Source organism: Staphylococcus marylandisciuri (assembly GCF_025519785.1).
Taxonomy (GTDB): domain Bacteria; phylum Bacillota; class Bacilli; order Staphylococcales; family Staphylococcaceae; genus Staphylococcus; species Staphylococcus marylandisciuri.
The window spans coordinates 115,343-168,202 of record NZ_JAOPKZ010000005.1; the positions used below are offsets into that span (position 1 = coordinate 115,343).

Here is a 52,860-nt window from a genome sequence, read left to right on the forward strand (position 1 = left end):
CTGACTGATACAGCTACTGCGGGCTTTAGCTACGGATTCAATGAGGACGACATCGCTTATATTAACCACCATAACTTTAAAGTTGGCGAGACACGTGCCCAAGACGTACATCTAATCGATTTAGTGAACGGTATGAAAGATATAGACTATCAATTCGAGGGCGATTATCCTAAATTAAGAAATAATATAGAAGCGGTAGAACCTTCAAATGAACCATTGACGCAAGCAGAATACTTCTCAATGCTTAGTGGATTCTTTAAAAAAGACGATGTGATACTGGCGGATCAAGGTACTTCATTCTTCGGTTCTTATACTTTACCGCTAAGTCAAAATAATCGATATATCGCTCAACCGCTTTGGGGGTCTATAGGTTATACTTTACCAGCTACTTTAGGAGCGCAACTTGCTGATAGCAGACGTCGTAATATCTTACTTATCGGCGAAGGAGCCTTCCAAATGACGGCTCAAGAATTTGCAGTGATGATTCGTGAACGGATTAAATCAGTGCTCTTTGTCGTCAACAATGATGGTTATACAGTTGAGCGTAAGATACACGGCGAAGAAGCACCTTACAATGATATCACTATGTGGAACTATACTATGTTACCTCAATTATTTAATGGCGAAGAAGAAGTTATGGTTCACGATGTGCGTACGAGCGCAGAATTACAAGAAGCCTTAAATACTATTAATCGTAATACAGATAAGATGCATTTAGTCGAAGTTAAGATGACTAAAGAAGACGCGCCTAAGAAACTTATTAAACTGGGTCAAGTCTTTGCTGATCAGAACTCATAAATAGTTAGTAGTTGCCTCGTATTCTAAGTGAATAACAACATTCATGAGATATAAAATATACTTGTCGAGCTCACGAGGAGAGGCCAGAACAAAAGCGTTTGGGATTTGAGCGGGGCCCCAACACAGAGAAACTGGGACTACAGTTTCAACAAGCACAGCGAGTTGGGGTGGGGCCCCAACAAAGAGGGAGCGGGACAGAAATCTAATTTGAATAAAAAAGATTTCGTAGTCCCGCCCCGGCAAAGATGACTAGAATTGAAAAAAAGCTTGATACAAGCGCATTTTTAAATCAGTCATCTACTGCCGAGATGTTGAAGGGAGCGGGACAGAAATCTAATTTGAATAAGAAAGATTTCGTAGTCCCGCCCCGGCAAAGATGACTAGAATTGAAAAAAGCTTGATACAAGCGCATTTTCAAATCAGTCATCTACTGCCGAGATGTTGAAGAGGCTGGGATTTATGTCCCAGCCTCTTTCTCTCTAGTCAAAGACCATTATGTCCCAGCCTCAGAGCATAGGAACTTTATGTCTCAACCACTTCTAAGTCAGCTTTTATATTTTTTACTAGCTAATTATATTATTCATTAGAATGAGTTGGGCACACTTCTTTATTTGTTGAATTGAATATGATATAGTATGCTTGTTCCTACTGCTGCCTCTTGAATATTAGATCTACAAGGGAGCTCAAATATGGTTGATATATTATCTGCCATAGGGTCAATAGGGACCTTTATTATGGCATTATTCTATTTTGTTTCAGTTTCTCTTCAACTTTATCAAATGAAGATTGGTTTTATTCCTGCGTTAGGATTTAATCAAATTCTATTGAAGTTAAATGAGAAAAATGAATTAACGATGAGTAACACTTCTATCGAAGATGAACGTCATCAAGATTACTTGAAAATGTATAACCTCGGTGGTGGAGCAGCTAAGAATATACAAATTGAAATATTACTTGGAGAGGATGAAATAATACAGAAAAAGTTTGTTAATATTCTTCCTAGCCAAGAGGGTTATTTATTACCAATCAACAGAGATGTGTTTGAGGAGTTAGAACGAACAATTCAAAAGAACGGTTATGAGACGAATATGAATATACGTTTGTCATACTACCACAATGTAAGCCGTAAGAAGCATGTAGTAAAGCTTAACGGTCGCTTAGATCCATTCAATACTTATCGTGATCACACGATTTATGAGCTACAGTTTGTAGGGGTATAAATCCAAGCAAGTATTGAATGCTTTAAGAAATTAACTTTAATCTGTTATTCTTATAGCTAAACTCTAACTTCTCTATGTTGCTTAGTTAATGATTAGATGACATTAAGAGGAGAAATAAATGGAAATTAACATCGATTGGAACAAAGAGTTTCAAGAATTCCAGGACATTTTGAATAGTGGCTTACATCCCGAATGGTTATATAGTGCAAAAGCTAATCTTGTTCTCGTTCCAGCTTACACAGGCGAAGGTAAACAGTATTTCTTTACGAAGGATATCCTAGAAGCGAGTAAAGTGATTCCTTTTTTCTAAAAGAAGTATAAGAATAAAATAAGTTCTATATTATAAAGCTATTTTCCATATACTTTAATCAATTTTACGTTAATAAGGCGAGGTTTGAATTCATTGTAATCTTACTTTGAATTTTGGCCTTGCCATTTTTTATTTGTCTAAATTTGTTTGAAATTTATATTTATAAAACGAATATTAAGGATATATACATATATTTTTTTAAAATGTATTAAGTTATTTATCTCTAAAAGCACTGATATTAAGAGGTTTATTTTTAACTTATGAAAATATTCACAATATAGATGATAAATATAAATATTTACTGTTGTAAGTGCTTTCTTAAAATAATAGAATATATATGCAATGAGAGATTAATATAATACGCTTTTATATTATATTATTTTTGGAAAAGAGGTTATGGGAAATGGATATCGTTTTAGGGATAGGTACGTTACTCGTTGTTCTTTTAGCGATGACCTTGTTCTTGAACTTTGCACCTTATGGTAAACAAGGTTTACAAGCGCTTTCAGGAGCAGCGTGCGCAACACTTTTACCTCAAGCATTTTTAAGTTATGCTTTAGGACAGATTTTTCATATTTCATTACTCCAAGATATAGGTGATCTTGCTGGTAGTTTAAGCGGTGTGGCTGTGGGGATTCTCACATGTTTAAATTTAGGCATATCACCTGTCTTTGCTGTTATCGTCGGTCTAGTACTTAAAGACTTTCAGTTACTACCTGCATTTATAGCAGCCTATTTTATTTCCTTTGCTTTGAAATATATCGAACGCAAAGTACCAGAAGGATTAGACTTAATCGTTGTTATACTCATAGCTCCGACATTGACTTTCCTCATTGCTAAACTGATAAGTCCAGGAGTTATTGCAGTATTGCATCAAATAGGTAGTGCAGTGACTGCTGTAGGAAATAATAATCCTTACGCATTAGCGGTAGTCTTAGGTCTCATCATACCAGTTACAGGTATGACACCACTCAGTTCAATGGTGTTAGCAAGCTTGCTCAATCTTACAGGTACACCTATGGCTATAGGGGCTATCACCTGCATGGGTGCCTCATTTGTTAACTTTGTATTATTTAGAGAGTTAAAAATTGGAGGACCATCTAAAGCATTTGCAGTGGCAATTGAACCGCTTACCCAGATTGAGATTATTGCTAAATACCCATTACAGTTGTACGGTTCAAATGCGATCATTGGGGTCGTGAATGCTTTGATCGTGACATTTAGTGGTTTAGTACTCAATGCGCCGGGGATGGCTACGCCTATAGCAGGTCCAATCGTATTATTTGGATTTAATAAACCGCTTAATATTGTTATTACCTTGGTAATCGTAGCTATAGTTAGTGTTATATTAAGTCTTATCATTGGTAAAATTATAAGTAGATCACACTTATCGCATATAAATCTAAAGCCTTCTGAACTGAAAAAACAAGTGAATTAAGGAGATGTAATATCGTTATGGCACGTACACAAGATTTTAAGAGTGCATTTGATATCATCGGACCTAAAATGATAGGCCCTTCTAGCTCCCATACAGCAGGAGCAGTGAAAATTGGTAACGCACTTAGAACGATTTTACAACAAGATCCTGACAACTTAGAAATTCATTATTACGAATCTTTTGCTGCTACCCACCAAGGACATGGTACTGATTTAGCTATTGTTGGAGGTGCTTTAGGTTTCTCAACATTTGATGAGCGGATACCTGAGTCAACTAAGATAGCTAAAGATAAAGGGGTAGACGTCAACATCATTGAAGAATCAGGGCATAGCTTAGGGGAGCACCCTAACTGCGCTTTATTAAAAGCAGACGCAGGTGAGCGTCACGTCGAAGTGAATGGCATTTCCATAGGTGGTGGAACGATCAAGATTAAAAGCATTCATGTGGATGGACTTTGTATCCTCATGAATCACGGGTTACCTATACTGGTTATAGATGGTGACTCAGACGTAGCGACAATCAATCATCTTATTAATGATTTAATCGACAAAGATGTTGATATAAATGAAGAAATCAAGACGATTCATAAAGAAGGCTGTCTATTAGCACTCCACTTAAACAAAGAAATCAAGTCCGATTTGCTTGAGCAAATAAGAGATCAATATAGTGAATTGAATTTCTCATATGTAGATTAGAAAGGGTGTTTATACATGTTTGATACTATGCAAGAAATTATTGAATATGCAGAGGAACATCAAACAACATTCGCAGAGATGATGATTGAGCAAGAAATGGACAGACAAGAAGCTTCTAGAGATGATGTGAGGGACCAAATGAAGACAAATCTAGAAGTTATGCGAGATGGTGTGAAAAGAGGGACGACCGGTAAAGGTGTTAAAAGTGTAACGGGCTATACTGGAGAAGACGCTATTCGTATTCAAAAATATAGAGAGGAAAACCACGCACTTGCAGGCAATGAAATGATGGATGCTGTAAAAGGGGCAGTAGCTACAAATGAAGTTAACGCAGCTATGGGTATTATCTGTGCGACCCCTACTGCAGGCTCTTCAGGTACGATACCTGGTGTCATCTTCAAGTTAGAAAAAACACATGATTTAACAGAAGACCAACTGATTGACTTCTTGTTTGCATCTGCATTAGTTGGTAAAGTCATCGCGAATAATGGCAGCGTTGCTGGTGCTACAGGTGGTTGCCAAGCAGAAGTTGGTTCAGCATCAGCTATGGCAGCTGCAGCCGCTACACAAGTGACAGGTGGTTCACCTAAACAAGCAGGTCATGCTATGGCTTTAGCAATTAGCAATTTACTCGGATTAGTTTGTGACCCGGTTGGTGGACTCGTTGAAATTCCATGTGTCATGCGTAATGCTATCGGGTCAGGTAACGCTCTTATCTCTGCTGATTTAGCGTTGGCAGGTGTTGAGAGCCGTATACCGGTTGATGAAGTCATTGAAGCGATGGATAAAATAGGACGAAACTTACCGTCGTCACTACGTGAAACTGGTATGGGCGGCTTAGCTGGGACACCTACAGGTCAAGAAATCAAGCGTAAAATCTTTGGTGAAGCGGAAGAAAAGAGTAAATCACATCAGTCTTAAATAGCTGATACAGTATGATTTAATATTCAGAATAATTAATTGCGATTTAACACCCTATCCACTAAAATAGCTTTAAAGGGAGTGGATGGGGTGTTAATTAAATTTGCGGTACTATTTATCTTGTTAGTGATAAGTAGTATGATCACGTTATACTTAACTCATGAAGGTACATGGCCCAATCTGTTATTTAAATCTTTATCGTTAAGTATAATCATCGTATTTCTTTTTCACTATATCAGGTTTTTGATAAATTTTAATAGAAATTAATTGAAACATCGTAAGTTATTGTCCTGCTTATCCTTTGTATTACAAGCTAGAATCTGGGGCATACATTCTAAAAAGGGAGCGGGACAGAAATCTAACTTGAATAAAAAGATTTCGTAGTCCCGCCCCGGCAAGGATGACTAGAATTGAAAAAAGCTTGATATAAGCGCATTTTCAAATCAGTCATCTACTGCCAAGATGCTGAAAAAGGCTGGGATTTATGTCCCAGCCTCGTTCTTTGTTTATATATTAGATTTCGCTTCCTAAGAGCCAGCTCAGCTATGCGGCCATACTATGAGTTGTCATCGCTATTATTAGAATTGCTAGAGCTTTGTTGAGACGATGAGTTACCTTGTCTTTGTTGGTTCTGATTCTGTTGGGATGCGTTATTTGCAGAGGAAGGTGATTGTGAACTATTTTGCGATGACTGGTTATTATTTTGCGCTTGTCTTGAGCTAGATTGAGCGTCATTAATATTACTACCGTTGTCATTAGATGATTGAGGTTTATCTTGTTTACCTTGATTATCATTCTGCTGTGCTTGCTTTTTCGCTTGTTGTTCGCGTTTCTCGCGTTCTTGAGCTTCACTTTTAGCCCATTGTTCTCTCTGTTTCTCGGCTAGCTCTTTCTGATGTTCACGTTGTTTTTGTTGCGCTTTTTTCTCTTGTTGTTCTTTTTGTGCTTGCTTTTTCTCTTGGAGTTTACGCTGAGCTTGTTGTTGCTGAGCTTCGCGCTCTCTTTGCGCTTGTTGTAGTTTAGCTTCACGCGCTCTTTCCTCTTGTTGCTCGCGTTGTTGAGCAAGCTGTTGTTGCTGTTGCTTTTGTGCTGATTTTTGCTGGTCAGATGTTTTTTTATCACTTTGATCTGTATCATGTGAGTTGTTTTTCTTTTCATCTGACTTATTATCTTTGTCCTTATCTTTATCTTTGTGATGTTGAGTCTCTTGATGTTGGCTTGCGAGTTTCTCACTACCTCTTTTAGAGTGGTCGACAAACGCAAATATTGCAAAGGCTAAACCACAGAGAAGTAATAGGATAATAATCGTACTGATGATTTTAGCACCTGTACTCATCTTTCTCTTAGTTTGCTTTGCTAAATTATTTCGTGCTTCATCGTGTTTTTCGCGATTTGGCATTTATTTTTCCCCCGGTTTGGTATAATTACTATTAGAAGATTTCCTTATTGCATTTTTCTTAAACGTTTAAAGAATATACCTAAGTATATTGTAAAATAATGTTAATACTATCATTAGTTAATTTTACTATTAATGGTTATATTAATAGTAATCTATTTATATGATAAGTTTCAACATCTTTGTATTAATCAATTATTTTACCTTACAAATTTAAGTAGGTGAATAGATGGAATTGTTTAAAGAAACTAAGCCTAAGAATAGTCAGTCATTAAGAAATATGATGAAAGAGAATGATGAGTATGAGTCGGTAAATAAGAAACTTTCTCCTTTTATTATAGGTATAGTCATATTATTAATAGCTGGAATCATCTTTATGTTACTTTAGCTATGATAGGTTAGTAGATTGTCTATGTTTGTGAGTTTAAAGTAGTGGAAAATTATTAATAAATGAAATGATAAAGAGGTGTTAGTATGAGTAACTATCTCATTACAGGTGGTACAGGAATGGTAGGTTCAGAAATTGTTGAGAAGCTTAAATCTCAAGGTCATCACGTGTACATTCTTACTAGACAAGACAAAACGAATAGCGATTCACAAATAGAGTTTATCAATTGGTCTAAAGAGGGCTGGAAATCTAAAGTTCCTCACATAGATGTCGTTATTAACCTCGCAGGTGCTAGTTTAATGCAACGATGGACTGTGCAGAATAAACGCACGATTATGCTGAGTCGAATGAATAGCACGCAAGCGTTATATGATTTATTCGCAGAGCGCGAGGACCGTCCACACACGCTCTTTAATGCAAGTGCTGTAGGTGCGTATCCGCCTGACTATCACCGCACATATACTGAGAACTATCGTACGCTACCATTCGACTTTCTTTCAGATGTAGTTTATCAATGGGAACGTCACGCTGGTAAACTTGAGAATTTGGGTGTAAGAGTGGTGCTAGGACGTTTCGGTATCATCTTGTCAGATAAAGGTGGTTCGCTGCCACTTATGACGAAACCATACAAATATTATGTTGGTGGTAAACTCGGTTCAGGACGTCAATGGTATTCATGGATACACATTGAGGATTTAGTACGCGGTGTTATCCATCTAATCAATGATGATCATGCTAAAGGCGTCTTTAATATGACTGCACCGATTCCCGAACGGCAGAACTTGTTCGGCTATACTATAGCACGGGTAATGGATCGCCCGCATTATACTTGGGTTCCCGCGCCAGTAATGAAATTAGCATTAGGTCAAATGTCTACTGTCGTATTAGATACGCAAAAAGTAGTTCCAAACAAACTCGATGCACATGGTTTCGAATTTAAATTTAAAAATTTAAAATTAGCGTTAGAAGATTTGTTAGATTGAATATAACTGTTGAAAGACACTAGTAATTACCATGCAATAATTTCAGTTGAGTAACCGGGGCAATAACAAAGAGAAACTGGTGCGACAGTTTCGTCAAGCACAGCGAGTTGGGGTGGGGCCCTAACAAAGAGAAACTGGAAAATCAGTTTCAAATATGAAGTATTTTATAAATACACGAACAGCGGTAAGATCATTTTCAAGTAGAAAATATCTTACCGCTGTTTTTTAAAGGACGTATGTACCAGTCTTTAACGCGTCAATTTAGCTATACTTTGTTAATTTGCGTTAGCAAGGCAAACTGGAAAAGCTATAGTTATAGGGGGGTAGTATATATATAAAGACAAACTAACCTCCAACGGTTATACTTATAGAAAGGGACATTGCAAAAAAAGACCAAAAGTTCTAACTATAATAAGTATTCTCGCAAATATCGTTATGATTACACTAATTATTTCGTCTATGATATAGAGAAATAAATAAAAATTAGACCCCTCTCATAAATAGAGATGATTAAACATGCACAGTATGATTATAAGATTCCTTGAATCAGATTACACAAATTATAATTAAGATAGTTTATTAATACACATCAAAGGATTGGTTACATTGAAAAGAATAATAATTGTTATAATAATTAGTTTAATTTTAATATCGGGAGGGGTCTTTTTAAAAATGATGTATGATGAGAAAAAATATTATGATGAACAAAAAGACAGAATAATAACTTTCATGAAGTACAACGTTAAAGGTTATAAAGAAATAAAATTTGAGGAGCAAAAAAGAAATCCTTTAGATGGGTTTGTTATTATGGGTTATATTAATAATGACAAAACCAATACTTTTTCAGCTCACATGTGGTCTAAAGATGATTATCAATTTGAATATCTCTCAACATTTAGTGATAAATTAGATAAAATGATGATAAAAGATTCAAAAACAGTGTCAGAAATAAAAAAAGAACAATCTAAAACAGAAGGTAAAAAGAAAGATGATTAATTAGTGTTATTTTAATAGAACGCCTTGTGCATTGCATTGGAATCAAAGTAGTCATACTAATTTGTGTTGAACGATGGTTTGTGGCATAGGTTGAAAATTTAACGCCTCTATAGCCTTATTTCTTTATGCTTCTTACACTTTGTCTAATATTTAAGATTTATCATGAGCTTGAAATTATCGTGAGTTATTTTGAGGATGAATATATTAAAAAGGAAAGAAAGATATATTCATCAATTAGACCCTTATATGCCGCAAACACTCTATTTATATGGTGTAACTGGTTTAATTGCGATGAAATTGTAAGAATAATATAGCAGAGGCGCATTGACTATGTGACTTTTTTAAAAAATTTATGTCTACTGGGCTTCACAATAGGACCTTTTTGTTTAAGTATTAGAATGTTATTTTTATCTACTAATGAGTTTTTACACTTTTTAATCTTAAAGCTACTCGTCATATGTTTTACAGCTTTTATTACAATTATCGTAAGACTCTATGAGCTCCAATAATTTAGACTGCTCTGATGCTAGGTTAAAAGCAATAGCCTCACTTGTTTTACCTTCAAATGCCCCTTTTAACTTACTACGTTGATCCTGTAAAATTGATTCAATTTCATGTAATCTAGAGACGCAATTTTCTATATCTTCTTTTTCATCGCTAATCATGCTTTGAATTTCAATTTTTAATTCATACTTTAAAGCAAATAAACGCGCTTGTTCCATTGCGATTTTGGCATTTTTTTCAGTTTCTTTATTGGCAGCATCTGTCGAATCATGTATATCTTTGAATAAGTCCATGTTATCCCTCCTCAAACCAACGATATATTTCGCTGATTTCTTTGTCACGTTCTTCAAACTTTTTAGTTGCATCAATAATTTTTTCGCTAAATTGAGATAATCTTTGCTTGGTATATATTAGTTCACCAATTGTATCTTCAAATAACGCTTCATCAAAAAAGTCATAACGACCGCTTTTTGATAATTCTTCAACGTAGTGTTCTATATCTGATGGGTGAATAAATTCATGAGAACCACTTAACAATTTATTAACGTATTTCGATTCGATTTGTCTTGCTTGTCTTTTAGTATTTTCCATGTATTTTTCTAATGCATTTACCGTTTTATCGATATTGTATAACTTATCTCTCATCTCTTCAGCCATTTCATTTGCTTTTTTACTATCAACTTTAATTTTTACATCTGCACCGCTGAAATCATATGTATTAAGTTTATGACCGGAAATAGGATTGAAAAAGAACTTCATAAGCTTAGAATCATCAGCTAATATTTCTGTTCCTAAAAGTGGAGATCCTAATGTAGCAGTACCAATTTGATCGTTTGGATGCGCATAATCGGTTATGGTTTGAATATACTTACTTAAATCTAAATTTTCTTTTACATTATCAGGTAAGACATTGTAACCGTTAGGTGCAGAGAAAGTTTTTGTTTTATCAAAGTTAAATAATACCGTCATCGCCTGTGCAATAGTACCACCAAGACTATGGCCAGCACCATAAACATGTTTATAGTTACCTTTTTTCAAAACTGACTGCGTCCAAAGATAAGCTTCGCTAAATTGATCAGCTTCTTTTGCATTATTTTGATCAATCATTTCGAGCCATGCATTATTTTTATCAAGCATTTCGAGGCATGCATTATTTTTATCAAGCATTTCGAGGCATGCATTATTTTTATCAAGCATTTCCAGCCATGCATTATCTGCAATTGTCCACTGATTAATTTCTTTTAGACTAGTGTCTTGATAAACAGCTGCATTTAAAATTTTATCTGGATTAGTTTCGATTCTAATAGTATTGGTAGCTAAATCTATATCAGTATTTATATCAGCAAGTTCATATGGGTTTGTCCCAGCATAAACAAAATACACTGTTTCATTATCTACATTTCCGTTACTGTCTTTTGGTGATACTGCCATTGCTTGGAAGCCATTAACTTTATCGATGCGAGAAGATTGAATTTTAAAAATTTTTTGGCTTCCATTATCTGTGGTAATTTCTGCTTCTTTATCTGGTAAAAGTAAATCATAAACATTACCAGCTAGTTCGTGAAATGTGCTATCTTTAGTATTAAGATTGTCCATTATCTCACCTCAAAGGATTGGTTGCATTGAATAGAATAATGATTGTTATATTAATTAGTATAATAGTAATAGCGGGAGGGGTCTATTTAAAAATGATGTATGATGAAAAAAAATATTATGATGAACAGAAAGAAAGAATAATAACTTACATGAAATACAACGTTAAAGGTTATAAAGAAATAAAATTTGAGGAGCAAAAAAGAAATCCTTTGGATGGGTTTGTTATTACGGGTTATATCAATAATGACAAGACTAATACTTTTTCAGCTCACATGTGGTCTAAAGATGATTATCAATTTGAACATCTCTCAACATATAGTGATAAAATATCTAAAATGAAGATAAAAAATTCAAAAACTGTGTCAGAAATTAAAAAAGAACAATCTAATACAGAAGATAAAAAGAAAGGTAATTAATTAGTGCTATTTTAATGGAGCTCCTTGTGAGGAGATTCATTGTACGTAGCATTAGAATCAAAGTCAAGTTAATACACCAGGGTTGAAAGGTGCTCTGAGGCGAGGTTAAAAATAATAGAGCATCACTTTTTTTATCTTCAAATGCGCCTTTCTCCATTGTGTTTTTGGCCTCTTTTTTAGCTTCTCTTGCATTACTTATATCAACCATTTCCAGTCATTCATTATTTCCAACTGCACTTAGAATAAGTTTTACTTTTTTATCTGAAAAATATAAATCATAATCACTAACAGCTAGCTCATGAGATGTGCTATCTTTAGTAAGAAGATGGTCCATTAATACACATCAAAGGATTGGTTACATTGAAAAGAATAATAATTGTTATAATAATTAGTTTAATTTTAATAGCAGGAGGGGTCTTCTTAAAAATGATGTATGATGAGAAAAAATATTATGATGAACAGAAAGACAGAATAATAACTTACATGAAGTACAATGTTAAAGGTTATAAAGAAATAAAATTTGAGGAGCAAAAAAGAAATCCTTTGGATGGGTTTATTATTTCAGGTTATATCAATAATGACAAGACTAATACTTTTTCAGCAATAATGTGGTCTAAAGATGATTATCAATTTGAACATCTCTCAACATATAGTGATAAAATATCTAAAATGATGATAAAAAATTCAAAAACAGTGTCAGAAATAAAAATAGAACAATCTAATACAGAAGATAAAAAGAAAGATGATTAATTAGTGCTATTTTAATGGATCTCCTTGTGAGGAGAATCATTGTGAGTTGCATTGGAATCAAAGTAGTCATACTCAACCGTTAATAAACCGGTGTTGAAAGGTGCTCTGAGGCTAGGTTAAAAGTAATAGAGCATCACATTTTTATCTTCAAATGCGCCTTTTTCCATTGTGTTTTTGGCCTCTTTTTAGCTTTTCTTGCATTACTTATATCAACCATTTCCAGCCATTCATTATTTCCAACTGCACTTAGAATAAGTTTTACTTTTTATCTGGAAAAAATATAAATTATAACCACTAACAGCTAGCTCACGAGATGTGCTATTTTTAGTAAGAAGATTGTCCATTATTACACATCAAAGGATTGGTTACATTGAAAAGAATAATGATTGTTATATTGATTAGTTTAATTTTAATAGCGGCAGGGGTCTTCTTAAAAATGATGTATGATGAAAAGAAATATTATGATGAACAGAAAGAAAGAATAATAACTTACATGAAATACAATGTTAAAGGTTATAAAGAAATAAAATTTGAGGAGCAAAAAAGAAGTCCTTTGGATGGATTTATCATTATAGGCTATATAAATAATGACAAGACTAATACTTTTTCAGCAATAATGTGGTCTGAAGATAATTATCAATTTGAATATCTCTCATCATATAGTGATAAATTAGATAAAATGATGATAAAAAATTCAAAAACAGTATCAGAAATAAAAAAAGAACAATCTAATACTGAAGATAAAATGAAAGATGATTAATTAGTGCTATTTTTAGTGAAACTCCTTGTGTATTGCACATATTCAAACGTTAATAAACCGTTTTTAATGATGGTTTAGGATGTATGTTTAAAATATAACGCCTCTATAGCTCTATTTATTACTGCTTCTTTTACTTCGTCTGATGGGTGCGAGTATACACTTGACAGTAATTTGCGTATTTTTATGACCAAGCCTAAAAAAACGGCTATGTTGGGGTGTCGTACACCGCAAATGGTGTAGGTAATTTGTGAGGTGAATTTAATTATTTATTTAGGGCAGGCACTTGTGTGTTTGTCCCGTTTTTTATCTAAAACGTGGAAAGATACTCGATCACCTAAATTTATGTGTAGTATAAAGGTTGAGATACACCATATCTTGGCAGTAGATGACTGAATTGAAAATGCGCTTGTATCAAGCTTTTTTCAATTCTAGTCATCCTTGCCGGGGCGGGACTACGACATCTTTTTATTCAAATTAGATTTCTGTCCCGCTCCCAAAATTACAGAGTACTAAAACTATAGAAAGCCTACATTTCAAAACGTAAGGGTATACCTTATACCTAAAATTACAGAGTACTAAAACGCCCAAAAGACTTGTTATATTTAACAGCTTGTATACCTTATACCTAAAATTACAGAGTACTAAAACGTTCTAAAATACCATTATAGATAGCGTTAAGTATACCTTATACCTAAAATTACAGAGTACTAAAACCAGGTGATACGGGTACTTCTTTGACATTTAGTATACCTTATACCTAAAATTACAGAGTACTAAAACCATCTAAGTTAGATGAAAAGGGAGGCGGGGCCATAAATCCCAGCTTCTTCAACATCTCGGCAGTAGATGACTGATTTGAAAATGCGCTTGTATCAAACTTTTTTCAATTCTAGTCATCCTTGCCGGGGCGGGACTACGAAATCTTTTTATTCAAATTAGATTTCTGTCCCGCTCCCAAAATTACAGAGTACTAAAACCATATTCCGTTGTTTCCGTAACTGTTTTTTGTATACCTCATACCTAAAATTACAGAGTACTAAAACCTTCCCACTCGCGTTATCCAGTCTATAATAGTATACCTCATACCTAAATTTACATAGTACTAAAACAGGGTTATGTGTCAAATATGTGTCAAGAAAGTATACCTTATACCTAAAATTTAGTTTTATATAGTATGTTATTGATAGTCAAAATACAAAAAACACCGTCGCTACGGGGTTTTTTAATTCCGAAATGTGTTTAAATTACTGATATAAACCCCCTCGAAGGGGATATTCAAACCCTATAAATACGGCTATTATAACGTTTGAAGTCCCTGATGGGTCCCTAAAATTACATCTTTTCTAAAATATTAGTGGCTTTAGTTTCTTCTTCACTATATTTTTCTTCTAATAAATGAGAATAAACAGATGTAGTAATCGCTATATTTTTATGACCTAAACGTTTTGAAATATAGTAAATGGTTACACCTTTTGCTAATAGATATGAGCAATGAGTATGTCTGAGAGCGTGTGATGTGATGATAGGTATCCCATTAACTTCACATGACTTTTTTAATGTTTTATTAATAGCATTTGTTGTAATAATAGTGCCAGTTTCTTTAAAGATATAACCGTCGTAACTTATAATTAAATTGTTTATCATATCAATGATATGTTTCATATCTGATTTAGCTATACTTACATATCTAGGAGACGTATCTGTTTTATGTTCGTTGATGTATATTTGGTTTTTTAATTGGTTTATATACTCTAATTTCATATACCTAACACCACTTATCCTGCAACCAGTACATATCATTATAAATAAAGCTAATGCTGCTCTAGTGTTTTTATTTTTTAAATATGCTTTTAACTTTTCATATTCCTTTAGTGATATATATTTTTCTTTTTCTGGTTTTGTCGGATTTCCCGCTTTATAGTTCACATTATAAGTAGGGTTTTTATTTATCAGTCCGTCATAAAGCGCATCCTCTAATGCTGATCGAATAGAACTGTTTGTTTTTCTGATTGTTTCTTTAGAATGATCTTTAGAAAAGTCATTAATAAACTTTTGATAGACTTGTCTGTTTATTTTTGATAATTCCATATTACCAATTTTATGGCTTTGGATATGTTTCAATGTAAAGCGATAGTGACGATAAGTGTTATCCTTAACAACAGGTTGCTTGTATGTTTTAATCCAATTTTCGAAGTATTCTCTTAAAGTCATGCTATGGTCTATGTTGAAACCATTTCGCAACTCATTCAACTTATCTAGTCCTGAAGAATTTGCCTCACGTTTCGTTCTAAATCCTTTTTTACGATATCGTTTTCCTTCATGTTTAAACTCGTATTGCCACTTTTTTCCATCATAACAACGCGTTTTCATAATATCCCTCCTAAAAAAGGTAAAAAAATAATAAGGGTACGTGGGAGGTACCCTTTATAAATTGCTAAACTTTTTTTCTAATTGCTTCTTATTTTCAAATGAAAATATGTCTACATCATATTTAGATAGCATAGTTAATACAGATTCGCTTGTATCACTACTATTAGTCGTAATTATGTTAAGACGAGCGTTTGAATCATATGTTTTACTTCTATATTCTTCAACATCGTCCCAATCAAAGATTGCATTTTTAGCGTTATTTATATTTAAATCTTTAATAGTTTTTACGTACTCTGTAGTTTTACCGGGAAATACTGCGTCAAAATTATGCGTTAATTTAGATTTGCCTTCAACTTTAAATTCTGGAAACACATTCGGATAAATCTCTCTATTTTCTAAAAAGTATTGTATAACTTCATCTTTGAATAGGGATTTAATATTTTCTTTTTTTAGTATAAATAAATTACTGATATCTGATATAGCTAAAATATAATCATGTATTGCTTGTGGCAATTTTTTTCTGTCAGTGTAGTGCGTTATTGTTTTATTTTCTAATTTTAAGTCGTTATTTTCGATAATATTTTTTAGGAACTGATACTTTTTAAGTTTTTTATGACTAGTTAAATCTAATCCGAATTGTTCGAGGTTCCATAATGTTTCTCCATGATCTGTTAATAAGTATTTTTGCCCATTAAAAGAAATGTTTACAGATATAGAGTCTCCGAAGTAATCTACTACAGGAGAATAAAACTCTACTGACTCATTTTCTAACGGAATAAATTTCGATTCACTCTTTAAGTAATTAAAATATTCCTCGCTCATAGATTTAATGTCATTATCTTTCATAGTATCACCACCCTAATTGAAATTTGGTTTCGATATAAATTTTATCATTATGATTAGTATTAGTATATCGTAAAACGGCGAATAATTGTTTTACGAAATCTGAACTATCTTCAAAAACTTTATAAGGTAATGGATAGGCTACCATATACGTTGATGAGTCATTTTTCTTTTTATACTCTTCTACAGAGAAAATATTGATTCTTAACAAACATGTATTATATTGAGTTTCTCTAAAATTCAAAATAACTTTTCCTGGTTTTATAAAATAATTTAAAATGAATTTTATAGGTACTTTTGGTGAAGTAATATTTATTTCGCCTTCGCAGTTTTCTTCTAATTTTATATTATATTGTTCCAATATTTCTTTGCTTAAAAATATTAAATCATTGGCCTCTTTATCTGTTAACTTTAAATCCATCTCTCAACCTCCAACCTAGAATTACAGAGTACTAAAACCTAAAGTCATACCTTGTTTTTCTCTTGATTGTATACCTCATACCTAAAATTACAGAGTACTAAAACTTACCTCGGACTATTTGGTTGTTTGAATTTGTATACCTTATACCTAGAATTACAGAGTACTAAAATTTGAATTAATTTATATTAAAGTAATGATAATTTGTATATTTAAAACTTAATATAAATAATATTATTTTCCTTCTATTCTGAAAATTTACATTAATTAATATCCTTACATACAATCAAAGGTTCAAACTTTATTAAGCAATCACCACACCTTACAAATAAACCGTATTTTTGTTTATAGTGATTTATAGTGTTTAGTACAAATTCTTGACTAACTTCAAAATATAAAGCTAAGTCATGTATATTTTCAACCCCATAATCAAAGGCATTTATTATACCTTGCAACGTAATTACCGATGCATAAGCAAGTCGTCTAGCTTTTAGTTCGAGTTTTTTATTTAAAACATCTGATTGATCTAAAATATTACCAGCTGTAATTTTATAATGTGCTATTTCTTCTGCTAATGTTTCGTGTTTTTTATATTCTGTCAAACTATCGTCAATCAATATGACTTGGTCAGAATAAAAACCCTTATAACCATATGGAAGTTTAACAGTATCTTTAATTTTAATATGTTGATTCTCTATTAATAGCTGTTCATACTTAGACAAATATATCTCCCCTTTTATTTATCTTCGTTTTTAAATCTTTCGACTAGAGACATGATATAGTCAATATCCTCTTGTTTTAACTCTCCTTCTAAATGAGCTGCTAAAGTTTGAGGTTTTTCATCTACATCATTTTTTGGAAAGAAATCATCAATGCTACATTTCAATATGTGCGATAATTCAAAAAGTGTATCTTGATTAGCTTTTCTTAGACCTTTTTCATACCGACTTACAGCTTGTCGACTAACATTCAATTTATCAGCTAAACCTTGTTGAGTTAAACCACGTTTCTCTCTAAATTTTTTTATCTGATTTCCAATATAAATTGCTAGTTCTTCATGATTCATTTCCGTTTTCCTCCATCGTTTTGTTAAATTAATTGTACATTAAATGTCACCAAAATGGTAGCTTTTTTATCAAAATAACAAAAAAATTTGCAAAAGACTATTTACATGTCACCGATATGGTGCTATAGTTATATTTGCAAGGAGGTGCTAAACAGATGCAGCATAAACTTTACGGATTAAGAAAAGAGAGATATACCCAAGATGAAATGGCTAAAATTTTAAGCATTAGCCGAAACTCATACATCAACAAAGAACGAAGCAAAACAGCTTTCACATCGGATGAAATGTTTATTATTTCAAAGTTATTTGGTAAAACAATGGAAGAAATTTTTTTGCCCAGATGTCACCAAAATGGTAACAAAGAGCACCAAAAAACTTAAGGAGGGACTACTATGGAAGAGAAAAAAATAGATTTGAGGTCGCTAACTAAAGATGAATTTGAAGGTATTCGTATTCCAGTATTATTTTTAAAAATTCAACTTTTTTTCGTTGAAAACGATATAAGCGAAGAGGACTGCAGAGTACTAGCTCGCATGCTCAACGCTTATTACGAAGATTAAATTCTTAAATCATTTCTGATTTTAAGACCGTTAGATTTTTGTCCAGGTTTTTTCTTCTTTTGTGCATCGACAATAGTTTGATTGTATTCAACTGCTCGCTCAAAAGCTTTTATATACAAATCAAAATAGTGTTCAAAAATAAGGAGTATGGGAGGTGTAGGAAATGAAAAATACAAAAAAGGTCATCTATTACTACTATGACGAAGTAGGTTATAGAAGACTTTGGAGTGTAACCAACTTAAACGAATCTGTTGTAAGTGGATACAAACCTAGAATTGAATTTTTCAAAAAGGAAAACCCTGATTTAGATAATTTGTTTGTTCAAATAGACGGTGTTGAATTTAAATTACTCTAATCCAAGTAATTTTTTGGATATTGATGAAGCTAGCTGTTGCAGAACCGGAATGGAAATAGAACCAAACCTTTTAACGCGATCTTGTGTTTCTTCCCATACCGTATTGTTTCTAATGGTATCCAGTAATGAATGACCTTCAAACGTCATTCCATAAACAATATATCCATCCATAGTGAAATCAGCATTAATGTATTTAGCGTCAGCTAAAAGTCTCAGACAGTATTCAATATCTTCATTAGAAAATTCCGGAATATTATTTTCAAATACAGTATTTTCTAAAATTCCGTGCAAAGTATGTTCTTTTTCTATGACTAAAAGGACTTCACGAACACATTCATGCTTTAATTCCATAATTATCGCCTCCTTAGGTTGATAACAATATATTAACAGAAAGGAGCATTTGAAATATGCAAGATTTACAAACTAAGCCGAAAATATCGGAAATGTTCAATATAAAAGAAAAAGAAAATGGAGAAATCGCAATTAGTGGCCGAGAGCTACATCAAGCGTTAGAAGTTAAGACCGCGTATAAAGATTGGTTTCCAAGAATGCTCAAATATGGATTTGAAGAAAACACAGATTATACAGCTATTGCTCAAAAAAGAGCAACAGCTCAAGGTAATATGACTCACTATATCGACCATGCATTGACATTAGACACAGCAAAAGAAATCGCAATGATTCAGCGAAGCGAGCCTGGAAAACGGGCGAGACAGTATTTTATCCAAGTCGAAAAAGCATGGAATAGTCCAGAAATGATAATGCAACGTGCATTGAAGATAGCAAATAGCACAATCGAGCAATTAGAAACACAAATCGAGAAAGACAAACCAAAAGTAATTTTTGCTGACGCAGTAGCAACTACTAAAACATCAATATTAGTCGGGGAGCTAGCAAAGATTATTAAACAAAACGGTGTAGAAATCGGACAACGTAGGTTATTTGAATGGCTAAGACAAAATGGATTTCTAATCAAACGAAAAGGCGTTGATTATAACATGCCTACTCAATACTCGATGGAGCTAAAATTATTCGAAATTAAAGAAACATCGATTACACATTCAGACGGCCATGTATCTATTAGTAAAACACCTAAAGTGACTGGTAAAGGTCAACAATATTTTATTAATAAATTTTTAGGTAAGCAGGCGTAGCAGATAAAGGAGGAAACAACATGACTCAGACACTTCAAGTTACAGTTCCTATTCCAGATGGCTTAGTACTAATTGAAAGAGAAAAAGTACGAGAACTGGAAGACTTAGCAAATGATCCAGTTTGGGATTTAAAAGATTTGAAAAAGAAATTAAAAATGTCATCTGACGACACTATCAAAAACAAATTTTTATATAATCCGAAATTTGAAAAGCAATTAAAAGAGTTAGGCATAGCACATTATCCTGATGAAAGTTTCAATCGATGGCGGTTTAACGCAAGGAAGATGAGTCGTTTTATCAGTGAAAACTTTGAAGCAATTATCGGAAGGAAGAGATAACATGAAATCATTTTTAATTGCTAACGCCATGTTTGTGGTAACGTCATTGATTTTCGCATTACTTTTAAATGACGCTATAAAAGGTGTAGCTTGCGGGGCACTTTTGGCGATGATGACTTACTTATTTTTCAGCGACCATTTTTTTCAAATAAAAAAAGACTAATTGCTAGCAGCAACTAGCAATCAGTCTAGGCATGTTATAAGTATACCTCATACCTAAAATTACAGAGTACTAAAGAGGATAGTAATTTACCAAATAAACTATCCTCAATATACAACGAAATAGGAGAATAAGCAAATGTATTTCAAAAAAGATAAGAAGATTTCAAATTTTGCGGGGGTAGTTAATCATGAAATTAAAGCTAAATAAATTAAAAATCAAAGACTTTGCAGGGATCACAGAAAAAACATTTAATTTTAATGGCCATGATTCCAAAATATATGGTGCTAATGGTACAGGTAAGACAACCACAGCAACAGCATTACAGTGGTTATTATTTGATAAAGGGTTAGATGGATCTACTAAGTCATTTAATCCAGTTCCGGTTAATTCTGATAACAAGGAACAGTACGAATTAATTCCAACAGTAGAAGCGGAATTTTCTATTGATGATAATACGTTACATTTAAGAAAAGAAAGTCGTCCTAAATACACGACGAACCAAAAGACAAATCGCAAGGAATATAATCGCTCACGCACTAAAAAGCAATTCATCAATGAGGAACCTGTCAAAGTAACAGATTTCAAAAATCGTATTAAAGATTTGATTGATGCGGATGTATTCAAGTTGATTACAAATCCTGCAGCTTTCAATGATTTAGATTGGAGAAAGCGACGAGAATTGCTATTTGACATTGCAGATTCAATTGATGATGAGGACATCATTAAATCAAATGATGAGTTAAGCAGTTTAAAAGACTTATTAAGCGAACATGATATTGAGACAAAAAAGAAAATTATCGGAGATAAAATCAAACAAATTAATAAAGAGATTCAAGATATACCTACAAGAATAAACCAAGAAATAGAGGGCTTAGAAAAAGTTGAGCCAGTTGATCAAAACAAGTTGGATGAGCTTGAAAAAGAAATAGAAACTCTCAAATCCAAAAAAATAGAATTGGAGAACGGCGGTAAAGAGATTGAGCTTAAGAATCAATTAGCCGATAAAAAGGCTGAATTAAAACGTTTAAGAGATAATCACAACGCCGAAACTGACAACAAGATACATTCTCTAACAAATGAGTTTAATGCTGAACAAAGTACAGTGTTAAACTACACATCAAAAATTCGTGGCAAACAGCAAGAAGTTGAACATGAAGAAAAAAGACGTAAAGTTTTGCTAGCTGATTATAAGTCAGTTGATGCTAATTATAAAGAACTGAAAGAAAAACAGTTTGAGTACACACAAAATTATAGGTGTGTATGTTGCGGTCAGAAGTTGCCAGATGACGAAATTGATTCAATGAAGCAACGAGCGCTAGAAAAGTTTAACAAAGATAAATCCGTTGAACTCGAAGCTCTAGCCGAACGTAAAGATTCTATGTTAAAAGATGGCAAAAAAATCAAACCAATCATTGAAGATATAAACGCAGAAATCAGCAAGTATCAAAAACTTGTTGAAGATGCAAACACAAAGTCTGAAAAAATTCAGCGCCAAATTGACGAACTGAAAGCGAATAAGACTGACGTTACAGCGACTGACGAATATAAATTGATTGAATCAGAAATCAGTCAAATTGAACAAGATCGTCAGAACATCATGTTAGCTATTCAAATAGATATAGATATTATTGACAATCAAATTGCAGAATTACAAAAACAAAAGTCTGCGTATGATGAGCAATTGATGTTAATTAAGTCTAACGAGCGAACACACCAACGCATCACCCAACTTCGCTTAAAAGAAGATGCGTTACTCGATGAAAAAGAAAAATTATCTCATCAACTCCATCAATTGAATTTGTTCACTCAACTTAAAATCAAGGCACTTGAAGAAAACATCAACGATAAATTTGAGATGGCTAGCTTTAAATTATTCAATCAGCTAGTAAATGGCGAACACGAAGAAACATGCGTGACTACGTATGACGGTGTTGAATACGGCGCAGGGTTAAATAATGCAGCACGCATTAATGTGGGCTTAGACATCATCAATACACTATCTAAGCACTACAATGTGACAGCGCCAATCTTCATAGACAATGCGGAATCTGTGACGGATATTATTGATACTGATGCGCAACAAATTCAGTTGATCGTATCTGAAAACTACAAGCATTTGACAATGGTCGATGAGTCTTAACGCATTGCGAACAAGTTAGAGATAGAGCCTTACAAATTATTGAAATAATGGAGGAATTAGAATGTCAAACGAATTGTTATTAAAAAATAATAAAATGGGGGATAACGTACTTTCCAGAGTAAAAACTTTAGAGTCTAAAGGAGACCTACGTTTTCCACCAAATTATTCGCCAGAAAATGCAATGAAATCTGCTATGTTGCAGTTGCAAGAGTTGAAAGGTTCAAAAAAAGATGGTTATAAACCAGCTTTATCGTTTGTAACACCCAATAGTGTTGCAAATGCGCTAATGGATATGGTTGTGCAGGGACTCAATCCTGCTAAAAATCAAGGTTACTTTATCGTTTATAAAGACAAAGTACAATTTCAACGTTCGTATATGGGAACTATGGCAGTTACAAAACGTGTGACTGGCGCTAAAGAGATTAATGCAGAAGTTATATTTGAAGGCGACGAAGTCAAGTATAAAACTAGAAACGGCAAAATTGTAGATTTAGAACACACGCAATCATTTGGTAATCGCGACCAAAAACTGATTGGAGCATATGCTACTGTCGTGTTTGATGAAGATAATAAAAACTATACTGAAATCATGACTATCAAAGAAATCGAAGAGGCGTGGAAGCAATCTCAATCAGTATTTGATGGTAAATTTTCAGAAAAAGGGACACACAGACGTTTTCCACAAGAAATGGCTAAAAAGACAGTTATTAATCGTGCATGTAAAAAATTACTAAACAGTTCGGATGATTCAAGTTTACTTGCTACACAGATTAAAGACTCTGAACAACGTCAACGGAAAGAGATATTTGATGCAGAAGTCGAAGAGAATGCTAATCAAGAGCTATTAGACTTCAGCGATACTAATGTAGAAGAAGCTGAATTTGAAGAAGTAGCAGAAGCGAAACCAATCGATCACTTTGTTGAAGTAGAACAGCCTGAAAAACAATCTGCAGCACAAACTATAGAAAGCGAAGAAGAACCATTTTAGCAGTTGATGTTATAGCGACAGGGTCAAGTGGTAATTGCTACCGTTTAAACGACGGTAGCACGTCCCTGTTGATTGAGGCAGGTGTTAATTACCAGAAGGTACAAAAACACTTGAAGTTTAGGACGAGAGACATTGCAGGTTGTCTTATCACACACGAGCATGGCGATCATGCTAAGTATACAAAACAGTTTGTTGAAAACGGAATTGAATGCTATGCAACTTTAGGTACTTTAAATCAATTGGCTATTACTAGCCACAGATTGCACGTAATCAAGGCTAAGAGAGCTTTTAGAGTAGGCACGTGGGAAATACTACCTTTTGATATAGAACACGATGTAGCGGAGCCTGTGGGCTTTCTGATGCAAAGTGATAAAGGCTATAAAGTTTTGTACGTGACGGATACTAAGTACGTTAAGTACAAATTTAAAGGTGTTACACATATGTTGCTTGAAATCAATTATATTTACGAGCAAATGCAACAGAATGTCAAAGACGGTGTGATACATCAAGCTTTGGCAAATAGGATCATGGACTCGCATTTTAGCTTAGAATACGCAATTCAATTTCTGAAAGCAAATGATCTTTCGAAATTGGAAGAAATTCATTTGATTCATCTAAGTAACAACAGTTCAAACGCACAAAAAATCAAAGACGAGGTACAGAAAGTAAGTGGTGTACCTGTCTATATAGGAGGCTTATAAATGTTAAATAGAGTGGTTTTAACTGGACGTTTAACTAAAGACCCAGAAATACGCACGACACAGTCTGGGCTCAGTGTATGTAGCTTTATGTTGGCAGTCAATCGTACGTTTACGAATGCACAAGGAGAACGTCAAGCAGATTTTATTAACTGTATTGCATTCAACAAAACGGCAGAAAACGTCAATAACTATCTGCACAAAGGTAGTCTGACAGGTGTTGACGGTCGCTTACAGTCACGCAGTTACGAAAACAAAGAAGGTCAACGTGTATTTGTAACGGAAGTTGTTTGTGACAACGTTCAATTTTTAGAGTCTAAGAATAGCGAGAGTAATCAAGCAGGCTATTCAAATAATCAACAGAAACAACAATACAGTCAGCCAGCACAAACTAATCAATACCAACAAAAACAGCCACCGGTTGGCGAGAATTCATTCAATAATGCGAATGGTCCGATTGATATTAGTGATGACGACTTACCGTTTTAGGGACGTGATTAAATGACTGGTTGGATTAGTCTTCATAGGTCTATTGAAGATCATTGGCTTTTTAAAGAGAAAAGAAAATTTTCAAGATTTGAAGCATGGATCGATATATTGTTGATGGTTAATCACAAAGACAAAAAAGTGCTACTTGGAAATGAACTTATTTTGGTCAAAAGAGGTCAAAAAATAACAAGCATTAGGAAGTTATGCGAGCGATGGAATTGGTCGAACAACAAAGTAAAAAGCTTTTTGAAAATGTTGGAAGACGACAAAATGATAATCTCAAAAAGCGACGCAAAATAGACCATACGGATAACAAGGTGCTTGCGCTATGCCATAGACATCATACAGAACAGCACAACATAGGGGTTGATAGCTTTAACGACAAATACCATTTGCATGAGAGCTGGGTTAATGTGGACGAGAGGCTCAATAAAATGTTGAAAGGAGTGAAGTTAAAATGAACAAAATATTGATACGTTTCGCTATCAACTATATAAAATATCAACAAAAATTATTAAGAGAAAAAGAAGCCCGCATTAAATATTTAGAAGGCTTCATAAAAGGAAAAGGTTATTGATTAAATTCTTGAGCTATATTCATAACTTTTTGGAATTTATCTGGATCTTCAAACATCATAGCCATAAAAGGAGTTATAGCCTCATTTGGTATATCATTAGACGGACTATTTTTTAATAAGTCTTTCAAGTCAGATATTTCACTTTTAATATCTATCAAATGTCTTAGCAACTCACCATTTGAAGTTTGATTACTATTTGTGGAAATATTTGATTCGTTATAACCGTCATTCTCGTATGTACTAAGCATTTCAGATAAGTGGTTTTTAGCTTTTTCAACATCGTCAATATCTTTTGAATATTTAATTGTACGGTGTTGACTTAAGTCGAAAGGTATTGATTCATCCTTATGAACCATTGTGATACATGTTTTGTTAATAGCGTGGCGATAACCTAATTCATAAAAAACGTTTGGATTATGACTAGACATATCACATATTACTAATTCACTTTCATTTAGATGTTTCAATATGTCGTCTGTAATGATACTTGGCGAGTTAATTTTATCGGCTCTTATTACTTCAAAGTTAAACTCATTTAAAACGGGTTCAAGAATATGTTTCAATAATGAATCTGATTGAGCGCGTTCTTTAGAGTCATCAGCGCCTATAGGACAAACTACAAAACATTTTTTCAAATTATTCACTCCTAGTCATATTTTTATCAATTATACCAGAAAGGAGATAAAAAAGATGGCCACATTTAGAGTTTACAAAGAGTCAGGTAACTTTGTGACAGTACACAAAGATTTTATACATGATTCTAATATAAGTTGGAAAGCTAAAGGCATTTTACTTTATTTGTTAAGCCGACCTGATGACTGGCAAATTTACGAAACAGAACTAGAGCAACATTCAACTGATGGACTTAGCGGTTTAAAGAGTGGAATCAAGCAATTGGAAGAAATTGGATATATACAACGTAATAGAAAACGTGATAAAAGTGGTAGGTTGAATGGCTATGAGTACTTGGTATATGAGCAACCGCACCACATTCGATTTTCCAACGTTGGAAAAACCGTTAACGGTAAAACCAACAATGGAAAAACCGTTAATGGTAAATCGCATACTACTAATAATAATAGAACTAATAATGATTTAACTAATAATAACAGTACTAATAATGACGGTAATACATTGTCGGGCAACCCGACTGTATATCCTTATCGAGATGTTATCGACTATCTTAATAAACAAACAGGTAAGCAATACAAATCAACTACTAAGAAGAATCAAACAGTCATACGAGCTAGAACAGATGAGGGCTTTACACTAGATGATTTTAAAAAAGCAATTGATAACAAAGTATCGGAATGGGAAGGTACAGACATGGAGAAGTATCTGAGACCCGAAACGTTATTTGGCACAAAATTTGAGGGTTACCTTAATCAGACGCCTAAATTAAGTGGTGTGGATCAATTGGAACGTATGAAGTATGACATGAGCTATTGGGAGGAATGAAAATGAATCCTTTTGAAAAAATAGCTGAGAGAATACAATTTAAAAACGAAATCGTAGAGAAGGAAACAGGGTTACATTGTGATAAATGCGGTAGGGATTATGACTGGTATAAATTTGATAATGGTTACGAGTATAAAGATGGTTGTGACTGTAAACTGATAGAAATGGGGAAAGAAGCAACTTTTAAACGTAAGCAACAAAGAATAGACGATATATTTAATCAATCGACTGTTAATCCATCTATTAAAGAAGCAACTGTTAATAATTATGAAGTTAACAACGATTCACAAAAACATGCTAAGCAAACAGCTATTGATTACGTTACTAACTTTTCGAATAAAAAAGGTGAAATGAAATCAATACTTTTTAGAGGTAGTTATGGTACTGGTAAATCGCACTTAGCTTACGCAATAGCTAAAGCGATTAAAAATAAAGGGTATACAGTCGCTTTTATGCAGATACCTGACTTGATGGTTAGAATCAAAGCGACATATAACAAAAAATCATCTGAAACGTTTGAAGATTTAAAGAAGCAGCTCGTTAATTTAGATTTGTTGGTTTTAGATGATATAGGAGTTAGCAATAGCGACCACGATTTATCTATGTTGTATGACATTATCAATAATCGGCAAGATAAAAACAATATCTTTACAACTAACTTTAAAGATTCAGAACTTAATCAAGATATGCATTGGCACAGAATCAATTCCAGAATGAAAAAAGGTAGTCGAAAAGTTAATGTTATCGGCGACGATTATAGGGAGCGTGACGCATGGTAATTACAAAAGAGTTTTTGAAACAAAATCTTGAGTGTTCAGATGTATATGCTCAGAAAATGATTGAGTGGGCGCAGGGCGACAATAAAAAGTTACACGACTTATATATTAAAAAAAGACTTGAACGTGACATACGGCAAGCTTTGACGATTTTAGAGGTTGATTAATTGGCGAAAACAAGAATAGAAATCTTTTACAAGGGTGAAAAACACTTTGATAAACCTATGGGGTCGCCTAGACCCCGTTTCAGAAGAGTAAAACAGTTTGCGCAAACTTATATGCCTAGTCATTACACACAACATAAAAAATTCATTGCAGATCAAATGTTAAACTTGCAGAGCGAAAGAGATATTAAATTGACAGTTGAGTTCTACTTCCCACCTTTAAAAAGTTGGTCAAAGAAAAAGTTAACAGCAATGTTAACACGATGAGGAATTAGAAGGAGAGAATTAAATGATTAAACGTATTATAAATTTACTTATCACATTAGCGCTATATGAGTTAGGCAAATACCTAACGGAACAATTAATCATCATACTAACAGCGAATGACGACGTGGAAGTACCGAATGATTTTTACATTGATGATCATATACATTTAAACAACTTTAAAGCGGAGGTGTCCGAGTAGTGTGGCTAGTTATCATACTAATATTCATATCACTTCTTCTTGTAGGTAGCATGGTTGAAAGTGAAAGAATATGAGGTTGAGATGTTGAGGGAGACTTTGAGAGGGAGTGAATAAATGATTGAACTCATCAACATGTATCGAAAAAACAAATTAGAAATAAAAAGTTTAAAATTGCGAAAAGATATATGCTATGACGAAATCGATAATTGGGGAGCGGTTGATATTAGTGGCGGGCGTATGGGTAAAAAACACGACTTTCTTACACGTATTAAGCAAACAGATAATGTGATTGATGAATTGAATGTAATAAATGACCGACTAGAAACATTACAAAATAGACAAAAAAAAATTATTGAGGTTATAGATAAATTTGAAGGTTTAGAACATAAGATACTTAGATTGAGATTTATCGATGGGTATAAGATAGCAGACATTGCTGAAGAGTTAGGATATTCAGAGCAGTATATACGTAATAAACATTGTGAATTGATGAAAAGAATCGAATTTAAAATGTCACATGAATATAAGGTATATTAAGGTTATGTACGATATTGACTAATTATATTATATTAATAGTGTGCAGCAATGTACGACGATGATTTCTTCCATACGATGCATACGATGCATGGAATCCTCCTTTCGAGATGTGAACGTGAAGGCGCCCGTAGAGGCGTCTTTTTTATGTATAATATAAATTTAGTGCAATTAGCGATGAGAAGGTGATAAATTGATATGAAATTAACACTTAAGCAACAGTTGTTTGCTGATGAATATATTAGAACAGGTAATGCTTATCAGTCGGCAATTAATGCTGGATATAGTCATAACTATGCAAATAAAAATAGTAGTAAATTGTTGGGAAATGTTGGTATAAAATCCTATATTGATGCAAGATTGGAAGAATTAAAGAAAGAAACGATAGCAGAACAGGACGAGATTCTGCAATATTTGACTTCAGTTATGAGAAGAGAGCATAAAGAGCACGTTGTTGTCACTTTGAATAAAGAAGAATCAAAATGGGTTCGTGGTAAAAAACAGACTAAGAAAGAAGATGTTGCAGAAATAGTAGAGATACCTTCAAAGTTATCTGATGCAAATAAAGCAGCTGAACTTTTAGGGAAACGCTATGTAATGTGGACTGATAAACAAGAAATCACTCAACGTAATATTGAAATCGATATTGGTGAGTATGATGACACAGATTAAATTAAATTTTAAACACCCTTCCAAAGTGTTTAATAAGAATATATTTAAAATACTGTTTAATTACGACAACTTTACCGAAGTTCATTATGGTGGTGGTTCAAGTGGAAAATCGCATGGTGTAGTACAAAAAGTTGTATTAAAATCACTTAAGGACTGGAAAACGCCTCGAAAGGTTTTGTGGCTAAGAAAAGTACAAGCCACAATTAAAGATAGTTTATTTGAGGACGTGAAGAGTTGTTTAATAGATTTTGGTATTTGGGACATGTGTGAGTGGAACAAGACAGATAACACTGTAGTTTTACCAAATGGTGCTACTTTTTTATTCAAAGGTTTAGATAATCCCGAAAAAATTAAATCAATCAAAGGATTATCCGACATAGTAATGGAAGAGGCGTCAGAATTTACATTAAATGATTACACGCAATTAACATTACGTTTAAGAGAACGTAAACATAAACACAAACAAATATATTTAATGTTTAACCCGGTTAGCAAGCTTAACTGGGTTTTTAAGTATTTTTTTGAACATGGTCAAAAAATGGAAGACACACTTATACAACAATCTACTTACAAAGACAATAAGTTTTTAGATGAGCCTACTAGACGGAATCTTGAAATATTAGCAGATCGTAACCCTGCATATTACAAAATTTATGCATTAGGTGAATTTGCAACACTTGATAAGTTGGTGTTTCCTAAGTACGAAAAGCGAATAATTAGCGATAAAGAAGTAGGTCATTTACCTTCATATTTTGGTTTAGACTTTGGATATGTCAATGATGCTAGTGCTTTTATTCATGTGAGAATAGATAACGACAACAAAAAGCTTTACGTTATGGCAGAATACGTTAAAAAAGGAATGCTAAACAACGAAATTGCACAAGTCATCAATGACTTAGGTTACTCGAAAGAAAAAATAACGGCTGATTCAGCTGAACAAAAAAGTATTATGGAAATCAAAACAAACGGTATAAATAGAATTGTTCCTGCGATGAAAGGTAAAGACAGCGTCATGGCAGGCATTCAATTTATTAGTCAATTTGACATTATTATTGATGAACGTTGTTATAAAACGATTGAAGAATTTGATAATTATACATGGAAAAAAGACAAAAACACGGATGAATATTACAACGAGCCTGTCGACACTTACAACCACTGTATCGATGCGTTAAGGTACGCAGTAGAATCGTTGACCATACAGAAAAACAATAAGAAAAAAAATAAAAACACATTACGTAAGATTAAAAGTATGTTTTAAGGAGGAAAAACAATGACTGCATATACAATCAATAACATTAATACAAAGTTTTCTCCGCTAGCAAATGATGACTTTGTTGTCAGTGACTTAGCGGAATTATTAAAAGAGGGAAACCTCAGAAACTTTGTCAGTAGACACCAAACTGAACAAGTGCCACGTTTAGAAATGCTAGAAGCTTATTACTTGAATAGGAACACTGATATCTTATGTGGCGAACGTCGATTGCAAAATTACGGTGATAAGGCTGATCATCGTGCAGTACACAATTATGCGAAGTATGTGTCACGCTTTATTGTTGGTTATCTAACGGGTAATCCTATTACGATTACGCATCAAGACAATCAAACAAACGACAAAATCGTTGAGCTGAACGATTTGAATGACGCGGATGAAGTTAACAGTGATTTGGCGTTGAATTTATCTATTTATGGACGGGCTTATGAGATTGTATATCGTGACTTTGAAGATAAAGACACATTTAAAGTGTTAGATCCTAAAAGTACATTTGTTGTATATGACCAAACGCTAGATAAAAAAGTTGTTGCAGGCGTAAGGTACTTTGAAAAGCAAGATAAGGACAAAGTACCGGTTCAACATGTCGAAGTTTATACGACAGATAGGATTTACTACATCGAAATTAAAGGTGGTACATATCACCGCGTGGAAGAAGTAGAGCATTACTACAACGATGTTCCTATCATCGAATACCTCAACGACCAATTCAAACAAGGTGACTTTGAGAATGTTATTACTTTGATTGACTTATACGATAGTGCGCAGTCTGATACAGCTAACTATATGACTGATTTAAACGATGCTATGCTTGCGATTATCGGTAATGTAGATTTAGACGGAGAAGATGCTAAAGTATTTAGAGACGCGAATATGATTCATATCCAGCCAGGTACTAATGCAAACGGCTCGGAAGGTAAGGCAGAAGTTAAATACGTTTATAAACAGTATGATGTTACTGGCGTTGAAGCGTATAAAAAACGATTGCAGAACGATATTCACAAATATACAAACACACCGGATTTAAATGACGAACAGTTTAGTGGTGTACAGTCCGGAGAAGCTATGAAATACAAGCTATTCGGTCTTGAACAAGTCAGAGCGATTAAAGAGCGGTTGTTTAAGAAGGGATTGATGAAGCGTTATAAGTTGATATTGAATAACGTTAATTTAACGGGATTAAAGCAACATAATTACGCAGATCTAACAATTACTTTCACATCTAACCTACCAAAGTCTATGATGGAATCGATTAATGCGTTTAACGCGCTTAACGGTGGCGTATCTGAACGTACTCGTTTGAGCTTGTTAGACTTTATCGATAATCCGAAAGAAGAACTTGAGAAGATGCACGAAGAAGAAGCACAACGAGAGAAGCAAGCAGATAAACGAGGATATGGTAAAGCTTTTGAAAATCATACCGATGTAGATGATTCTAATGGCTGATTCACTCGATTACTGGTTAAAGCGTACGCAAAATACAATCAATAGTGAACTTATAGAAGATGCAAAGGCAGCGGCTGAATTGCAGCGTATAGTAACGTTACTATACGCTGAGATTGCTAAAGAGTTACTTGCATTTTACGCTAAATACGCGACCGCTGAAGGTCTTACGATTGCCGAAGCAAAAAAGATAGTTGATGAATTTGATGTCGTCGCTTTTCAAAACAAAGCTAAAACGTTAGTTAAAAATAAGGACTTTAGCAAAGAAGCAAATAATCAACTTAAAAAGTACAATACTAAGATGTATGTATCACGTGAGAAGTTGTTAAAGCAGAATCTTGATTTGTTAGTGACTGAAGCAAGCATCAAAGTAGAAAACCACATAAAAACGTCGTTAGTTAAAGCTATTGATAGGGAAGTTGAGCGTCAATCAGGCATTTTAGGTACTGACATCAATGTTACTGATAAAAAGATTAAGGCACTTGTTAATAGTAACTTCAAAGGCATAACGTGGTCAGAGCGTTTGTGGGACGATATGGATCTAGTGCGTAAGGAAGTCGAACGAGTTGCAACAAATGTTGTTAACAGGGGACGACACCCGAATGAGTACGTTGCAGAATTCAAAAAGAAAACAGGTGCTACCACACATGACGCTAAACGCTTGCTAGTTACTGAATCGGCACGTGTGCAAACGGAAGCACAAAAATTATCATACCTTGAAACGCTAGGCGAAGATGGCGAATATGAGTTTGTAGCGAAACGTGATGAAAAGACATCGAAAGTGTGTCGTCACCATGATAAAAAAATATACAAAGTTAAGGACATGGTTCCAGGTGTTAACGCTCCTCCTATGCATCCGCATTGTCGAAGCACGACGATACCACGTTTAGGTAACTGGCGTGATGACTTCTTTAAAAAACGTAAAGGTAAGTATAAATTAGACGAAGAGGAAACGAAGCAACTATTTGCTAAAAAAGAAATGACGGATGCCATTGATAGTGGTAAAATAAAAGTTGAATTAAACCCTAATAAACAGAATAGACACCAGTTAGGACATAAATTGTACGAAGATTATAAGGAAAAGAATTTACAAAAAGGTAAGGCAATACCTAGTTACACTATATTAGAAAACGAAAAATTAGATTCGTTGTTATCGCAAAAAATTGGGAATGGTCGTTTATTAACTAAGCGTAACGGGGAATGGAAAAACAAGGAAGTCATTGATTTTGGTGAAATCATCGGAAATGACTATATGGATGGCGAATGGAAAGAAACGAAATTTGGAACTGTACATTATTCAAAAACAGGAACGCACATCATACCAAATGGAAAGGAAGATAAATGATGAAGTTGTGGACTTATGTCGGCAAAAAAGTATCAATAGATTTTATTGACGGTCAGCGATTAACAGGAAAAGTTACGAACTATGATGACGAAATGGATAACGAAAGTGGAGAAGACTCTATCCACTTTGAATATCGCAATTCATTATATGATATCGATGAAAGCGAAATAAAATCAATCGAAGTTTTAGATTAAGCACCTAACCGATAAAAATGGTTGAGGTGCTATTTTTATACGCAATTTTAAGCTACTGTACTGCAGTGGCTTTTTTTATTGCCCAGAACGTGCTTATGGCATTAAAAGGTGCATGGATAGCAGTCGACAGACTAAAAAATGGAGGTATATCTCATGAAAGAAAATAAACTTAAGTTTAATTTACAGTTCTTTTCAAAAGAGCAAACGGACGATGAAGGTACTAAGAAAAACACTGAAAACGAAGAACAAGACAAAAAAGACGAAGTAATTTTCACGCCCGAACAACAAAAGAAAGTCGATGAAATCATTGAACGTCGTGTCGCGCAAGAAAAGAAGAAAGCTGATGAGTATGCGAAAGAAAAAGCGGAAGAAGCTGCTAAGTTAGCTAAAATGAACAAGGATCAAAAGGCAGAATACGAACGCGAAAAGCTAGAATCAGAATTGAAACAATTGCGTGCTGAAAAGGCTATGAACGAGATGCGTTCAGAAGCTCGCGTGATGTTCAAAGACAAAGATATTGACGTAAGTGATGAGTTACTAGACATTGTTGTGTCTAATAGCGCTGAAACGACAAAAAGCAACGTTGACAACCTTACAAAGATTCTTGATGAAATGGTTCAAAAGAAAGTACAAGAAACATTACGACAAAATTCGCCGAAATCTTTCAGTAAGTACGGATTAAGCCGAGATGAAATTCTTGCGATTAAAGACGATAGCGAACGACAAAGTGCTATCGCGCAAAACATGCACTTATTCAACTAAAAAATGGAGGTAAATATTTATGCCAGTAGAAAATAATTTAATTAATGTGGAAGCATTAGGGAAGGCAAAGTCTATCGATTTTGCTAACAAATTAGGTATTCAATTGAATAAGCTTTTCGAAGCGTTAGAAATTCAAAACAAAATTCCGATGAACATTGGTTCAGCAGTTAAACAATATCGATTCAAAGTAGTAGATTCTGAAAAACCTAACGGTGAGGTTGCAGAAGGTGACGTGATTCCGTTAACAAAAGTTACCCGTGAGCAAGTTGCTATTTCTGAATTGCAGTTTGCTAAATATCGTAAATCGACATCAGCAGAGGCGATTCAAGCGCATGGTTATGATTTAGCAATTAATCAAACTGACAATGAAATGATTAAGTATGTTCAGAAAAAATTCCGGGCTAAATTTTTTGGAACGTTAAAAGCAGCAATCGAAAACGAACAACGTACTAATAAAGCAGAGTTAAAGGCTAAAAAATTACAAGATGCTTTATCTAAGGGACGTGCTAACTTGTCAGTGGTATTAGACGATGAAGTTGTACCTATTGCGTTTGTTAATCCAAATGACACAGCTGAATATCTAGCAAATGGCTTTATTAACTCTATAGGTGCGCAGTTCGGTTTAAACCTTTTAACACCGTATGTAGGCGTTAAAATTGTAGAGTTTGCAGATGTTCCACAAGGCGAAGTGTGGATGACAGTGGCTGAAAACTTAAATGTAGCATATGCCAACCCTCGTGGTGAACTTTCACGTGCTTTTGCATTTGCAACTGACGCAACTGGTTTTGTTGGAGTGTTACATGATATTCAACCACAACGCTTAACATCAGATACTATTTATGCATCTGCTATTTTAATGTTCCCTGAAAATATCGATGCGGTTATCAAAGTGTCTATCAAAGCAGAAGAAGCGGACAAGTTACCCTCGTAAGCCCTAAAAAATTGAAATCACACCGAATGCAAAATCGGTCAACCTTTCAGTTGAATAGGGGATTTGAAAATTAAATAGGAGGTATTTAAATGAGCAGAAAACTTAAAGTGTATAGCAATGATGAAGTTGTTGCTTCGGCAGTAGGAGAAGGGCGTGTTAATGTGAGCCTTACGGGCTTAGAACCCGCAACAACTTACTCTAAAGGCAAATACAAAGTGGCTTTTGAAGAAAATGGTAAAGAGTCAGAAAAAGTTAATGTACCTGAATTTACTACAAATTCAATTTTAATCACAAGCATTAGCTTTGTTCCTGAAACTAAAACGGTTAAAGCAGGCTCACATGAACAACTAGAGTCAAATATCGCACCTTCCACAGCAACTAATAAATCATTAAGCTATGTGTCTAACAAACCTGAAACAGTACAGGTCGATGAAAATACAGGAATGATTAACGCTTTAGAAGCTGGTAAAGCGGTAATTACAGCAACGACAAAAGACGGCAGTAACAAAACAGCACAAATCACTATCACAGTTGAATAGTGGTGATTGAGATGAGTTACTTAGAGGACGTTAAAAGTCGAATTGGATTAAATGATAGTGAGCAAGATAAACAACTAAGATCTATCATCGACAATGTATATGCTGAATTACTATCAAGATTGCCAGTAGACACAATCAGCATTCCTGATAGATTGCGATTCATAGTCGTTGAAGTTTCGACAAAACGGTACAACCGTATTGGCGCGGAAGGTATGTCTATAGATTCGCAAGATGGACGTAGCAACACGTTTGAACGTAACGATTTTGAAGAGTATCAAAGTATTATAGATGCTTTGTATCCTAAGCGTGATTCGAGCAAACGAGGGAGCGTGAATTTTTATTGAGGCATTCAGAAAGAGTTGAGCTTGTCGTTGAAGAGAGAAGTAAATATAATCCTTCAACTAAACAGAAAGAAACCACCTACAAAACATACGCAAAAATACCGTGTAATGTTAACAAGTTGTCAAAAAAGCGTACTCAGCTCGAATTTGGCGAAATGGCGAAAGATGTATCAGTAGTTAGATTACCTAACTCGATGAAACTTGAGCCTACACATGTATTTTTAAAAGGCAGAAAATACAAAGTCATGGATATTCGTGTGTATAATCATAGCACTTCACTTTTTATAAGCGAGGTGCTTTTTTAATGCAGTCTAGAGGATTTAAAGAATTATTAAGTCACTTAGAAGAAATGTACGATGGCATAGATGATGATGTTGATGTAATTCTAAAAAACAATGCTATTGAAGGTGTTGGAATTGCAGTATCTAACGCTAAAAAAGTGATGAATAAGGGTTATTGGACTGGTAATCTAGCTAGGTCAATAGAAGTGAAGGAAATGGGAGAGCTACACTATCGTGTCATTTCTACTGCTCATTACTCGGGAAACAGAATCCCGTCTAAGCTAGTAATGGTTTAGATTATTACCGGGCAAAATCGGGGGAACTCTTTAAATGGATACCAATGGAAGAACAACGTTGGAATACTTCATTTAACGTTTGGCACGAATATAATGGACAAAAGCTCACTACTATGCAATGGGCAAGAAAACTTAATATTCCTCAACATGTTGTATGGGGGTATAAGCATAACAATATTAATTTCATTGATTTAATTAAAGAATATTCTAAAGACAACCCCGAGATAACTGAATAGATTGCGAAAGGCTATACAGTATTGTAGAGCGTAGGAATTGAATAAATATAATATTCCCAAGAGTGTCCGGCAACCAATATAAAGGTTGTCTTTTTTATTGGTTGAAAAGGTACGCCGAACTTGCTGGTAACAGTAAGAAGTAGAGGATAAAAAGCCACTACGATAACAAAATGATTCTTAGAATTTGGTACACGGTATATGGAGGCAGCACCATTTATGTTTCCAACATACCAAACATTAAAAAAATCAACGCTTGAAGATTTAAGACGGTTGTTGAATAGCTAGCGAGGTGTTACATGTTAAAAATCACAGCGCAACAAGCTTTGTTTGACTACATTTATTCAACATTAGAGGGATATGGATTTGATGTTATCGATTTTAAAGAATTGAACACTCATATATCATATCCTTTTTTCGTTGTTAGAAATGTAGATATAACTAAAACTAAGTACAATATGGAAAATTTCGGTGGTGTATTAACCGCTACGATTGATTTTTGGACATACGCAGACGATAGAGGACAACATGACAGTATTGTATATTTACTCGATACCAAGTTGTCTAATATCGATAGTGCGGAAGGTTATCAACTAATGATTGATAACATAGATATTAAGACGTTAAATGATGTAGAAAACAGCGATAAACAGTTGCTACATACGGTGTTTATTGCTACCTACAAATTATTTTAAACAGGAGGTCATAATGAATGGCTAAAAAAGACAGTAAAGATAGATTGTTTTTATTTAGAATTGCTGGTCAAAAAGTAGACGCTAAAAAGATGATGTTTTTAACTGAATACAGCGTGTCACTTGAAGCTGATTCTGAAAACGAAGATACGATGGATGATTCTTACTCGACTGGCGGATCACTTGAAAATACCATTTCGGCAACAGCTAAAATGGACTATCGTGACAGTTTTGCTGATGAAGTTGAGGACGCAGTTCGTGACGGCATCATTTATGAAGCGTGGGAAATTGAAAGCAAAGTAGAAGGTAAAGGCGAAAACGAAGGTAAGTTCAAAGCGAAATATTATCAAGGTAAATTCAAAAAGTTTGAGTCTAAAGGCGAAGTCAAGGGCGTCGATGAGTACGAAACAGAATTTAACGTTTTCGGTAAGTATCAACGTGGATATGCGACAATCCCTGAAACGATTAAAACGAAACTTGAACTTGCAGGATACCGATTCCACAACACAACAAAAGACGACCCGGCAACAGAAGTTACACAAAACATTCCACAACCTACAGTTGATTCAAGTGACGACACGATGTCATTAGTTGCTAAACCATCGAATGTGCAAGCAGTACCTAACGCAAAATCAGTTAGTATTTCAGCAGAATAATCAACGGGCTTAAATGTCCGTTTTTTTATTGGATAAATTCAAATTATGGAGGCTTATTAAATGGTTACAGTTAAAAATGGAAAGCACGAATTAGAATTGAAGTTTGGACTAGGTCAATTAACATCTATCGACCAAGCATTAGGATTGAATGTTGAAAAGGTTAATCTAGGCGAGGGCTTATCAATGCTAATTCCTAAGTTAGAAAGCGGAAACATTATTGGTTTAGCCAAAATCGTTAATGCTGCAACCTTAGGACAAAAAGGGCGCCCAAAAACGGACGAAGAGCTTGAAGAAGTATTAATCAATGCGCGTGATGAATATGGTTCGTTCAAGAAGTTTGGTCAAGCCATCATTGATGTTTTGGGGGAGCGACCATTGACCCGCGACCTAGTACAGGATCACCTGAAAGGCGAGGAAGCGGAGACAGTGACGGAAGAATAATAACATACAGCAGAATTGTAATCGCGTGCATGTCAGATTTGAAAATGACCAATTTAAAAGAAATCAATGAAATGACATTGACTGAGTTTAACTATCGCATGTACGCATTACGATTCGACGTTTTGAAAGAAGAATATGAACGGTACAAGCTAGCATTTGCGATACGTGATGCAGCTGCAACGAAGAATGAGGGGACTGAAAAGGAACCTAAAGAAGTATACAGGTTTAAAAGTCCAAACGACATATTGGATTACGAAGTTAATTACAATCGTTTACTGGATGGCAAAAAGATTGTATTTACTGATGAGCTAGAAGAAGTGGAACCTGAAAATAACGATTTTTTCAAAGCAATAGCAGAGATTAACAACAGTATTAGATAGCGAGGAGGTGCGTTGATTGTCTAACAAAGACTATACCGTTTCATCTGATTTGAAGGCAAACACAGGTAAGTTTAAAAAAGCTATCAAAACAGCGATTCAAACGTTGCGTCAATATGAAAAAACAATAGCTAGGATTAAAGATGTTGAACTGAAAGCCGATGACAAGCTAATTAAAGAAAAAGTTAAACAAGCGGAATTAGCTTTAGAAAGAATTGACGGCAAAAAAGCGAATGCGACGATAGATGCAAGTACAAAAATAGCTGAAACTAAACTGAAAAATTATGAAAAAGCCTTACAATTTTTAGATAACAAATCAGTTAAAACAGCTATCGATTTACAAGATAGACTTTTTGTATCTAAATTCAATAAAACAAAAGCTGAAATTAACAAATTAGACGGTAAAACAGTCAATACAGAATTAGAAGTTAAAGACAGCGTTGCTAATAATAAGATTAGACGATTTAAAGCGTTGCTACGAAGCATACCGAACAGAAAAAAAGTTCGAGTTGATGTGGAGAAAAAAGGTTCAAATAATCCATTTTCAAAAATGTTGGATTACCTTAACGAGCAAAGCGGTGTTTTTGTAAAACGGATGGATCGTATAGCTAAATCAATCCGTACATTTGGGACTATTGGAGCTAATATTATTAAAGGTACACTGTTATCATCATTTAGTGCATTAATTCCAATAATTGCAAGCTTAGTACCAGCAATCATGGCAGTAGGTAACGCGTTAGGTGTTGTCGGTGGTGGAACGTTAGGTCTTGCAGGTGCTTTTGCTATTGCAGGTGCTGGCGTAGTTGGATTTGGTGCGATGGCTATATCTGCAGTCAAAATGTTTGAAGATGGCACATTACAAGCTAGTGAAGCGACAAACGCGTACAAAAAAAGCTTAGAAGGCGTAACAAGCGAATGGCAAAACATAATTAGATTGAATGCTGATTCTATTTTTGGTGCGCTGTCATCAGCTTTGAATGGTCTACAAATCTCTTTAAAAAATTTAAGTCCTTTCTTAAAAGGCGTTTCTGAAGCGGTTAATTCTAGTGCGCAAAGTTTTGAAAAATGGGTATCATCATCTGGCACAGCCAAAAAAGCTTTTGAAACGATGAATACATCAGGAGTTAAAGTCTTTTCGAGCTTATTAAGTGCTGCAGGACGTTTCGGCGATGGTCTTGTTAACATATTAACTCAATTTGCGCCATTATTTGAGTTTATGGCCAACGGTTTAAATAATATGGGCGCATCCTTTCAAGAGTGGGCAAATAAAATGTCGACACAGCAAGGTATTCAAAAATTTATTGATTATGTAAAGGTTAATTTGCCAATTATTGGTAAGATTTTTGGAGATACATTCTTAGGTATCTTTAATCTATTTAAGGCTTTCGGTTCAAATTCACAAACTATATTTGAATCATTAGCACAAATGGCTAGTAAGTTTCGTGCTTGGTCAGAACAAGTCGCTCAGTCAGATGGATTTAAAAAGTTTATAGACTATGTTCAACAAAATGGCCCGACGATTATGAGTTTAATCGGTAATATCATAATGGTATTAGTCAATTTTGGTACAGCGATGGCACCTATTGCGAGCGTTGTACTGAGTATTGTCAATGCGATTGCCGGTTTTGTGGCAAAGTTATTTGAAACGCATCCGATCATTGCTCAAATTATAGGCTTAGCAATTACTTTTGGCGGTGTCTTGATGACTTGGATTCCTATTATTACTGGGATTGTTTCGTATTTAGAGCCTTTAATAGCTAGATTCGGCTTTTTAAAGACATTGATGCCGTTACTTAGTAGAGTGTTTACTTTGTTAAGTGGACCCATAGGAATTGTGTCCAGACTGTTACCTATATTAGGTTCTGCAATCGGGTTTTTAACTTCTCCAATAGGCCTAGTTATTGTAGCAATTATTGCATTGATAGCTATTTTAGTTATGTTGTGGAACAAAAACGAGGCCTTTAGAAATTTCGTCATCAATTTATGGAATTCTATTAAAAATTTCTTTATAAATTTGTGGACTGCATTAGCAACAATTGCGTCTGTAACTTGGCAGTTATTAGTTACTACCATTACAACTAAAATATCAGAACTTTATGCATTTATCACGACGATATGGCAAGTGATTCTAACGTTTCTGTCAACATTGTGGACTAACATAGTTACAATAGCTATCACAACTTGGCAATTATTAGTAACTGTTATCACAACTGTAATAACTACTATACTGATTGTTCAACAAACGATATGGAACGCAATTCTAAGCTTTTTACAAACAATATGGAACACAATTGTTTTAGTAGCAACAACGGCATGGAATACATTAGTAACTATTATTATAACTGTTTTAAATCTTATAAAATCATTTGTAACTTCGATTTGGAATGCTATATATAGTTTCTTTACTTCAATACTAAGTAGAATCTCATCTACTGTAAGTCAAAAAATGAGCGAAATTTATATATGGGTTTCATCGAAAATCCAACAAGCGTACAGTATTTTAAGCTCTGTTTTGTCGAGTATGTTTTCAGTTGTAACGAGTAAATTCAGTCAAATCGTATCAACTGTCGTTTCTAAAATGACAGAATTTTATAATACTATCAGACAAAAGGTACAGAATGCATTAAATACAGTAAATAATTTTGTCGGCCAATTCGTTGATGCTGGTAGAAATTTAATAATGGGATTAGTTAACGGTGTAAAAAATGCAGCAGGTGCCTTGACTGAGGCGGTAACTGGCGTAGTAAGTGGTGCTATTAACAAAGCGAAATCTTTATTAGGCATTAAGTCGCCTTCCCGTGTTTTCAAACAAATTGGGGTTTATACAATGCAAGGGTTAAGCATTGGTGTTGATCAAGAGGGACAAAATGCAGTTGGTAGAGTTGTCGACGTTGCTAGACAATTAACAAAAGCATTTAATCCAGTTTTAAGTTTACCTAGTTTATCTGACGTTACAAGCGGTTTAAATGGATTAAGCGGATTAAGTGCAAACCTCACAACACAAATTCTACACACACATTCATTCGAAAATAGCCCGAGAATGAAAACGGTAAGAATTGAAATGAAATTAGATAATGACGCGATTTACGGCATTGTTAACGACAAACAAGCTGAAAAATATTCAATCTTTGAAATGTAGGAGGTATCATAGATGGACATTAAAATTTCGAAGCTAGATGGTACTTCCTACCATTTAGAAGATTATAATATGATTGTTAAAGATGTGATTGTCGAAAGTATCGAAATGAAAGATGATTATCAAGATTATGAAGGCATGCATGGCAGACATCTTGTAAGTAGTTTATATCATTCACGTAAAATACATGTACCTGTATTTTTTGTGGCTGATGATAATTTAGATTACGCAATACAACGTAATTTGTTATATGAATTAGTGCAAGATGAAAAGCCGTTTTATATCCAAGAGTTGCGTAAACACGATAAAGTAAACTATAAATTCAAGAACACTTTAGCAAGCGATTATCAACAAGTTGATAATCGTGGCAGACCTATTTTTGATGATGATAATTTTCAAGTCAACGCTAAAAGGTATCTTGTTAAGTTGTCTAATATATTGTCTCCAGAGCAAAAAAACAATATAGGCAACGTAACATTAGAATTTGTAACGACTCATTTGCCATTTGCAGAGTCTGTTGAAACGAGTTTAGATTTGCACAAACAATTAATCAATGGGTTTTGGGCGTCTGATGATGACATTGATTTTGATGATACTGCAAAACAAACGTATATTTTTGATAATTTAAAAAGTGGTTCGGTTTATTATCACGGCACTGTTTCTAACAAGCAATTCAATATGTACAAAAAGGTCAGAATCACGATAGGTAAAGCAACGAATGATTTTCAGTGGTCTCTTTCTGGCAGTGACTTAATGCGTGTGAGTGGCGTCGATTTTAAGCCTGGTGATGTTTTAACGTACGACGGTTTAAGGATTACTAAAAACGGTAGATCTGTTGTGAATGAATCGAATTTGTCATTACCTGTGTTTTTGCCCGGATTTAACGAGTTTAGATTTAATCAAAATGTAAAAAAAGTCGAATTTGATATGCGATTTTATAGTAAGTAGGTAGATAAAGAGATGATTAAATTAAGAAACATTTTAGGTGAAGCATATTTTCTACAAGTGCCGACAGAACTGACAGAGCGTATAAGCGGTGAAAGTCAGTTGACGTTTAGCTTTGTGGAAAACGAAAGTAACAGAGAAATTGTAAATACTATTTCTAAAAAATGGCAAGTCACTAATGTTAGTGGTCAAAATGACGATAAAATATATACAGTTGTTTTAGTATCCAAAAATTCTAACTCTTTACTATCAAGTGTTACGGTGCATTGCAAAGAAAAGCAAATAGATGACTTAAAAGCAAAACGTATATATGACAATTTAACCGGTAGTTTTACAGGCGAACGCTTCTTTTCAACCATTTTTAAAGGAACAGGGTATAAATACAAACTTGACGCTAAAGTTAAAGCTTCAAAATTTGAAAATGCTGGCGATGGTGCCTCTGTACTTGAGACCTTTCAAAAAGGTTTAGAACGCTACAATCTTGAGTTTAAATATGTTCCGAAAACAAAAACATTTATTTTAACTAAAAAGGTCTTTCAAAAAGCAAACTATTTTATCGAAAATGGCACTAATGCTTTGAATTTCAAATTAGAAGAAGATTCTTCTGAATTTTATACTTATATACGTGGTTACGGTAACTATGATGACAACGAGAAGTTTCAAGAAGCATCATTACAACTTATATACAAGCATCCGTTAGCTGATGATATAGGTATCTATGAAGCACCTCCAATTATGGATGGTAGGATTAAAGATAAAGAAGTCTTACGTAATAAGATGATTAATACTGTTGATAACTCATTAAAAACCTCCTTGACGTTAGACTTCATCGCTTTGCAAGAAGAGTATGCAGAAGCGGTTCCGATTGTTGGTGATCACGTACCTGTTAAAGATGATATTATTGATGTTTTTGACTGGGTTAGAATTGTAGAAGTACAAACAAAACGCGACATCAACAATAATATATTTGATCAAAAAGCTACGCTTGGAGATTATAAAAAGCAGGATAGATACAATTCAAAAGTCAGTAATAGCGTTAGTCTTGCTAACAGTATTAGTGGCATTTCTACAGACATCAGAGATGCAAAAGATAGAATAAAAGGGTTTATGTCAGCAGCTAATAATGTACTAGACATGGGTAATGCGCTAAAAGCTGACTCGAAAGGTATAAAGTCTGTAAACAAGTTGCTGAACACTGTTTTTACACCTGACCAAGGCATTGCTATTAGCAATGATGGTGGAAAAAAGTTTGTCACTGCACTTGATGGCAACGGCATAAATGTTGATGTGGTGCCGGTTGCTACGACAACGAAAAACGGTTTAATGTCAAAAGATGACAAAATAAAATTAGATAATTTGAATGACGTAGGCTCAAGTAAACTTGGGTCTATTTTTTACAAGGAGGTAAATATTAATGCCGATCACACAAATTAGAACGATGACTTACAATGACGAAGAGGTCTATGCGAGAACGCATATACAAGGAGTAGATGGTTTAGGTAAGGCTAGTTCGACAATTGACGGATTAATGTCGAAAGAGGATAAGACCAAGTTAGATGGATTAGAGAACTTTGATCCATCTGTTTTAACGGAAGCGACAACTTCGAAGTCAGGCATTATGAGCGCTGCAGATAAAACTAAACTAGATGGCTTAAGACCATTTGACCCTGCAACTTTAACAAATGCGACAGCGTCTAAAGCGGGTTTAATGAGCCCTGCTGATAAAGCCAAATTAGATAAATTAAACACAAATTCTAAACCTTCCGGAACGGTAAATGGTGGTTCATCAGGTTCATCTGGGTCTAGTACATCTAGTAGCTCACAAATTTTAAATCGTAATGTGAATTTATGGCCAACTGAATCACAAAGGGTCACATTATCTAAAAAGTTATCTGAATGTGCGAATGGGATTGTGCTAGTTTGGCGTTTAGATGCATCAGATAATTTATACCATTATCAATATGTGCCTAAATATCATACAAATCACACTGAAGCTAAAGTAACGGAAATGATACCGACAAATGTTACGTCTAGTACAATTGAACATTGTATAAAAGTTGTCTATATTTACGATACTTATCTCGTTGGTGTCGCTGAAAATAGTAGTTCTAGTACGAAAGCGAACAAGATACGACTACATGAAATTTTAGAATTTTAGGAGGTTTGAAAATGAAGTTAAAGTTATCTAGTGTATTTCGTGATTTTAAAAAAGATGTCGAAAGTAACTTTAAAGAGATTGATAAGTTACTGACAGAGTTACCCGAAATCAAAAGTAAAACGAGCATTAAATATTTGGACAGTTTGATTGATAAACTTTTTACTAAACGATATGATCAGCTTCAAAAAGAAATCAGAGCGATTGTCTTGCCTGAAATGTCTCCCCTTGCAATTACAGAGGGTTATGAAAAGAGTTTGAGTGATTTAAAAGGAGAACGGCACACATCGCTTAAATCTCGATTAGATGCTGATTTAAATCAAATTAAAAGTCAATTACAAAAGACGTCTAATGATGATAGATTTATTGTGACTGAAAACGGTACAATCTTTCCTGATTTTGTTAAAAAGTCAAAGACAATCAAAAGTGTTAGAAAGATTGGGATTATCGGCGATTCTGTCGCAAAAGGCAGTAAGTCAAATAAGAATTTTGGTAAATACCTGTCTGAAAAGTTAGGTGCTACCGTACAGAATGAAGCGGTTAGTGGCGCTACTATGTCAATGGTCAAAGCTAGTTCTATTTATGAGCAAGCTTCAAAAATCAAAAATATGGACTTAGTCATTATTCAAGGCACGGATGACGACTGGTTACACAACGCTTCCACTGGCGTGCCTATCGGAATGAGTAAGACTAACGAAAAGACCTTCTATGGTGCGTTTTATAAAACAGTAGAATTGATTAAATCTAACAATACTAACGCTAAAATCATTGTAATGACTGCAACCCGTCAGTTACCTGTCAACGGTACCACAATTCGCCGCAAAGACACCGACCAGAATAGTCTAGGGCTTGATTTAGAAGCGTACGTAAACGCACAAGTGCTTGCATGTACAGAGTTGAATGTACCTGTATTTGATGCATATCATACGGATTTAATTGATCCATACAATCCAGCATTTAGAGCTAAATGTATGGTTGATGGCTTGCATCCGAATGAATTGGGCCATGAGGTTATAGTACATGAGTTACTCAAAAATTATTACTATTTTTACGGTTAAGAGGGGTGAAATTATAAATGGTCAATCAAGACTTATTTTACGATATTACTAAGCAAGGTACACTACAAGAAAAGCAACAATACTTAGTCACGCGTGTTGGTGACGGCGGACTTAAAACAGTAACAGTTACAGTGTGGTCAAATGGCACTCCATACAACTTAAACGGCCTTACACCAGTGTTTGAGGGTGTTAAATCAGATGGTGAAAAAATAATTGATACACGCGGGGCTATCGTATTAGATCCAGTAAACGGCGTATTTAGATATACATTCCCACATCAAGCAAGTACGGCGGAAGGTGAATATAGACAAGCCTTTTTCAAACTGAAACGTGGCGAACAAACAGATTCAACGCTAGAAGTTAAAATTAAAGTACTTAAAAATATGGTTGAATTTGGAATCAATTCCGAATCGTATTTTACAGAGTATCAGCAAAAAAAAGCTGAATTAGAAGATAAAATTAATACGTATTTAGAAGAATTAGGTACTAAAGCAACAGCTACAGAAGCTCAAGTGAAAGCAAATGCTACTCTAGCTAAAGCATTAAAACAGCAACTAGATTTGATTCAATCTATTGCAAATGAACGTGAGTTATTAACAAAAGGTGAATTTAACGAGGCACTCAATACTGTTAATAAAAATGTTGATGCGATTAGTTCAAAAATAGATACTTTAAAACAAAAAACTACTGAAGAATTAGAGCGTATTAAGGATGAAGTTAATGGCGTTAAGCCTGGTGTTCTACAAAACGTTGCTAACATTACAAAATCAGGAGTGTACTATTTTAACAGTACAACGCAAAATGTACCGACTCGCAATTCTAACAATGAGAATGGTTATATTGAAGCCGTAATGAAAGACGCTGACAACGGTATGATGACCATGCTTGGCGCAGGGTATTCTATCGAAAAATATAAAGGTAAACTACACGGGCGTTGGGTATCATCTTTACCTGTTAAGTTATGGTCAGGTAAAATTACGAAAGGGCAAACCGCAACATTAAGCGGTAATTGTCATGATTTTGGTAAATTGATGATTGAAGTAGTATATACAACTAATAGATTTGCAGTTGAATTGGTTAACATTCCTAACAACGGTAGTACTATTTTTATGAATAACATCGGAATGCGTAGTTCTGATGACATATATAAAAATGGTCGTTTGGATGAGGTTGTAATCCAAATTAAAGATGATACACATATCGTTTTAAAAGAGACTTTAAAAGCAACGGATGATGCTCAAGCAGTGGACTCAGATGCTTATATTACTGCAATTTACGGTATTTATTAAGAGCGCTCAGAATATATTAAGGCGGTGTTTGTTTGGATGAGATAAAGAAAATTAAACAAGAAATTGCTGATCTAACTGAACGTGTTGATGCTATCGAACAAATGACTAACGAAACAGCATCCCATGTGGTAACGCTGCGTCAAGAATATGGTCAAGGTCATAAAGATTTACAAGAATCGCATAAAGAGCTTAAAGACAAGCAAGAAAAAGTTGTCGAGGAAAATCTAGAGCAAACTAAAATTTTAAATCGTATTGAAGAACGCTATCAGATGCAAGTGGAAGTTGCTCAAAATAACGAGGGTAAGACGCTAGCTTTGAATAAGTGGCTTATTGGCGCTATTTGGGCGTTGGTAACAATCGTTATGATTGTTGTTATTACTGCATCTATCAATGCGTTAATGGGTTAGCTTGTTGCTTATACAAACGTAAATGTAAATAATTTTATAAGTCGGCACTTTACGTGTCGGCTTATTTTTTGAAAGTGAAGTGATGTCATGACACTACCTAAAACGGGTAAACCAACGGCAAAAGAGGTGGCTGACTGGGCAATAAATTTAATCGGCAGTGGTGTCGATGTAGATGGTTATTACGGGCGGCAATGTTGGGATTTACCAAACTATATTTTTAATCGTTTTTGGGGCTTTAAGACACCAGGTAACGCACGTGATATGGCTTGGTATCGTTACCCGGCGGGGTTTAAAGTGTTTAGAAACACTTCCAATTTTGTGCCTAAATCGGGTGATATAGCGGTGTGGACAGGCGGTAACTACAATTGGAATACATGGGGGCATACCGCAATAGTTGTTGGTCCATCAACAAAAGACTATTTTTACAGTGTAGACCAAAACTGGAACAATTCTAACGCTTATTACGGTAGTCCTGCTGCTAAAGTAAAACATAGTTATTTTGGTGTAACACACTTTGTTAGACCGGCATACAAAGCAGAACCCAAACCGTCACCTACACTACCACAAAGCAAGCCCGTTCCTGAAGATCCTGAACCGTCAAAAAAACCTGAATCGAACAAGTTTATTTATAAAGTGGTAACAAAAATCTTGTTTACTACTGCGCGAATAGAGCTAGTAAAAGCGAATCACTTTGTACACTACATTACAAAGTCAGAAAACTATAACAATAAACCTAATAAGATTGTTATTAAAAATGCAAACACAGCATTGTCTACTAATGATATTTACAAATACAGGCATGATTTGAAAGAAAAAGATATACCACACTTTTACGTAGATAGATTAAACGTTTGGGCGTGTAGACCAATAGAACAAAATGTTGAAGGACACAATAATGCTGTTGTATTATCTATCGCTGAAACCAGAAACGCATTAAGTGATAATTTTAAGATGAATGAAATAGAGTGTTTATCCGTAGCTAAGTCAATACTGAGTGCTAACAATAAAAAAATGGATTCTAAAACGATTAGCATAGACGATAATGAAGCGTGGAGAACGTTCAAATTGCACACTGGTAAAGATTCTTTGAAGTCCGGTAGTTTTACATCAAAAGACTATCAGAAGGCAGTCAGCAATCTAATTAAGCTATTTAAAGACAAAGATAAGTTGTTGAATAATAAACCAAAAGACATTGTAGAAAAAATAAAGATTAGAACAGTCGTTAAAGAAAATACAAAGTTTGTGCCTAGCGAGTTAAAACCTAGCAATAACATTAAGTACAAGCAAGACAGTAAAATTGATAGGATCGTTAGCAATTACAGCTTAAAACAAGCTTTAAATATTCAATTCAGCCTTAATCCAAAGCCACAAACCTCTAATGGCGTGACGTGGTATACAGCCAGCTTAAATCAAACTAGAGCAGCAATGAATACTAACCAAATTTTTAACGATAATGTGCAAGTTTATCAATTTTTGAAACTGAACCAATATCAAGGTATTTCAGTCGATAAATTAAACAAGTTGCTTGTGGGCAAGGGGACTTTATCTAGTCAAGGTCAAGCGTTTTCCGACGGTTGTAAAAAGTACGGCGTGAATGAAATTTATCTGATTGCACATGCGTTTTTAGAAAGCGGTAATGGTACATCATTCTTTGCAAGTGGTAGAACGGGTGTATATAACTATTTTGGAATAGGTGCTTTTGATAACAATCCAAATAACGCAATCGAGTTTGCACGTAGTCGTGGATGGACATCACCAGCTAAAGCGATTATTGGTGGCGCTGAGTTTGTTGGAAAAGGGTATTTTGATGTAGGACAAAATACACTTTATCGTATGCGTTGGAATCCGAAAAAACCAGGTACACATCAATATGCTACTGATATTAGTTGGGCTAAAGTGCAAGCGAAAATTATTAGTGCGATGTATAAAGCAATTGGATTAAAAGGTGAATATTTTATTTATGATCAATACAAAAAATAAAATTATGGAGGTACTTAAATGATTAATTGGAAAGTTAGAGTGAAAAAGAAAAGTTTTTGGGTGGCTATCGTTTCAGCAGCAGCCATTTTTATTACAAACGTAACTGGTGCGTTGGGATTAAATTATGCGCAACAAGTTGATATGGTAGTAAAGATAATCAATAGTGTCCTTACGTTGCTTGTTAGTTTAGGTGTTGTGGTTGACATGACCACAGAAGGTATTGGTGACAGTCATCAGGCGCTAGAATACGAACAACCACGAAAAAAATATTAAGGAGTGAGTTATTTTGAAAACATTTAGTGAAGCTAGAAGTCGTTTGCGGTGGTATGAAGGGAGATATATTGATTTTGATGGTTATTGGGCATATCAATGTATGGACTTAGCTGTCGATTACATTTATTGGTTGCTTGGCATTAGGATGTGGGGTAATGCTAAAGATGCGATTAATAACGATTTTAAAAATAAGGCTACAATTTATAAGAATACACCTTCATTTGTCCCACAAGTAGGTGACGTGGCGGTATTTAGGACTGGAATTTATAAACAGTTTGGGCATATTGGTATAGTTTATAATAGTGGTAACACAAATCAATTTTTGATTTTAGAACAAAACTTTGATGGTAATGCAAATACGCCTGCAAAATTAAGATGGGATAATTATTATGGATGTACGCATTTTATCCGTCCTCATTACAAAAATGAGAATATCGCATCTAAAATCGCTAATAAAATTAACCCCCCATCACATAAGGCGGCAGGTAACGGGGCTATTAAGATTGTCAGCGGGAGTAGAGCGCCTTATAACTTAAAATGGTCAAAAGGTGCTTATTTTAATGCAAAAGTTGATGGTTTAGGCGCTACATCTGCCACTCGTTACGGTGACAGCCGTGCTAATTATCGTTTTGACGTCGGACAAGCTGAATATGTGCCAGGCACTTTAATTTATGTTTTTGAAATTATTGATGGTTGGTGTCGGATTTGTTGGAATAATCATAATGAATGGATCTGGCATGAAAGATTAATTGTAAAAGAGGTATTCTGATAATAATTAAGGGGCGGTCATTGCGACAGTCCTATTTTTTTATCTAAAACTTGGAAAAGATACTCGATCACCTAAATTTATGTGTAGTATAAAGGTTGAGATACACCATGCAGAGGCTGGGACATAAAAGTCTTTAACTAGAGAGAAAGAGGCTGGGACATAAATCCCAGCCTCTTTCAGCATCTTGGCAGTAGATGACTAATTTGAAAAATGCGCTTGTATCAAGATTTTTTTCTAGTCATCCTTGCCGGGGTGGGACTACGAAATATTTTTATTCAAATTAGATTTCTGTCCCGCTCCCAAAATTACAGAGTACTAAAACTTAGGTGGGTATTTTGTTGTTTGGGTCCCTAAAAAGTCCCTAAAATTTAGTTTTATATAGTGTGTTATTGATAGTCAAAATACAAATAACCCCGTAGATACGGGGTTTTTAATTCCAAACAGTGTTTAAATTACTGATATAAACCCCCTCGAAGGGAATCGAACCCCTATTTTAAGAACCGGAATCTTACGTGTTATCCATTACACTACGAGGGGATAATAAATAAGTAACACTACTAGTTTACAAATCTTACTGTTGTAGGTCAATATAATACTTATGAACAATTAAAGAAATAGGTTGATATTTTTGACCATGTTTGACTTTTGGGTTAAAATGAATTTAGTATTTAGAAACAAGGAGGCAATTACGTATGAATTTAATTCCTACAGTTATTGAAACAACAAACCGTGGTGAGCGCGCGTATGATATTTATTCACGCTTATTGAAAGACCGTATTATTATGTTAGGTTCAGCGATTGATGACAACGTTGCTAATTCAATCGTCTCCCAACTATTATTCTTACAAGCTCAAGATGCTGACAAAGATATTTATTTATATATTAATTCACCAGGTGGTAGTGTATCTGCTGGATTTGCTATTTATGATACGATTCAACACATTAAACCTGATGTACAAACGATTTGCGTAGGTATGGCTGCTTCTATGGGATCCTTCTTACTTGCAGCAGGTACTAAAGGCAAGCGTTTCGCATTGCCTAACGCTGAAGTAATGATTCATCAACCTCTAGGTGGTGCACAAGGACAAGCAACTGAAATTGAAATTGCAGCTAACCACATCTTAAAAACGCGTGCTAAATTAAATAAAATTTTAGCAGAACGTACTGGACAATCTATTGAACAAATTGAAAAAGATACAGATCGTGATAACTTCTTATCAGCAGATGAAGCTAAAAATTATGGCTTGATCGACGAAGTTATGCAACCTGAAAAATAATAACCTGTAGTTGGAAAGAGGTCGGGACAAAAGTGTTTGAGGTTTGAGCAGGGGGCCCCAACAAAGAGAAACTGGTAAACCAGTTTCCGCAAGCTATACAAGTTGGGGTGGGGCCCCAACAGAGAGAAACTGGCAAACCAGTTTCAATAAGCTATGCAAGTTGGGGTGGGCCCCAACACAGAGAGGCTGGGACATAATGGTCTTTGACTAGAGAGAAAGAGGCTGGGACATAAATCCCAGAAAAAATAGCACTCAGATGATTTATTTCATTTCATCTGAGTGCTTCTTCATATTCCATACTTCGTATTATTGGCTCGCTTTCCTAGGGTGCCGTCTCAGCCTCGGTCTTCGACTGGCACTGCTCCCT

The 52,860-nt window shown here is 34.5% G+C and carries 67 protein-coding genes, 1 tRNA gene and 2 pseudogenes (1 of these 70 running past the window's edge); 59 read left to right on the top strand and 11 right to left on the bottom strand.

All coding sequences use genetic code 11. The features are described from left to right. From N9R04_RS04035 to N9R04_RS04065, 7 genes are all read left to right on the top strand, one after another. Nucleotides 1-798 carry the 3' portion of an alpha-keto acid decarboxylase family protein gene (locus N9R04_RS04035; RefSeq protein ID WP_262855261.1) on the top strand. It extends 843 nt beyond the left edge of the window, so only the last 798 of its 1,641 coding nucleotides appear in the window; the start codon falls outside the window, past its left edge; it ends in the stop codon at nt 796-798. A gap of 689 nt (nt 799-1,487) precedes the next feature. Then, entirely contained in the window at nt 1,488-2,018 is a 531-nt protein-coding gene (locus N9R04_RS04040; protein WP_262855262.1) for a hypothetical protein, read from the top strand. A gap of 118 nt (nt 2,019-2,136) precedes the next feature. Continuing rightward, nucleotides 2,137-2,328, top strand: a complete 192-nt coding sequence (locus N9R04_RS04045) for a hypothetical protein (protein ID WP_262855263.1) — start codon at nt 2,137-2,139, stop codon at nt 2,326-2,328. A 403-nt stretch (nt 2,329-2,731) separates the two neighbouring features. Then, nucleotides 2,732-3,766 (top strand): PTS sugar transporter subunit IIC, encoded by a 1,035-nt coding sequence (locus N9R04_RS04050; protein ID WP_262855264.1) that lies wholly within the window; start codon nt 2,732-2,734, stop codon nt 3,764-3,766. 17 nt (nt 3,767-3,783) lie between these two features. Further along, nucleotides 3,784-4,461: a serine dehydratase beta chain gene (locus tag N9R04_RS04055; protein ID WP_262855265.1), complete on the top strand. Its 678-nt coding sequence runs from the start codon at nt 3,784-3,786 to the stop codon at nt 4,459-4,461. A gap of 15 nt (nt 4,462-4,476) precedes the next feature. Continuing rightward, on the top strand, nt 4,477-5,382 hold the full coding sequence (gene sdaAA / locus N9R04_RS04060; protein ID WP_262855266.1) for an L-serine ammonia-lyase, iron-sulfur-dependent, subunit alpha: 906 nt from the start codon (nt 4,477-4,479) through the stop codon (nt 5,380-5,382). A gap of 90 nt (nt 5,383-5,472) precedes the next feature. Further along, complete coding sequence (locus tag N9R04_RS04065) at nt 5,473-5,649, top strand: hypothetical protein (RefSeq protein WP_262855329.1); 177 nt, start codon at nt 5,473-5,475, stop codon at nt 5,647-5,649. 289 nt (nt 5,650-5,938) lie between these two features. Here N9R04_RS04065 and N9R04_RS04070 read toward each other — a convergent pair whose 3' ends face one another. Beyond that, the gene (locus tag N9R04_RS04070; protein ID WP_262855267.1) at nt 5,939-6,781 is read right to left on the bottom strand and encodes a hypothetical protein; all 843 of its coding nucleotides are present in this window, start codon (nt 6,779-6,781) and stop codon (nt 5,939-5,941) included. 226 nt (nt 6,782-7,007) lie between these two features. Here N9R04_RS04070 and N9R04_RS04075 point away from each other — a divergent pair, with 226 nt between their 5' ends. From N9R04_RS04075 to N9R04_RS04085, 3 genes are all read left to right on the top strand, one after another. Beyond that, entirely contained in the window at nt 7,008-7,166 is a 159-nt protein-coding gene (locus N9R04_RS04075) for a hypothetical protein (protein WP_262855268.1), read from the top strand. A gap of 86 nt (nt 7,167-7,252) precedes the next feature. Further along, nucleotides 7,253-8,149: a TIGR01777 family oxidoreductase gene (locus N9R04_RS04080; RefSeq protein WP_262855269.1), complete on the top strand. Its 897-nt coding sequence runs from the start codon at nt 7,253-7,255 to the stop codon at nt 8,147-8,149. Nucleotides 8,150-8,821: 672 nt separating this feature from the next. After that, nucleotides 8,822-9,145 carry a DUF1433 domain-containing protein gene (locus N9R04_RS04085; RefSeq protein WP_373316339.1) on the top strand — a complete coding sequence of 108 codons (324 nt, stop codon included), beginning with the start codon at nt 8,822-8,824 and terminating at the stop codon, nt 9,143-9,145. Between the two features lie 446 nt (nt 9,146-9,591). Here the strand turns inward: N9R04_RS04085 and N9R04_RS04090 are convergent, their stop codons facing one another. Together N9R04_RS04090 and N9R04_RS04095 are read right to left on the bottom strand one after the other, a co-directional pair. After that, on the bottom strand, nt 9,592-9,942 hold the full coding sequence (locus N9R04_RS04090; RefSeq protein WP_262855270.1) for a hypothetical protein: 351 nt from the start codon (nt 9,940-9,942) through the stop codon (nt 9,592-9,594). A gap of 1 nt (nt 9,943) precedes the next feature. After that, on the bottom strand, nt 9,944-11,245 hold the full coding sequence (locus N9R04_RS04095) for a hypothetical protein (RefSeq protein WP_262855271.1): 1,302 nt from the start codon (nt 11,243-11,245) through the stop codon (nt 9,944-9,946). A 38-nt stretch (nt 11,246-11,283) separates the two neighbouring features. On the opposite strand from N9R04_RS04095, the gene N9R04_RS04100 reads away from it, so the two are divergent. The 3 genes from N9R04_RS04100 (at nt 11,284) to N9R04_RS04110 (ending at nt 13,171) form a co-directional block, all read left to right on the top strand. Then, nucleotides 11,284-11,661, top strand: a complete 378-nt coding sequence (locus N9R04_RS04100; RefSeq protein WP_373316340.1) for a DUF1433 domain-containing protein — start codon at nt 11,284-11,286, stop codon at nt 11,659-11,661. A 426-nt stretch (nt 11,662-12,087) separates the two neighbouring features. After that, nucleotides 12,088-12,411, top strand: coding sequence for a DUF1433 domain-containing protein (locus N9R04_RS04105; protein ID WP_373316341.1), 324 nt, complete (start codon nt 12,088-12,090; stop codon nt 12,409-12,411). A 382-nt stretch (nt 12,412-12,793) separates the two neighbouring features. Then, nucleotides 12,794-13,171, top strand: a complete 378-nt coding sequence (locus tag N9R04_RS04110) for a DUF1433 domain-containing protein (protein WP_262855332.1) — start codon at nt 12,794-12,796, stop codon at nt 13,169-13,171. A gap of 1,332 nt (nt 13,172-14,503) precedes the next feature. On the opposite strand, the gene N9R04_RS04115 is transcribed toward N9R04_RS04110, so the two are convergent. From N9R04_RS04115 to N9R04_RS04135, 5 genes are all read right to left on the bottom strand, one after another. Next, nucleotides 14,504-15,541: a tyrosine-type recombinase/integrase gene (locus N9R04_RS04115; RefSeq protein WP_262855273.1), complete on the bottom strand. Its 1,038-nt coding sequence runs from the start codon at nt 15,539-15,541 to the stop codon at nt 14,504-14,506. A 54-nt stretch (nt 15,542-15,595) separates the two neighbouring features. Then, nucleotides 15,596-16,387 (bottom strand): DUF1828 domain-containing protein, encoded by a 792-nt coding sequence (locus tag N9R04_RS04120; protein WP_262855274.1) that lies wholly within the window; start codon nt 16,385-16,387, stop codon nt 15,596-15,598. 4 nt (nt 16,388-16,391) lie between these two features. After that, on the bottom strand, nt 16,392-16,805 hold the full coding sequence (locus N9R04_RS04125) for a DUF6978 family protein (protein ID WP_262855275.1): 414 nt from the start codon (nt 16,803-16,805) through the stop codon (nt 16,392-16,394). 260 nt (nt 16,806-17,065) lie between these two features. Next, nucleotides 17,066-17,524, bottom strand: a complete 459-nt coding sequence (locus N9R04_RS04130; protein ID WP_262855276.1) for an ImmA/IrrE family metallo-endopeptidase — start codon at nt 17,522-17,524, stop codon at nt 17,066-17,068. 14 nt (nt 17,525-17,538) lie between these two features. Further along, the gene (locus N9R04_RS04135; protein ID WP_050330939.1) at nt 17,539-17,868 is read right to left on the bottom strand and encodes a helix-turn-helix transcriptional regulator; all 330 of its coding nucleotides are present in this window, start codon (nt 17,866-17,868) and stop codon (nt 17,539-17,541) included. Nucleotides 17,869-18,023: 155 nt separating this feature from the next. On the opposite strand from N9R04_RS04135, the gene N9R04_RS04140 reads away from it, so the two are divergent. From N9R04_RS04140 to N9R04_RS04150, 3 genes are all read left to right on the top strand, one after another. Further along, the gene (locus N9R04_RS04140) at nt 18,024-18,248 is read left to right on the top strand and encodes a helix-turn-helix transcriptional regulator (protein WP_050330940.1); all 225 of its coding nucleotides are present in this window, start codon (nt 18,024-18,026) and stop codon (nt 18,246-18,248) included. A gap of 12 nt (nt 18,249-18,260) precedes the next feature. Beyond that, on the top strand, nt 18,261-18,428 hold the full coding sequence (locus tag N9R04_RS04145) for a hypothetical protein (protein WP_262855277.1): 168 nt from the start codon (nt 18,261-18,263) through the stop codon (nt 18,426-18,428). Between the two features lie 163 nt (nt 18,429-18,591). Continuing rightward, complete coding sequence (locus N9R04_RS04150; protein WP_262855278.1) at nt 18,592-18,783, top strand: hypothetical protein; 192 nt, start codon at nt 18,592-18,594, stop codon at nt 18,781-18,783. Here the strand turns inward: N9R04_RS04150 and N9R04_RS04155 are convergent. Then, the gene (locus tag N9R04_RS04155; protein WP_262855279.1) at nt 18,775-19,134 is read right to left on the bottom strand and encodes a DUF2513 domain-containing protein; all 360 of its coding nucleotides are present in this window, start codon (nt 19,132-19,134) and stop codon (nt 18,775-18,777) included. The two genes, N9R04_RS04150 and N9R04_RS04155, sit on opposite strands and share 9 nt — an antisense overlap. Nucleotides 19,135-19,190: 56 nt before the next feature. Between N9R04_RS04155 and N9R04_RS04160 the strand changes: the two genes are divergently transcribed. The 9 genes and pseudogenes from N9R04_RS04160 to N9R04_RS04200 form a co-directional block, all read left to right on the top strand. Continuing rightward, entirely contained in the window at nt 19,191-19,937 is a 747-nt protein-coding gene (locus N9R04_RS04160) for a phage antirepressor KilAC domain-containing protein (protein ID WP_262855280.1), read from the top strand. Between the two features lie 20 nt (nt 19,938-19,957). After that, nucleotides 19,958-20,275, top strand: a complete 318-nt coding sequence (locus tag N9R04_RS04165) for a DUF771 domain-containing protein (protein ID WP_262855281.1) — start codon at nt 19,958-19,960, stop codon at nt 20,273-20,275. A 1-nt stretch (nt 20,276) separates the two neighbouring features. Continuing rightward, a complete protein-coding gene (locus N9R04_RS04170) occupies nt 20,277-20,438 on the top strand; it encodes a hypothetical protein (protein ID WP_262855282.1) in 162 nt (53 codons plus the stop codon). 187 nt (nt 20,439-20,625) lie between these two features. Beyond that, the gene (locus N9R04_RS04175; protein WP_262855284.1) at nt 20,626-22,578 is read left to right on the top strand and encodes an AAA family ATPase; all 1,953 of its coding nucleotides are present in this window, start codon (nt 20,626-20,628) and stop codon (nt 22,576-22,578) included. 61 nt (nt 22,579-22,639) lie between these two features. Next, nucleotides 22,640-23,566 (top strand): recombinase RecT, encoded by a 927-nt coding sequence (locus N9R04_RS04180; protein ID WP_262855285.1) that lies wholly within the window; start codon nt 22,640-22,642, stop codon nt 23,564-23,566. 68 nt (nt 23,567-23,634) lie between these two features. Then, nucleotides 23,635-24,267 (top strand): MBL fold metallo-hydrolase, encoded by a 633-nt coding sequence (locus N9R04_RS04185; protein WP_262855286.1) that lies wholly within the window; start codon nt 23,635-23,637, stop codon nt 24,265-24,267. Continuing rightward, nucleotides 24,268-24,753 (top strand): single-stranded DNA-binding protein, encoded by a 486-nt coding sequence (gene ssb / locus N9R04_RS04190; protein ID WP_262855287.1) that lies wholly within the window; start codon nt 24,268-24,270, stop codon nt 24,751-24,753. Nucleotides 24,754-24,765: 12 nt separating this feature from the next. Further along, nucleotides 24,766-25,050: pseudogene (locus tag N9R04_RS04195) on the top strand (DnaD domain-containing protein); the annotation flags it as partial. Then, nucleotides 24,999-25,214, top strand: a pseudogene (locus tag N9R04_RS04200) (putative HNHc nuclease); the annotation flags it as partial. The pseudogenes N9R04_RS04195 and N9R04_RS04200, both read left to right, overlap by 52 nt. Nucleotides 25,215-25,323: 109 nt before the next feature. On the opposite strand, the gene N9R04_RS04205 reads toward N9R04_RS04200, so the two are convergent. Further along, nucleotides 25,324-25,965, bottom strand: coding sequence for a hypothetical protein (locus N9R04_RS04205; RefSeq protein ID WP_306439810.1), 642 nt, complete (start codon nt 25,963-25,965; stop codon nt 25,324-25,326). Nucleotides 25,966-26,020: 55 nt separating this feature from the next. On the opposite strand from N9R04_RS04205, the gene N9R04_RS04210 reads away from it, so the two are divergent. The 32 genes from N9R04_RS04210 (at nt 26,021) to N9R04_RS04370 (ending at nt 51,216) form a co-directional block, all read left to right on the top strand. After that, nucleotides 26,021-26,788, top strand: a complete 768-nt coding sequence (locus N9R04_RS04210; protein WP_262855289.1) for a conserved phage C-terminal domain-containing protein — start codon at nt 26,021-26,023, stop codon at nt 26,786-26,788. 2 nt (nt 26,789-26,790) lie between these two features. After that, nucleotides 26,791-27,567, top strand: coding sequence for an ATP-binding protein (locus N9R04_RS04215; protein WP_262855290.1), 777 nt, complete (start codon nt 26,791-26,793; stop codon nt 27,565-27,567). Beyond that, complete coding sequence (locus tag N9R04_RS04220) at nt 27,561-27,731, top strand: hypothetical protein (protein ID WP_262855291.1); 171 nt, start codon at nt 27,561-27,563, stop codon at nt 27,729-27,731. The genes N9R04_RS04215 and N9R04_RS04220 overlap by 7 nt, the downstream gene beginning before the upstream one ends. Beyond that, nucleotides 27,732-27,995 carry a RusA family crossover junction endodeoxyribonuclease gene (locus N9R04_RS04225; protein ID WP_262855292.1) on the top strand — a complete coding sequence of 88 codons (264 nt, stop codon included), beginning with the start codon at nt 27,732-27,734 and terminating at the stop codon, nt 27,993-27,995. A 22-nt stretch (nt 27,996-28,017) separates the two neighbouring features. Then, nucleotides 28,018-28,194, top strand: coding sequence for a transcriptional activator RinB (gene rinB / locus N9R04_RS04230; RefSeq protein ID WP_262855293.1), 177 nt, complete (start codon nt 28,018-28,020; stop codon nt 28,192-28,194). Between the two features lie 114 nt (nt 28,195-28,308). Further along, complete coding sequence (locus tag N9R04_RS04235) at nt 28,309-28,731, top strand: sigma-70 RNA polymerase sigma factor region 4 domain-containing protein (RefSeq protein ID WP_262855294.1); 423 nt, start codon at nt 28,309-28,311, stop codon at nt 28,729-28,731. A gap of 195 nt (nt 28,732-28,926) precedes the next feature. Beyond that, nucleotides 28,927-29,400 carry a terminase small subunit gene (locus tag N9R04_RS04240; RefSeq protein WP_262855295.1) on the top strand — a complete coding sequence of 158 codons (474 nt, stop codon included), beginning with the start codon at nt 28,927-28,929 and terminating at the stop codon, nt 29,398-29,400. Next, the gene (locus N9R04_RS04245) at nt 29,387-30,661 is read left to right on the top strand and encodes a PBSX family phage terminase large subunit (protein WP_262855296.1); all 1,275 of its coding nucleotides are present in this window, start codon (nt 29,387-29,389) and stop codon (nt 30,659-30,661) included. Before N9R04_RS04240 ends, N9R04_RS04245 begins: the two co-directional genes overlap by 14 nt. Before the next feature lie 12 nt (nt 30,662-30,673). Continuing rightward, nucleotides 30,674-32,119 carry a phage portal protein gene (locus tag N9R04_RS04250; protein WP_262855297.1) on the top strand — a complete coding sequence of 482 codons (1,446 nt, stop codon included), beginning with the start codon at nt 30,674-30,676 and terminating at the stop codon, nt 32,117-32,119. Next, nucleotides 32,112-33,461 (top strand): minor capsid protein, encoded by a 1,350-nt coding sequence (locus tag N9R04_RS04255; RefSeq protein ID WP_262855298.1) that lies wholly within the window; start codon nt 32,112-32,114, stop codon nt 33,459-33,461. Before N9R04_RS04250 ends, N9R04_RS04255 begins: the two co-directional genes overlap by 8 nt. Further along, the gene (locus tag N9R04_RS04260) at nt 33,461-33,655 is read left to right on the top strand and encodes an LSM domain protein (RefSeq protein ID WP_262855299.1); all 195 of its coding nucleotides are present in this window, start codon (nt 33,461-33,463) and stop codon (nt 33,653-33,655) included. Before N9R04_RS04255 ends, N9R04_RS04260 begins: the two co-directional genes overlap by 1 nt. Nucleotides 33,656-33,808: 153 nt before the next feature. Beyond that, complete coding sequence (locus N9R04_RS04265; protein ID WP_262855300.1) at nt 33,809-34,417, top strand: DUF4355 domain-containing protein; 609 nt, start codon at nt 33,809-33,811, stop codon at nt 34,415-34,417. 19 nt (nt 34,418-34,436) lie between these two features. Then, entirely contained in the window at nt 34,437-35,348 is a 912-nt protein-coding gene (locus N9R04_RS04270; protein WP_262855301.1) for a capsid protein, read from the top strand. Between the two features lie 89 nt (nt 35,349-35,437). Next, the gene (locus N9R04_RS04275) at nt 35,438-35,887 is read left to right on the top strand and encodes an Ig-like domain-containing protein (protein ID WP_262855302.1); all 450 of its coding nucleotides are present in this window, start codon (nt 35,438-35,440) and stop codon (nt 35,885-35,887) included. An 11-nt stretch (nt 35,888-35,898) separates the two neighbouring features. Beyond that, nucleotides 35,899-36,231: a phage head-tail connector protein gene (locus N9R04_RS04280; RefSeq protein WP_262855303.1), complete on the top strand. Its 333-nt coding sequence runs from the start codon at nt 35,899-35,901 to the stop codon at nt 36,229-36,231. After that, a complete protein-coding gene (locus N9R04_RS04285) occupies nt 36,228-36,533 on the top strand; it encodes a hypothetical protein (protein WP_262855304.1) in 306 nt (101 codons plus the stop codon). Before N9R04_RS04280 ends, N9R04_RS04285 begins: the two co-directional genes overlap by 4 nt. Next, entirely contained in the window at nt 36,533-36,805 is a 273-nt protein-coding gene (locus N9R04_RS04290; RefSeq protein ID WP_262855305.1) for an HK97 gp10 family phage protein, read from the top strand. The genes N9R04_RS04285 and N9R04_RS04290 overlap by 1 nt, the downstream gene beginning before the upstream one ends. 44 nt (nt 36,806-36,849) lie before the next feature. After that, nucleotides 36,850-37,041, top strand: coding sequence for a hypothetical protein (locus tag N9R04_RS04295; protein ID WP_262855306.1), 192 nt, complete (start codon nt 36,850-36,852; stop codon nt 37,039-37,041). A gap of 323 nt (nt 37,042-37,364) precedes the next feature. Next, entirely contained in the window at nt 37,365-37,733 is a 369-nt protein-coding gene (locus N9R04_RS04305) for a hypothetical protein (protein ID WP_262855307.1), read from the top strand. Nucleotides 37,734-37,750: 17 nt separating this feature from the next. Next, the gene (locus N9R04_RS04310) at nt 37,751-38,386 is read left to right on the top strand and encodes a phage major tail protein, TP901-1 family (protein WP_262855308.1); all 636 of its coding nucleotides are present in this window, start codon (nt 37,751-37,753) and stop codon (nt 38,384-38,386) included. 60 nt (nt 38,387-38,446) lie between these two features. Beyond that, entirely contained in the window at nt 38,447-38,827 is a 381-nt protein-coding gene (locus N9R04_RS04315) for a tail assembly chaperone (protein WP_262855310.1), read from the top strand. A 29-nt stretch (nt 38,828-38,856) separates the two neighbouring features. Further along, the gene (locus N9R04_RS04320; RefSeq protein ID WP_262855311.1) at nt 38,857-39,207 is read left to right on the top strand and encodes a hypothetical protein; all 351 of its coding nucleotides are present in this window, start codon (nt 38,857-38,859) and stop codon (nt 39,205-39,207) included. Between the two features lie 16 nt (nt 39,208-39,223). After that, nucleotides 39,224-42,343 (top strand): phage tail protein, encoded by a 3,120-nt coding sequence (locus N9R04_RS04325; RefSeq protein ID WP_262855312.1) that lies wholly within the window; start codon nt 39,224-39,226, stop codon nt 42,341-42,343. A 12-nt stretch (nt 42,344-42,355) separates the two neighbouring features. Next, nucleotides 42,356-43,288, top strand: a complete 933-nt coding sequence (locus tag N9R04_RS04330; protein WP_262855313.1) for a phage tail domain-containing protein — start codon at nt 42,356-42,358, stop codon at nt 43,286-43,288. 12 nt (nt 43,289-43,300) lie between these two features. Next, the gene (locus N9R04_RS04335; RefSeq protein ID WP_262855314.1) at nt 43,301-44,719 is read left to right on the top strand and encodes a tail tube TT1 domain-containing protein; all 1,419 of its coding nucleotides are present in this window, start codon (nt 43,301-43,303) and stop codon (nt 44,717-44,719) included. Further along, entirely contained in the window at nt 44,700-45,443 is a 744-nt protein-coding gene (locus tag N9R04_RS04340) for a hypothetical protein (RefSeq protein WP_262855315.1), read from the top strand. Before N9R04_RS04335 ends, N9R04_RS04340 begins: the two co-directional genes overlap by 20 nt. An 11-nt stretch (nt 45,444-45,454) precedes the next feature. Continuing rightward, complete coding sequence (locus N9R04_RS04345) at nt 45,455-46,498, top strand: SGNH/GDSL hydrolase family protein (RefSeq protein WP_262855316.1); 1,044 nt, start codon at nt 45,455-45,457, stop codon at nt 46,496-46,498. 17 nt (nt 46,499-46,515) lie between these two features. Beyond that, the gene (locus N9R04_RS04350) at nt 46,516-47,787 is read left to right on the top strand and encodes a BppU family phage baseplate upper protein (RefSeq protein ID WP_262855317.1); all 1,272 of its coding nucleotides are present in this window, start codon (nt 46,516-46,518) and stop codon (nt 47,785-47,787) included. Nucleotides 47,788-47,819: 32 nt separating this feature from the next. Then, a complete protein-coding gene (locus N9R04_RS04355) occupies nt 47,820-48,194 on the top strand; it encodes a hypothetical protein (RefSeq protein ID WP_262855318.1) in 375 nt (124 codons plus the stop codon). A gap of 87 nt (nt 48,195-48,281) precedes the next feature. Continuing rightward, nucleotides 48,282-50,174, top strand: a complete 1,893-nt coding sequence (locus tag N9R04_RS04360; RefSeq protein WP_262855319.1) for a glucosaminidase domain-containing protein — start codon at nt 48,282-48,284, stop codon at nt 50,172-50,174. Between the two features lie 18 nt (nt 50,175-50,192). Further along, nucleotides 50,193-50,447 (top strand): phage holin, encoded by a 255-nt coding sequence (locus N9R04_RS04365; RefSeq protein WP_262855320.1) that lies wholly within the window; start codon nt 50,193-50,195, stop codon nt 50,445-50,447. A gap of 13 nt (nt 50,448-50,460) precedes the next feature. Continuing rightward, nucleotides 50,461-51,216 (top strand): CHAP domain-containing protein, encoded by a 756-nt coding sequence (locus N9R04_RS04370; RefSeq protein ID WP_262855321.1) that lies wholly within the window; start codon nt 50,461-50,463, stop codon nt 51,214-51,216. Between the two features lie 465 nt (nt 51,217-51,681). Here the strand turns inward: N9R04_RS04370 and N9R04_RS04375 are convergent. Then, nucleotides 51,682-51,753: transfer RNA gene (locus N9R04_RS04375), tRNA-Arg, on the bottom strand. Nucleotides 51,754-51,908: 155 nt separating this feature from the next. Between N9R04_RS04375 and clpP the strand changes: the two genes are divergently transcribed. Then, on the top strand, nt 51,909-52,493 hold the full coding sequence (gene clpP / locus N9R04_RS04380) for an ATP-dependent Clp endopeptidase proteolytic subunit ClpP (protein WP_262855322.1): 585 nt from the start codon (nt 51,909-51,911) through the stop codon (nt 52,491-52,493). A 43-nt stretch (nt 52,494-52,536) separates the two neighbouring features. Next, the gene (locus N9R04_RS04385) at nt 52,537-52,704 is read left to right on the top strand and encodes a hypothetical protein (protein WP_262855323.1); all 168 of its coding nucleotides are present in this window, start codon (nt 52,537-52,539) and stop codon (nt 52,702-52,704) included. Nucleotides 52,705-52,860: the final 156 nt, after the last annotated feature.

Excerpts from the sequence above, each read along its gene's own strand:
- N9R04_RS04040 (WP_262855262.1), top strand. The coding sequence starts at position 1,488 with ATGGTTGATATATTATCTGCCATAGGGTCAATAGGGACCTTTATTATG.
- N9R04_RS04045 (WP_262855263.1), top strand. The coding sequence starts at position 2,137 with ATGGAAATTAACATCGATTGGAACAAAGAGTTTCAAGAATTCCAGGAC.
- N9R04_RS04050 (WP_262855264.1), top strand. The coding sequence starts at position 2,732 with ATGGATATCGTTTTAGGGATAGGTACGTTACTCGTTGTTCTTTTAGCG.
- N9R04_RS04055 (WP_262855265.1), top strand. The coding sequence starts at position 3,784 with ATGGCACGTACACAAGATTTTAAGAGTGCATTTGATATCATCGGACCT.
- sdaAA (WP_262855266.1), top strand. The coding sequence starts at position 4,477 with ATGTTTGATACTATGCAAGAAATTATTGAATATGCAGAGGAACATCAA.
- N9R04_RS04070 (WP_262855267.1), bottom strand. The coding sequence starts at position 6,781 with ATGCCAAATCGCGAAAAACACGATGAAGCACGAAATAATTTAGCAAAG.
- N9R04_RS04075 (WP_262855268.1), top strand. The coding sequence starts at position 7,008 with ATGGAATTGTTTAAAGAAACTAAGCCTAAGAATAGTCAGTCATTAAGA.
- N9R04_RS04080 (WP_262855269.1), top strand. The coding sequence starts at position 7,253 with ATGAGTAACTATCTCATTACAGGTGGTACAGGAATGGTAGGTTCAGAA.
- N9R04_RS04085 (WP_373316339.1), top strand. The coding sequence starts at position 8,822 with ATGATGTATGATGAGAAAAAATATTATGATGAACAAAAAGACAGAATA.
- N9R04_RS04090 (WP_262855270.1), bottom strand. The coding sequence starts at position 9,942 with ATGGACTTATTCAAAGATATACATGATTCGACAGATGCTGCCAATAAA.
- N9R04_RS04095 (WP_262855271.1), bottom strand. The coding sequence starts at position 11,245 with ATGGACAATCTTAATACTAAAGATAGCACATTTCACGAACTAGCTGGT.
- N9R04_RS04100 (WP_373316340.1), top strand. The coding sequence starts at position 11,284 with ATGATTGTTATATTAATTAGTATAATAGTAATAGCGGGAGGGGTCTAT.
- N9R04_RS04105 (WP_373316341.1), top strand. The coding sequence starts at position 12,088 with ATGATGTATGATGAGAAAAAATATTATGATGAACAGAAAGACAGAATA.
- N9R04_RS04110 (WP_262855332.1), top strand. The coding sequence starts at position 12,794 with ATGATTGTTATATTGATTAGTTTAATTTTAATAGCGGCAGGGGTCTTC.
- N9R04_RS04115 (WP_262855273.1), bottom strand. The coding sequence starts at position 15,541 with ATGAAAACGCGTTGTTATGATGGAAAAAAGTGGCAATACGAGTTTAAA.
- N9R04_RS04120 (WP_262855274.1), bottom strand. The coding sequence starts at position 16,387 with ATGAAAGATAATGACATTAAATCTATGAGCGAGGAATATTTTAATTAC.
- N9R04_RS04125 (WP_262855275.1), bottom strand. The coding sequence starts at position 16,805 with ATGGATTTAAAGTTAACAGATAAAGAGGCCAATGATTTAATATTTTTA.
- N9R04_RS04135 (WP_050330939.1), bottom strand. The coding sequence starts at position 17,868 with ATGAATCATGAAGAACTAGCAATTTATATTGGAAATCAGATAAAAAAA.
- N9R04_RS04140 (WP_050330940.1), top strand. The coding sequence starts at position 18,024 with ATGCAGCATAAACTTTACGGATTAAGAAAAGAGAGATATACCCAAGAT.
- N9R04_RS04145 (WP_262855277.1), top strand. The coding sequence starts at position 18,261 with ATGGAAGAGAAAAAAATAGATTTGAGGTCGCTAACTAAAGATGAATTT.
- N9R04_RS04150 (WP_262855278.1), top strand. The coding sequence starts at position 18,592 with ATGAAAAATACAAAAAAGGTCATCTATTACTACTATGACGAAGTAGGT.
- N9R04_RS04155 (WP_262855279.1), bottom strand. The coding sequence starts at position 19,134 with ATGGAATTAAAGCATGAATGTGTTCGTGAAGTCCTTTTAGTCATAGAA.
- N9R04_RS04160 (WP_262855280.1), top strand. The coding sequence starts at position 19,191 with ATGCAAGATTTACAAACTAAGCCGAAAATATCGGAAATGTTCAATATA.
- N9R04_RS04165 (WP_262855281.1), top strand. The coding sequence starts at position 19,958 with ATGACTCAGACACTTCAAGTTACAGTTCCTATTCCAGATGGCTTAGTA.
- N9R04_RS04170 (WP_262855282.1), top strand. The coding sequence starts at position 20,277 with ATGAAATCATTTTTAATTGCTAACGCCATGTTTGTGGTAACGTCATTG.
- N9R04_RS04175 (WP_262855284.1), top strand. The coding sequence starts at position 20,626 with ATGAAATTAAAGCTAAATAAATTAAAAATCAAAGACTTTGCAGGGATC.
- N9R04_RS04180 (WP_262855285.1), top strand. The coding sequence starts at position 22,640 with ATGTCAAACGAATTGTTATTAAAAAATAATAAAATGGGGGATAACGTA.
- ssb (WP_262855287.1), top strand. The coding sequence starts at position 24,268 with ATGTTAAATAGAGTGGTTTTAACTGGACGTTTAACTAAAGACCCAGAA.
- N9R04_RS04210 (WP_262855289.1), top strand. The coding sequence starts at position 26,021 with ATGGCCACATTTAGAGTTTACAAAGAGTCAGGTAACTTTGTGACAGTA.
- N9R04_RS04215 (WP_262855290.1), top strand. The coding sequence starts at position 26,791 with ATGAATCCTTTTGAAAAAATAGCTGAGAGAATACAATTTAAAAACGAA.
- N9R04_RS04220 (WP_262855291.1), top strand. The coding sequence starts at position 27,561 with ATGGTAATTACAAAAGAGTTTTTGAAACAAAATCTTGAGTGTTCAGAT.
- rinB (WP_262855293.1), top strand. The coding sequence starts at position 28,018 with ATGATTAAACGTATTATAAATTTACTTATCACATTAGCGCTATATGAG.
- N9R04_RS04235 (WP_262855294.1), top strand. The coding sequence starts at position 28,309 with ATGATTGAACTCATCAACATGTATCGAAAAAACAAATTAGAAATAAAA.
- N9R04_RS04240 (WP_262855295.1), top strand. The coding sequence starts at position 28,927 with ATGAAATTAACACTTAAGCAACAGTTGTTTGCTGATGAATATATTAGA.
- N9R04_RS04245 (WP_262855296.1), top strand. The coding sequence starts at position 29,387 with ATGACACAGATTAAATTAAATTTTAAACACCCTTCCAAAGTGTTTAAT.
- N9R04_RS04250 (WP_262855297.1), top strand. The coding sequence starts at position 30,674 with ATGACTGCATATACAATCAATAACATTAATACAAAGTTTTCTCCGCTA.
- N9R04_RS04255 (WP_262855298.1), top strand. The coding sequence starts at position 32,112 with ATGGCTGATTCACTCGATTACTGGTTAAAGCGTACGCAAAATACAATC.
- N9R04_RS04260 (WP_262855299.1), top strand. The coding sequence starts at position 33,461 with ATGAAGTTGTGGACTTATGTCGGCAAAAAAGTATCAATAGATTTTATT.
- N9R04_RS04265 (WP_262855300.1), top strand. The coding sequence starts at position 33,809 with ATGAAAGAAAATAAACTTAAGTTTAATTTACAGTTCTTTTCAAAAGAG.
- N9R04_RS04270 (WP_262855301.1), top strand. The coding sequence starts at position 34,437 with ATGCCAGTAGAAAATAATTTAATTAATGTGGAAGCATTAGGGAAGGCA.
- N9R04_RS04275 (WP_262855302.1), top strand. The coding sequence starts at position 35,438 with ATGAGCAGAAAACTTAAAGTGTATAGCAATGATGAAGTTGTTGCTTCG.
- N9R04_RS04280 (WP_262855303.1), top strand. The coding sequence starts at position 35,899 with ATGAGTTACTTAGAGGACGTTAAAAGTCGAATTGGATTAAATGATAGT.
- N9R04_RS04290 (WP_262855305.1), top strand. The coding sequence starts at position 36,533 with ATGCAGTCTAGAGGATTTAAAGAATTATTAAGTCACTTAGAAGAAATG.
- N9R04_RS04295 (WP_262855306.1), top strand. The coding sequence starts at position 36,850 with ATGGAAGAACAACGTTGGAATACTTCATTTAACGTTTGGCACGAATAT.
- N9R04_RS04310 (WP_262855308.1), top strand. The coding sequence starts at position 37,751 with ATGGCTAAAAAAGACAGTAAAGATAGATTGTTTTTATTTAGAATTGCT.
- N9R04_RS04315 (WP_262855310.1), top strand. The coding sequence starts at position 38,447 with ATGGTTACAGTTAAAAATGGAAAGCACGAATTAGAATTGAAGTTTGGA.
- N9R04_RS04320 (WP_262855311.1), top strand. The coding sequence starts at position 38,857 with ATGTCAGATTTGAAAATGACCAATTTAAAAGAAATCAATGAAATGACA.
- N9R04_RS04330 (WP_262855313.1), top strand. The coding sequence starts at position 42,356 with ATGGACATTAAAATTTCGAAGCTAGATGGTACTTCCTACCATTTAGAA.
- N9R04_RS04335 (WP_262855314.1), top strand. The coding sequence starts at position 43,301 with ATGATTAAATTAAGAAACATTTTAGGTGAAGCATATTTTCTACAAGTG.
- N9R04_RS04340 (WP_262855315.1), top strand. The coding sequence starts at position 44,700 with ATGCCGATCACACAAATTAGAACGATGACTTACAATGACGAAGAGGTC.
- N9R04_RS04345 (WP_262855316.1), top strand. The coding sequence starts at position 45,455 with ATGAAGTTAAAGTTATCTAGTGTATTTCGTGATTTTAAAAAAGATGTC.
- N9R04_RS04350 (WP_262855317.1), top strand. The coding sequence starts at position 46,516 with ATGGTCAATCAAGACTTATTTTACGATATTACTAAGCAAGGTACACTA.
- N9R04_RS04360 (WP_262855319.1), top strand. The coding sequence starts at position 48,282 with ATGACACTACCTAAAACGGGTAAACCAACGGCAAAAGAGGTGGCTGAC.
- N9R04_RS04365 (WP_262855320.1), top strand. The coding sequence starts at position 50,193 with ATGATTAATTGGAAAGTTAGAGTGAAAAAGAAAAGTTTTTGGGTGGCT.
- clpP (WP_262855322.1), top strand. The coding sequence starts at position 51,909 with ATGAATTTAATTCCTACAGTTATTGAAACAACAAACCGTGGTGAGCGC.